This is a genomic window from Streptomyces sp. NPDC059788, assembly GCF_042732265.1.
Classification (GTDB): domain Bacteria; phylum Actinomycetota; class Actinomycetes; order Streptomycetales; family Streptomycetaceae; genus Streptomyces.
In genome coordinates this window covers 112,825-167,794 of sequence record NZ_JBHWHY010000020.1, presented here as the reverse complement: position 1 = coordinate 167,794, position 54,970 = coordinate 112,825, and the positions used below count along the sequence as shown (strand labels likewise).

General features: G+C 71.9%; 49 protein-coding genes, 1 tRNA gene, 1 pseudogene and 1 riboswitch (1 of these 52 cut by a window edge). Of the genes and pseudogenes, 27 read left to right on the top strand and 24 right to left on the bottom strand.

Annotated features, from left to right (window positions below; genetic code table 11):
• Positions 1 to 55 precede the first annotated feature (55 nt).
• Positions 56 to 2,788: a pyruvate dehydrogenase (acetyl-transferring), homodimeric type gene (gene aceE, locus ACFV57_RS19615; RefSeq protein WP_385233420.1), complete on the bottom strand. Its 2,733-nt coding sequence runs from the start codon at positions 2,786 to 2,788 to the stop codon at positions 56 to 58.
• A 470-nt stretch (positions 2,789 to 3,258) separates the two neighbouring features.
• On the opposite strand from aceE, the gene ACFV57_RS19610 reads away from it, so the two are divergent.
• The 6 genes from ACFV57_RS19610 (at position 3,259) to ACFV57_RS19585 (ending at position 8,137) form a co-directional block, all read left to right on the top strand.
• Complete coding sequence (locus ACFV57_RS19610) at positions 3,259 to 3,699, top strand: DUF3052 domain-containing protein (protein ID WP_003979717.1); 441 nt, start codon at positions 3,259 to 3,261, stop codon at positions 3,697 to 3,699.
• A gap of 207 nt (positions 3,700 to 3,906) precedes the next feature.
• Positions 3,907 to 4,365, top strand: a complete 459-nt coding sequence (locus ACFV57_RS19605) for a peroxiredoxin (RefSeq protein WP_385233416.1) — start codon at positions 3,907 to 3,909, stop codon at positions 4,363 to 4,365.
• 199 nt (positions 4,366 to 4,564) lie between these two features.
• A complete protein-coding gene (locus tag ACFV57_RS19600) occupies positions 4,565 to 5,140 on the top strand; it encodes a TerD family protein (RefSeq protein WP_385233413.1) in 576 nt (191 codons plus the stop codon).
• A gap of 261 nt (positions 5,141 to 5,401) precedes the next feature.
• Positions 5,402 to 5,977, top strand: coding sequence for a TerD family protein (locus ACFV57_RS19595; protein WP_385233410.1), 576 nt, complete (start codon positions 5,402 to 5,404; stop codon positions 5,975 to 5,977).
• Between the two features lie 55 nt (positions 5,978 to 6,032).
• Positions 6,033 to 7,214 (top strand): DUF475 domain-containing protein, encoded by a 1,182-nt coding sequence (locus ACFV57_RS19590; protein ID WP_385233407.1) that lies wholly within the window; start codon positions 6,033 to 6,035, stop codon positions 7,212 to 7,214.
• Between the two features lie 185 nt (positions 7,215 to 7,399).
• Entirely contained in the window at positions 7,400 to 8,137 is a 738-nt protein-coding gene (locus tag ACFV57_RS19585; RefSeq protein ID WP_385233404.1) for a Tellurium resistance, read from the top strand.
• Between the two features lie 340 nt (positions 8,138 to 8,477).
• Here ACFV57_RS19585 and ACFV57_RS19580 read toward each other — a convergent pair whose 3' ends face one another.
• On the bottom strand, positions 8,478 to 9,623 hold the full coding sequence (locus ACFV57_RS19580) for a TerD family protein (RefSeq protein ID WP_385233401.1): 1,146 nt from the start codon (positions 9,621 to 9,623) through the stop codon (positions 8,478 to 8,480).
• Between the two features lie 219 nt (positions 9,624 to 9,842).
• Between ACFV57_RS19580 and ACFV57_RS19575 the strand changes: the two genes are divergently transcribed.
• From ACFV57_RS19575 to ACFV57_RS19565, 3 genes and pseudogenes are all read left to right on the top strand, one after another.
• Entirely contained in the window at positions 9,843 to 11,015 is a 1,173-nt protein-coding gene (locus tag ACFV57_RS19575; protein ID WP_385233398.1) for an HpcH/HpaI aldolase/citrate lyase family protein, read from the top strand.
• Positions 11,016 to 11,090: 75 nt separating this feature from the next.
• Positions 11,091 to 13,826, top strand: a pseudogene (locus ACFV57_RS19570) (phosphoribosyltransferase).
• Positions 13,823 to 14,641 (top strand): HAD family hydrolase, encoded by an 819-nt coding sequence (locus ACFV57_RS19565; protein WP_385233395.1) that lies wholly within the window; start codon positions 13,823 to 13,825, stop codon positions 14,639 to 14,641. Before ACFV57_RS19570 ends, ACFV57_RS19565 begins: the two are co-directional and overlap by 4 nt.
• Here ACFV57_RS19565 and ACFV57_RS19560 read toward each other — a convergent pair.
• Positions 14,607 to 15,233 carry a DedA family protein gene (locus tag ACFV57_RS19560; protein ID WP_385233392.1) on the bottom strand — a complete coding sequence of 209 codons (627 nt, stop codon included), beginning with the start codon at positions 15,231 to 15,233 and terminating at the stop codon, positions 14,607 to 14,609. The two genes, ACFV57_RS19565 and ACFV57_RS19560, sit on opposite strands and share 35 nt — an antisense overlap.
• 132 nt (positions 15,234 to 15,365) lie before the next feature.
• On the opposite strand from ACFV57_RS19560, the gene ACFV57_RS19555 reads away from it, so the two are divergent.
• The 3 genes from ACFV57_RS19555 to ACFV57_RS19545 are packed head-to-tail and all read left to right on the top strand — an operon-like array spanning position 15,366 to position 17,794.
• Positions 15,366 to 16,478 (top strand): sensor histidine kinase, encoded by a 1,113-nt coding sequence (locus tag ACFV57_RS19555; RefSeq protein ID WP_385233389.1) that lies wholly within the window; start codon positions 15,366 to 15,368, stop codon positions 16,476 to 16,478.
• Positions 16,469 to 17,125: a response regulator gene (locus ACFV57_RS19550; protein WP_385233386.1), complete on the top strand. Its 657-nt coding sequence runs from the start codon at positions 16,469 to 16,471 to the stop codon at positions 17,123 to 17,125. Before ACFV57_RS19555 ends, ACFV57_RS19550 begins: the two co-directional genes overlap by 10 nt.
• Positions 17,126 to 17,134: 9 nt before the next feature.
• Positions 17,135 to 17,794: an O-methyltransferase gene (locus ACFV57_RS19545; RefSeq protein ID WP_385233384.1), complete on the top strand. Its 660-nt coding sequence runs from the start codon at positions 17,135 to 17,137 to the stop codon at positions 17,792 to 17,794.
• A gap of 88 nt (positions 17,795 to 17,882) precedes the next feature.
• On the opposite strand, the gene ACFV57_RS19540 is transcribed toward ACFV57_RS19545, so the two are convergent.
• The 6 genes from ACFV57_RS19540 to ACFV57_RS19515 form a co-directional block, all read right to left on the bottom strand.
• The gene (locus ACFV57_RS19540; protein WP_030183475.1) at positions 17,883 to 18,095 is read right to left on the bottom strand and encodes a zinc ribbon domain-containing protein; all 213 of its coding nucleotides are present in this window, start codon (positions 18,093 to 18,095) and stop codon (positions 17,883 to 17,885) included.
• Positions 18,096 to 18,157: 62 nt separating this feature from the next.
• Positions 18,158 to 19,162 (bottom strand): sugar kinase, encoded by a 1,005-nt coding sequence (locus ACFV57_RS19535; RefSeq protein WP_385233447.1) that lies wholly within the window; start codon positions 19,160 to 19,162, stop codon positions 18,158 to 18,160.
• Between the two features lie 140 nt (positions 19,163 to 19,302).
• The gene (locus ACFV57_RS19530) at positions 19,303 to 19,923 is read right to left on the bottom strand and encodes a bifunctional 4-hydroxy-2-oxoglutarate aldolase/2-dehydro-3-deoxy-phosphogluconate aldolase (protein WP_385233381.1); all 621 of its coding nucleotides are present in this window, start codon (positions 19,921 to 19,923) and stop codon (positions 19,303 to 19,305) included.
• A gap of 62 nt (positions 19,924 to 19,985) precedes the next feature.
• Positions 19,986 to 21,188 carry a galactonate dehydratase gene (gene dgoD, locus ACFV57_RS19525; protein ID WP_385233444.1) on the bottom strand — a complete coding sequence of 401 codons (1,203 nt, stop codon included), beginning with the start codon at positions 21,186 to 21,188 and terminating at the stop codon, positions 19,986 to 19,988.
• Positions 21,189 to 21,347: 159 nt separating this feature from the next.
• Positions 21,348 to 21,992, bottom strand: a complete 645-nt coding sequence (locus tag ACFV57_RS19520) for a DUF4383 domain-containing protein (RefSeq protein ID WP_385233378.1) — start codon at positions 21,990 to 21,992, stop codon at positions 21,348 to 21,350.
• Between the two features lie 368 nt (positions 21,993 to 22,360).
• Complete coding sequence (locus tag ACFV57_RS19515; protein WP_385233376.1) at positions 22,361 to 23,755, bottom strand: hypothetical protein; 1,395 nt, start codon at positions 23,753 to 23,755, stop codon at positions 22,361 to 22,363.
• A gap of 199 nt (positions 23,756 to 23,954) precedes the next feature.
• On the opposite strand from ACFV57_RS19515, the gene ACFV57_RS19510 reads away from it, so the two are divergent.
• The 4 genes from ACFV57_RS19510 (at position 23,955) to ACFV57_RS19495 (ending at position 26,033) form a co-directional block, all read left to right on the top strand.
• A tRNA-Val gene (locus ACFV57_RS19510) sits at positions 23,955 to 24,026 on the top strand.
• Between the two features lie 296 nt (positions 24,027 to 24,322).
• Complete coding sequence (locus ACFV57_RS19505; RefSeq protein ID WP_385233373.1) at positions 24,323 to 24,568, top strand: hypothetical protein; 246 nt, start codon at positions 24,323 to 24,325, stop codon at positions 24,566 to 24,568.
• Between the two features lie 240 nt (positions 24,569 to 24,808).
• The gene (locus ACFV57_RS19500) at positions 24,809 to 25,360 is read left to right on the top strand and encodes a DoxX family protein (RefSeq protein ID WP_385233370.1); all 552 of its coding nucleotides are present in this window, start codon (positions 24,809 to 24,811) and stop codon (positions 25,358 to 25,360) included.
• Positions 25,361 to 25,532: 172 nt separating this feature from the next.
• Positions 25,533 to 26,033, top strand: coding sequence for a VOC family protein (locus tag ACFV57_RS19495; protein WP_385233367.1), 501 nt, complete (start codon positions 25,533 to 25,535; stop codon positions 26,031 to 26,033).
• 113 nt (positions 26,034 to 26,146) lie between these two features.
• Here ACFV57_RS19495 and ACFV57_RS19490 read toward each other — a convergent pair whose 3' ends face one another.
• Positions 26,147 to 27,391, bottom strand: coding sequence for a HoxN/HupN/NixA family nickel/cobalt transporter (locus ACFV57_RS19490; RefSeq protein WP_385233441.1), 1,245 nt, complete (start codon positions 27,389 to 27,391; stop codon positions 26,147 to 26,149).
• Positions 27,389 to 27,600, bottom strand: a riboswitch (cobalamin riboswitch). Its footprint overlaps the gene before it by 3 nt.
• 302 nt (positions 27,601 to 27,902) lie before the next feature.
• Between ACFV57_RS19490 and ACFV57_RS19485 the strand changes: the two genes are divergently transcribed.
• From ACFV57_RS19485 to ACFV57_RS19475, 3 genes are read left to right on the top strand one after another with little or no spacing between them, the layout of a single operon-like run.
• Positions 27,903 to 29,033 carry an ABC transporter substrate-binding protein gene (locus ACFV57_RS19485; RefSeq protein WP_385233438.1) on the top strand — a complete coding sequence of 377 codons (1,131 nt, stop codon included), beginning with the start codon at positions 27,903 to 27,905 and terminating at the stop codon, positions 29,031 to 29,033.
• Positions 29,033 to 30,181, top strand: a complete 1,149-nt coding sequence (locus tag ACFV57_RS19480) for a FecCD family ABC transporter permease (protein ID WP_385233364.1) — start codon at positions 29,033 to 29,035, stop codon at positions 30,179 to 30,181. The genes ACFV57_RS19485 and ACFV57_RS19480 overlap by 1 nt, the downstream gene beginning before the upstream one ends.
• 35 nt (positions 30,182 to 30,216) lie before the next feature.
• Entirely contained in the window at positions 30,217 to 31,101 is an 885-nt protein-coding gene (locus tag ACFV57_RS19475) for an ABC transporter ATP-binding protein (protein ID WP_385233435.1), read from the top strand.
• A gap of 62 nt (positions 31,102 to 31,163) precedes the next feature.
• Here the strand turns inward: ACFV57_RS19475 and ACFV57_RS19470 are convergent, their stop codons facing one another.
• Both ACFV57_RS19470 and ACFV57_RS19465 read right to left on the bottom strand, forming a co-directional pair.
• A complete protein-coding gene (locus tag ACFV57_RS19470) occupies positions 31,164 to 32,159 on the bottom strand; it encodes an L-tyrosine/L-tryptophan isonitrile synthase family protein (RefSeq protein ID WP_385233361.1) in 996 nt (331 codons plus the stop codon).
• A complete protein-coding gene (locus ACFV57_RS19465) occupies positions 32,156 to 33,568 on the bottom strand; it encodes a cytochrome P450 (RefSeq protein WP_385233358.1) in 1,413 nt (470 codons plus the stop codon). The genes ACFV57_RS19470 and ACFV57_RS19465 overlap by 4 nt, the downstream gene beginning before the upstream one ends.
• A 599-nt stretch (positions 33,569 to 34,167) precedes the next feature.
• Between ACFV57_RS19465 and ACFV57_RS19460 the strand changes: the two genes are divergently transcribed.
• From ACFV57_RS19460 to ACFV57_RS19450, 3 genes are read left to right on the top strand one after another with little or no spacing between them, the layout of a single operon-like run.
• Positions 34,168 to 34,389 (top strand): hypothetical protein, encoded by a 222-nt coding sequence (locus ACFV57_RS19460; RefSeq protein WP_385233355.1) that lies wholly within the window; start codon positions 34,168 to 34,170, stop codon positions 34,387 to 34,389.
• Positions 34,386 to 36,980, top strand: a complete 2,595-nt coding sequence (locus ACFV57_RS19455) for a heavy metal translocating P-type ATPase (RefSeq protein WP_385233352.1) — start codon at positions 34,386 to 34,388, stop codon at positions 36,978 to 36,980. The genes ACFV57_RS19460 and ACFV57_RS19455 overlap by 4 nt, the downstream gene beginning before the upstream one ends.
• On the top strand, positions 36,977 to 37,534 hold the full coding sequence (locus ACFV57_RS19450; RefSeq protein ID WP_385233349.1) for a copper chaperone PCu(A)C: 558 nt from the start codon (positions 36,977 to 36,979) through the stop codon (positions 37,532 to 37,534). The genes ACFV57_RS19455 and ACFV57_RS19450 overlap by 4 nt, the downstream gene beginning before the upstream one ends.
• A gap of 95 nt (positions 37,535 to 37,629) precedes the next feature.
• Here the strand turns inward: ACFV57_RS19450 and ACFV57_RS19445 are convergent, their stop codons facing one another.
• The gene (locus ACFV57_RS19445) at positions 37,630 to 38,271 is read right to left on the bottom strand and encodes a sigma-70 family RNA polymerase sigma factor (protein ID WP_385233346.1); all 642 of its coding nucleotides are present in this window, start codon (positions 38,269 to 38,271) and stop codon (positions 37,630 to 37,632) included.
• A gap of 65 nt (positions 38,272 to 38,336) precedes the next feature.
• On the opposite strand from ACFV57_RS19445, the gene ACFV57_RS19440 reads away from it, so the two are divergent.
• Positions 38,337 to 38,600: a zf-HC2 domain-containing protein gene (locus ACFV57_RS19440; protein WP_385233343.1), complete on the top strand. Its 264-nt coding sequence runs from the start codon at positions 38,337 to 38,339 to the stop codon at positions 38,598 to 38,600.
• Between the two features lie 247 nt (positions 38,601 to 38,847).
• Here the strand turns inward: ACFV57_RS19440 and ACFV57_RS19435 are convergent, their stop codons facing one another.
• The 4 genes from ACFV57_RS19435 to ACFV57_RS19420 form a co-directional block, all read right to left on the bottom strand.
• Positions 38,848 to 39,648: a PE-PGRS family protein gene (locus ACFV57_RS19435; RefSeq protein ID WP_385233340.1), complete on the bottom strand. Its 801-nt coding sequence runs from the start codon at positions 39,646 to 39,648 to the stop codon at positions 38,848 to 38,850.
• Positions 39,649 to 39,800: 152 nt separating this feature from the next.
• Positions 39,801 to 40,754, bottom strand: coding sequence for an alpha/beta fold hydrolase (locus ACFV57_RS19430; protein ID WP_385233337.1), 954 nt, complete (start codon positions 40,752 to 40,754; stop codon positions 39,801 to 39,803).
• Entirely contained in the window at positions 40,751 to 41,404 is a 654-nt protein-coding gene (locus tag ACFV57_RS19425; RefSeq protein ID WP_385233334.1) for a MarR family transcriptional regulator, read from the bottom strand. The genes ACFV57_RS19430 and ACFV57_RS19425 overlap by 4 nt, the downstream gene beginning before the upstream one ends.
• Positions 41,405 to 41,662: 258 nt before the next feature.
• Complete coding sequence (locus ACFV57_RS19420) at positions 41,663 to 43,030, bottom strand: glycosyltransferase 87 family protein (protein WP_385233331.1); 1,368 nt, start codon at positions 43,028 to 43,030, stop codon at positions 41,663 to 41,665.
• Between the two features lie 123 nt (positions 43,031 to 43,153).
• Here ACFV57_RS19420 and ACFV57_RS19415 point away from each other — a divergent pair, with 123 nt between their 5' ends.
• Positions 43,154 to 44,665 carry a glycosyltransferase family 39 protein gene (locus ACFV57_RS19415; RefSeq protein WP_385233328.1) on the top strand — a complete coding sequence of 504 codons (1,512 nt, stop codon included), beginning with the start codon at positions 43,154 to 43,156 and terminating at the stop codon, positions 44,663 to 44,665.
• 175 nt (positions 44,666 to 44,840) lie between these two features.
• Here the strand turns inward: ACFV57_RS19415 and ACFV57_RS19410 are convergent, their stop codons facing one another.
• Positions 44,841 to 45,503 (bottom strand): nucleoside/nucleotide kinase family protein, encoded by a 663-nt coding sequence (locus ACFV57_RS19410; RefSeq protein ID WP_385233432.1) that lies wholly within the window; start codon positions 45,501 to 45,503, stop codon positions 44,841 to 44,843.
• 66 nt (positions 45,504 to 45,569) lie between these two features.
• A complete protein-coding gene (locus ACFV57_RS19405) occupies positions 45,570 to 46,871 on the bottom strand; it encodes a methyltransferase (protein ID WP_385233325.1) in 1,302 nt (433 codons plus the stop codon).
• A 147-nt stretch (positions 46,872 to 47,018) separates the two neighbouring features.
• On the opposite strand from ACFV57_RS19405, the gene ACFV57_RS19400 reads away from it, so the two are divergent.
• Positions 47,019 to 47,942: a universal stress protein gene (locus ACFV57_RS19400; protein WP_385233321.1), complete on the top strand. Its 924-nt coding sequence runs from the start codon at positions 47,019 to 47,021 to the stop codon at positions 47,940 to 47,942.
• A gap of 271 nt (positions 47,943 to 48,213) precedes the next feature.
• Here ACFV57_RS19400 and ACFV57_RS19395 read toward each other — a convergent pair whose 3' ends face one another.
• Both ACFV57_RS19395 and ACFV57_RS19390 read right to left on the bottom strand, forming a co-directional pair.
• Positions 48,214 to 48,738 (bottom strand): GNAT family N-acetyltransferase, encoded by a 525-nt coding sequence (locus ACFV57_RS19395; RefSeq protein ID WP_385233318.1) that lies wholly within the window; start codon positions 48,736 to 48,738, stop codon positions 48,214 to 48,216.
• 172 nt (positions 48,739 to 48,910) lie between these two features.
• Positions 48,911 to 49,576: a DedA family protein gene (locus ACFV57_RS19390; protein ID WP_385233316.1), complete on the bottom strand. Its 666-nt coding sequence runs from the start codon at positions 49,574 to 49,576 to the stop codon at positions 48,911 to 48,913.
• 287 nt (positions 49,577 to 49,863) lie between these two features.
• Between ACFV57_RS19390 and ACFV57_RS19385 the strand changes: the two genes are divergently transcribed.
• On the top strand, positions 49,864 to 50,649 hold the full coding sequence (locus ACFV57_RS19385; RefSeq protein ID WP_385233313.1) for a superoxide dismutase family protein: 786 nt from the start codon (positions 49,864 to 49,866) through the stop codon (positions 50,647 to 50,649).
• A 255-nt stretch (positions 50,650 to 50,904) separates the two neighbouring features.
• Here ACFV57_RS19385 and ACFV57_RS19380 read toward each other — a convergent pair whose 3' ends face one another.
• The 3 genes from ACFV57_RS19380 to ACFV57_RS19370 form a co-directional block, all read right to left on the bottom strand.
• Positions 50,905 to 51,378 carry a DoxX family protein gene (locus ACFV57_RS19380; protein WP_385233310.1) on the bottom strand — a complete coding sequence of 158 codons (474 nt, stop codon included), beginning with the start codon at positions 51,376 to 51,378 and terminating at the stop codon, positions 50,905 to 50,907.
• Between the two features lie 226 nt (positions 51,379 to 51,604).
• Entirely contained in the window at positions 51,605 to 53,266 is a 1,662-nt protein-coding gene (locus ACFV57_RS19375) for an alkaline phosphatase D family protein (RefSeq protein ID WP_385233307.1), read from the bottom strand.
• 197 nt (positions 53,267 to 53,463) lie between these two features.
• Positions 53,464 to 54,108: an HNH endonuclease family protein gene (locus ACFV57_RS19370; protein ID WP_385233304.1), complete on the bottom strand. Its 645-nt coding sequence runs from the start codon at positions 54,106 to 54,108 to the stop codon at positions 53,464 to 53,466.
• A 279-nt stretch (positions 54,109 to 54,387) separates the two neighbouring features.
• Here ACFV57_RS19370 and ACFV57_RS19365 point away from each other — a divergent pair, with 279 nt between their 5' ends.
• Positions 54,388 to 54,970, top strand: partial view of an ABC transporter permease gene (locus tag ACFV57_RS19365; protein ID WP_385233301.1) — the 5' portion only. Its footprint extends 176 nt past the window's final position; 583 of the gene's 759 nt are visible here — the first part of the coding sequence; its start codon is at positions 54,388 to 54,390; its stop codon lies off the right edge, out of view.

Genomic DNA, 54,970 nt, shown 5'->3' with positions numbered 1-54,970 from the left:
GGCCGGATCTCTCCGGCCGGGGGCGCCGCGCGGTATCGGCTGTCGTGCGGGACGGCTACGCGTCGCCGCCCGCCTCGCCGGCCTCCGCGGCCGTGACGTCCAGCAGCTGGTAGCGGTCGATCGCCTGCTTCAGCAGCGAACGGTCGACCTTGCCCTCCCTGGCCAGCTCGGTGAGCACGCCGAGGACGATCGACTGCGCGTCGATGTGGAAGAAGCGACGGGCCGCGCCCCGCGTGTCCGCGAAGCCGAAGCCGTCCGCGCCCAGCGACTGGTAGGTGCCCGGCACCCAGCGCGCGATCTGGTCCGGAACCGCACGCATCCAGTCGGAGACGGCCACCTTCGGACCCTCGGCGTCGGCGAGCTTGCGCGTCACGTACGGGACGCGCTGCTCCTCCTCCGGGTGGAGCAGGTTGTGCTCCTCGATCTCCACCGCGTCGCGGCGCAGCTCGTTCCAGGAGGTCGCCGACCAGACGTCCGCCTTGACGTTCCAGTCGTCGGCGAGGATGCGCTGCGCTTCGAGCGCCCACGGCACCGCCACGCCGGAGGCGAGGATCTGGGCCGCGTGCTCGCCCTTCTCGCCCTGGTTGACGCGGTACAGGCCCTTGAGGATGCCCTCGACGTCCACGTCCGACGGCTCGGCCGGGTGCTGGATCGGCTCGTTGTAGACGGTGAGGTAGTAGAAGACGTCCTCGCTGTCCTCGCCGTACATCCGGCGCAGACCGTCCTTGACGATGTGCGCGATCTCGTACCCGTACGCCGGGTCGTAGGCGACGCACGCCGGGTTGGTCGAGGCGAGCAGCTGGGAGTGGCCGTCCGCGTGCTGGAGGCCCTCACCGGTCAGGGTCGTACGGCCGGCGGTCGCACCCAGTACGAAGCCGCGCGCGAGCTGGTCGGCCATCTGCCAGAACTGGTCACCGGTGCGCTGGAACCCGAACATCGAGTAGAAGACGTAGATCGGGATCAGCGGCTCGCCGTGCGTGGCGTAGGCGGAGCCCGCCGCGATCAGCGACGCGGTGCAGCCGGCCTCGGAGATGCCGTCGTGCAGCATCTGGCCGGTCGGCGACTCCTTGTAGGCGAGCAGCAGTTCACGGTCGACCGACTCGTAGATCTGGCCCAGCGGGTTGTAGATCTTCGCGGACGGGAAGAACGCGTCCATGCCGAAGGTGCGGTACTCGTCCGGCGCGATCGGCACGAAACGCTTGCCGATCTCCTTGTCCCGCATGAGGTCCTTCAGGACCCGCACGAACGCCATGGTCGTGGCGATCTTCTGCTGGCCGGAGCCCTTCTTCGCCCCCGCGTACGCCTTGTCGTCCGGCAGCGGCAGCGGCTTGGCGCGCACGACACGGGTCGGGACGTACCCGCCGTTCGCCTTGCGGCGGTCGTGCATGTACTGGATCTCTTCGGAGTCGCGGCCCGGGTGGTAGTACGGCGGGTTGCCGTCCTCCAGCTCCTTGTCCGAGATCGGCAGGTGCAGCCGGTCGCGGAAGCGCTTGAGGTCCTCGGCGGTCAGCTTCTTCATCTGGTGGGTCGCGTTGCGGCCCTCGAAGTTCGGACCGAGGGTCCAGCCCTTGACGGTCTGCGCGAGGATCACGGTCGGCTGGCCCTTGTGGGCCTTGGCCGCCGCGTACGCCGCGTAGATCTTCTTGTGGTCGTGACCGCCGCGGCCCAGGTGCTGGATCTGCTGGTCGGTCATGTTCTCGACCATGGCGCGCAGGCGGTGGTCGTCACCGAAGAAGTGCTCGCGGATGTACGAACCGGTCTCGGTCGCGTACGTCTGGAACTGACCGTCCGGGGTCGTGTTCAGCTTGTTGACCAGGATGCCGTCGCGGTCCTGGGCCAGCAGCGGGTCCCAGCTGCGGTCCCACACCAGCTTGATCACGTTCCAGCCGGCGCCGCGGAACTGCGACTCCAGCTCCTGCATGATCTTGCCGTTGCCGCGGACCGGGCCGTCCAGGCGCTGCAGGTTGCAGTTGACCACGAAGGTCAGGTTGTCCAGGCCCTCACGCGCCGCGAGGGACAGCTGGCCGAGCGACTCGGGCTCGTCCATCTCGCCGTCGCCCAGGTAGGCCCACACGTGCGAGTCGGAGGTGTCGGCGATGCCGCGCGCCTCCATGTAGCGGTTCATCCGGGCCTGGTAGATCGCGCCGAGCGGGCCGAGGCCCATCGAGACGGTCGGGAACTCCCAGAAGTCCGGCATCAGCCGCGGGTGCGGGTAGCTGGACAGGCCGTCGGGGGCCTTGGACTTCTCCTGGCGGAAGGCGTCGAGCTGCGCCTCGCTCAGGCGGTCCAGGAGGTAGGCACGGGCGTACACGCCGGGGGAGGCGTGGCCCTGGAAGAAGATCTGGTCGCCGCCCTTGCCGTCGTCCTTGCCCCGGAAGAAGTGGTTGAAGCCCACGTCGTACAGGGAGGCCGAGGACGCGAAGGTGGCGATGTGGCCGCCGACGCCGATACCGGGGCGCTGCGCCCGCGACACCATGACCGCGGCGTTCCACCGGGTCGCGTTCAGGATCTTGCGCTCGATCTCCTCGTTGCCGGGGAAGAACGGCTCGTCCTTGGTCGCGATGGTGTTGACGTAATCCGTGCTGCGCATCTCGGGCACGGCCACGCGCTTCTCGCGGGCACGCTCGATCAGGCGGAGCATGAGGTAGCGGGCACGTTCCCGGCCTCGCTCATCGACGGCTGCGTCGAGCGAGTCGAGCCATTCCTGGGTCTCTTCGGGATCGAAGTCCGGGACCTGGCTGGGAAGGCCGCCAATGATGATCGGGTTGCGATCGGATCCGGAAGCCACGCTGTTCCTTCGCTGTTCGGTCTTGCTCTGCTTGGTGTCGCGCCGTCTTCCATCGTGTACCGGCTCACCGGGATACGTCATCTCTACCGGTGGGTAACCACCCCCTAAGAGACGGGCGCTGAAAGGCCGGTTTTTCAGGTCGGCCAAATCGCAACCATACGCCCACGCCGTAGCGGGTGGCCGTACGGTCGTGCGAACCCCGAGAGAGAGTGCGTGTGCCGGGTGGCGCCCCCCAAAGAGCCCAGTCCACCCTTAAAACTACACAAAGGTGACTAAATAATGTGGGGTGAATCACTTTCCGCCTCGTGGGCGGGGTCGCAGTTGCGGCGAGACGGCGGTAAACGTCACCGTTTCGACGGTCTCGGCCGCCGGGTACTTGCGCGATCCGCCCGGCCCGTGTGGACTACGCCCAATGCCCCGCGCGTGCGTGGGGTGCAAGCCATTTACCGAAACATGACAGGAGGCAATCCGTGAGCGCGACCGCGGACCACGCGGAGGAGCGGACCAACCCGGCCATCAAGCTGGGGTTCGAGCCCGGACAGGTGGTCCAGGAGATCGGCTACGACGACGACGTCGAGCAGGAGCTCCGCGAAGCCATTGAGGCCGTGATCGGCCAGGAGATCGTTGACGAGGACTACGACGACGTCGCCGACGTCGTCGTGCTGTGGTTCCGCGATGACGACGGCGACCTCACGGACGCGCTGGTGGATGCCATCGGTCTGATCGACGAGGGCGGCGAGATCTGGCTGATGACGCCCAAGACCGGCCGTGACGGGTACGTCGAGCCGAGCGACATCAATGAAGCCGCGCAGACCGCGGGCCTGTCCCAGACCAGGAGCATCAACGCGGGCAAGGACTGGAGCGGCAGCCGCCTGGTCACCCCCAAGGGCGCCAAGTCGGGCAAGCGCTGAGCTGCGCCCCACGTTTTGAACCGAGCCCTCCGCCGGATGATCCGGTGGGGGGCTCGGCGTGCGCGCCCCGGCGCGTAGGGTTGGCCGCAACCTGTTGGAATCCGCCGGAGCGGCCGCTGCCGGCGGTGCCCCGCGCCGCACGCCGGTGACGGCGCCGGGCACGGCGAAAAGCGTCCGCGCACGGCGTCTGCGAAGGGAACGGTCCCCATGGCGATCGAGGTCGGCACGAAGGCTCCGGATTTCGAGCTGAAGAACCAGCACGGCGAGCTGGTCAGGCTCTCCGACTTCCGCGGCGAGAAGGCCGTCGTCCTCCTCTTCTACCCCTTCGCCTTCACCGGTGTGTGCACCGGTGAGCTGTGCGCCCTGCGCGACGAGCTGCCGAAGTTCGTCAACGACGACGTGCAGCTGCTGGCCGTCTCCAACGACTCGCCGTTCTCGCTGCGCGTCTTCGCCGAGCAGGAGGGCCTGGAGTACCCGCTGCTGTCGGACTTCTGGCCGCACGGCGAGGCCTCGCGGGCGTACGGCGTCTTCGACGAGGAGAAGGGCTGCGCGGTGCGCGGGACCTTCATCATCGACAAGGAGGGCGTGGTGCGCTGGACGGTCGTCAACGGCCTGCCCGACGCCCGCGACCTCAACGACTACCTCAAGGCGCTCGGCAGCCTCTGAGCCCGGGAGCCCCGGCCGGGCCGGGCGGATTTCGCGTCCGGCGGACCGCCGCGACCGGTTCCCGCCGCGGCACCGGCGCGGTGTCCGTCCCGCTACCTGTAATCGGTGGGAACCGGTCACTAGGATCAAAACGTTGATCCGATGCCATGCACGATGGGGGCGCAAAGCAATTCGTACCCCTCGAACCCAGGGAGGACTCGTGGGAGTCAGCCTCAGCAAGGGCGGCAACGTCTCGCTGACGAAGGAAGCCCCCAATCTGACCGCAGTGCTCGTCGGTCTGGGCTGGGACGCCCGTACCACCACCGGTACGGACTTCGACCTCGACGCCAGCGCACTGCTGACCAACGACCAGGGCAAGGTCGGCAACGACCAGAACTTCGTGTTCTTCAACAACCTGAAGAGCCCGGACGGCTCGGTCGAGCACACCGGTGACAACACCACCGGTGAGGGCGAGGGCGACGACGAGGCCATCAAGGTGAACCTCGCCGGCGTGCCCGCCGACGTCGCCAAGATCGTCTTCCCGGTGTCGATCTACGACGCCGAGAACCGCCAGCAGAGCTTCGGCCAGGTCCGCAACGCCTACATCCGCGTCGTCAACCAGGCCGACGGCAACGAGCTCGCCCGCTACGACCTGAGCGAGGACGCCTCGACCGAGACCGCCATGGTCTTCGGCGAGCTGTACCGCAACGGCGCGGAGTGGAAGTTCCGGGCCATCGGCCAGGGCTACGCCTCGGGCCTGCGCGGCATCGCGCAGGACTTCGGCGTCAACGTCTGAGCCGAGCCGTAACCCTTTCGCACCCGGCGCCGTACCCCCCTGTCCCGGGGAGTACGGCGCCGGGCGCGCTTGAAGCCCGTACGCAGGCCGTACGGGACGCGAACCCCGGTGCGCGGCGTGCGTGGACCGCACCAAGTCCACGTCCGCGCCGTAAAGGTGTCGTATCCGGGGCCGTGTCCGCCTCGTACGAGGCCTGTACGAACCCGTATGAAAGCCGTGGGGAACCACGGCACCACCGACACCGGGGAGGATGCGAACACCATGGGCGTCACGCTCGCAAAGGGAGGCAACGTCTCCCTCTCCAAGGCCGCTCCGAATCTCACGCAGGTCATGATCGGCCTCGGCTGGGACGCGCGCTCGACCACGGGAGCGCCGTTCGACCTGGATGCCAGCGCGTTGCTGTGCAGGTCGGGACGGGTGCTCGGAGACGAGCACTTTGTCTTCTACAACAATCTGAAGAGCCCGGACGGCTCGGTCGAGCACACCGGGGACAATCTCACCGGTGAGGGCGAAGGGGACGACGAATCGATTCTGGTCGACCTCGGCAAGGTCCCCGAAGAGGTCGACAAGATCGTTTTTCCGGTCTCGATCCACGAGGCGGACGCGCGCGGCCAGAGCTTCGGCCAGGTCAGCAATGCCTTCATCCGGGTGGTCAACCAGGCGGACGGCAGTGAGCTGGCCCGTTACGACCTCAGCGAGGACGCCTCCAGCGAAACCGCGATGATCTTCGGTGAGGTCTACCGGTACAGCGGTGAATGGAAGTTCCGTGCGGTGGGTCAGGGGTACGCGTCGGGGTTGCGAGGCATCGCTCTAGACTTCGGGGTCAACGTTTCGTAAAGGCGCCGCGCGCTGCGCGCGGGGGACCCCACACAGCGAGGGATTGGGTTAGGCAGTGCTCCTGAGAACCTTTGGCTGGTCGTTCGCCGTCACGGCGGCCGGACTGGCCTTGGCCGGCGTCCTCTGGGGGTGGCAGGGGCTAGCGATCGTCGGCATCCTGTCGATCCTGGAGATCTCGCTCTCGTTCGACAATGCGGTCATCAACGCGGGAATCCTGCGCAAGATGAACGCTTTCTGGCAGAAAATCTTTCTGACCGTCGGCATTCTGATCGCCGTCTTCGGTATGCGCCTGGTCTTCCCGGTCGTCATCGTCGCGATCACCGCGAAGATGGGGCCGATCGAGGCTGTCGATCTGGCGATCAACGACAAGGCGCAGTACGAGCACCTGGTCACGGCGGCCCACCCGGCCATCGCGGCCTTCGGTGGCATGTTCCTGATCATGATCTTCCTCGACTTCATCTTCGAGGAGCGCGAGCACAAGTGGCTGAGCTGGCTGGAACGGCCGCTGGCCAAAATGGGCAAGCTGGACATGCTGTCCGTCATCATCGCGCTGGTCGTCCTGCTCGTCGTCGCGATGACGGTGGCCACCGACGTCGCCCACGGCGGCGGTGACAAGAGCGCGACGGTGCTCCTGTCCGGCGTCGCCGGACTGCTCACGTATCTGATCGTGGGCGGTATCTCCGGCTACTTCGAGGACAAACTGGAGGACGCCGAGGAGGACGAGGACGACGAGGTGCAGGACGGCGCCGCGGCGAAGGCGGCCGTGGCGTCCCAGGGAGCCGGTGCGAACGGCGCGGACTCCAAGCGCGGCTCCGTCTCGGGTGTGGGACTCGCGGGCAAGGCCGCGTTCTTCCTGTTCCTCTACCTGGAGGTCATCGACGCGTCGTTCTCCTTCGACGGCGTCATCGGTGCCTTCGCCATCACCAACGACATCTTCGAGATGGCGCTGGGTCTGGGCATCGGCGCGATGTACATCCGTTCGTTGACGGTCTTCCTGGTCCGCAAGGGAACCCTCGACGACTACGTCTACCTGGAGCACGGCGCGCACTACGCCATCGGCGCGCTGGCGGTCATCCTGCTCGTCACGATCAAGTACGAGATCCACGAGGTCATCACCGGCCTGGTCGGCATCGCGCTGATCGCGCTGTCGTTCTGGTCGTCGGTGCGCAAGAACCGACTGGAAGGCAAGCCAGGGGAAAGCTCCGAGACAAAGTCGGAAGTCGCCTCCGGAGTGTGACGAGGGTCCGATTGAGGAACGCTCTCAGCGGGGCGGCCATGGAGTGCTCACTCCATGGCCGCCCCGCGGCCGTGCCGGGCCTTGGGGCGGCCGGGAACAGCCGGATCAGTCGGGATCAGTAGCAGTCGGGCCGTCGGGCCATCGGGTCGGACGGCCTCCGGGTCGGATCGATGGGGTGGGGCAAGGTGTCGTTCTTGGACAACTGGCGGCGGGGCGGGGCGCCGAAGTTCGAGGCCGGTGGGGCGTCGTATGTGGTCGAGCTGACCAAACGCAATCCGGTCGTCTCGTTGACGAAGCAGGGCGCGGCCTCCGGGCACCTGCGGGTCAACCTGTCATGGCAGATGCGCACGTCCGACATCGGGATGCGCGGCTCACAGCGCGGCGGGAGCCTGCTGCGCAACCCGGGCAAGATGTTCAAACCGGAGGTCGTACAGGCGCAGGGGCCGGCGGTCGTCAAGATCGACCTGGACCTGGCCTGCCTGTACGAGCTGAAGGACGGCACCAAGGGCGTGGTGCAGCCCCTGGGCAACTTCCTCGGCGACATCAACGCCGCGCCGTACGTGAAGCTCAGCGGCGACGACCGCTTCGGCTCACCCTCCGGCGAAACGCTCTACATCAACCTCGACCACCGCGACGAGATCAAGCGCCTGCTGATCTTCGTCTACATCTACGACGGCACACCGGCCTTCGACCGCACCCACGCCGTCGTGACGCTCTACCCGAGCAACGGGCCCCGGGTGGAAATCGGCCTGGACGAGCGTGCGCCGCAGGCCCGCTCCTGCGCCATCTTCATGCTGGAGAACAACAAGGGCGAACTGACCGTCCGCCGCGAGGTCAAGTACGTCTACGGCTTCCAGTCCGAACTGGACCGGCTCTACGGCTGGGGCCTCCAGTGGGGGCGGGGGTACAAGTCGAAGGTGTGAGGGCGCGAAGGCGTGACCCGGCCGGGGGGCGGTACGGCTGGAGGGTGTCCGGCGTGTGTCGCGGGGTGTCCGCTGGTCGGCGGGCGGTTGGTGACCGCGCGCCGACTCCTGCCGATCGCCGCTCTGCCGGCTGCTACCGGTCCCTCGGCTCCTTGGGGGGTGGGGGCGGTTGGTTCAGCCGGTTCAGCCGGCTCGGTGGGTTCAGACGGACCGGGCGGTTCGGGTGGTTTAGTGGGTTCGCCTGGTTCGCCTGGTTCGGACGGGCTGGGCGGTTCAGTGGGCTCGGCTGGTCCGGCCAGGTCGGACCGTTCAGCGGGCCGGGTCGGTTCGGGCGGCTCGTTCAGCGGTGCTGGAACTGAGGGCCCTGCGGGGGCAGGACGAAGTTCGGGTCCAGGCCGGGGCCAGGGGGCTGCTGCGGGTAGCCGTAGGCCGGAGGGGCCGGGACGCCCGGTGCCATCGGTCCCGTCGGATACGGCTGGTGCTGGGCCTGCTGCGGAGGCTGCGGATAGCCGTACGAGGGCTGCGCCTGCGCTTGCGGCTGCTGGGGCATCGGACCGGGATAGCCGTACGCGGGCTGGGCCGGTGGCTGCGCCGGGGGCGGCGGGAAGTTCGGAACGTTCTGCGGATAGCCGTAGCCGCCGCCGGTGGGCTGCGGCGGAGGGAACGCGGCGGCCGGAGCTGCCGCCGGGGGAGCCGTCGTGGGCGGTGCCGCGGGGGGCGGCAGGGGGAAGGAGTCGGGTTCCGCTTGCGCGGCGGGAGCCGGTGCCGGGGGTGATGCCGGTGCCGGGCCCGGGTCGGGGAGGTGCTGGGTCGCGGCCTCAGGGCCCGCGGCGGCCGACGGCGCCTCGGCTTCGCCGGAACCATCCGATGCCGCGGCGGTGGGCGAGGCTGCCGGTGCCGGTGCCGGTGCCGGTGCCGCGCCGGCTTCGGCGGCCGCGGACTCGTCCTCCTCCACCGAGATCCCGAACTCGGTGGCCAGACCGACCAGCCCGTTCTCGTACCCCTGCCCCAGGGCACGGAATTTCCACTGCTCCCCGCGCCGGTACAACTCGCCGCAGATCAATGCCGTCTCCTTGCCCGTCTCCGGCACGACGTCGAAGACCGCGATCGGATCGTCGTCCCCCGAGGAGGCGCCGTACAGCAGGACGCGCAGGTCCCGTACGTGGGCAAAGGTTCCACCGTCCGCCGACGCGGTGAGCATGACACGGTCCACCGACGCGTCGAGAGCGGACAGGTCCGCCTCGATCGTGTCGGCCAGCCCGTCGGCCAGTTGCATCTTCGGCAGGTGCCGCACCAGGCCGCTGGGGTGCCGGGGCTGGTTGTAGAAGACGAAGTCCGCATCGGAACGCACACGTCCGTCGGCGCCGAGCAGCAGGGCCGAGGCATCGACATCGCGCACTCCGGCGCCGGGGGACCAGCGCAGTACGGCCCGGACCGCCGTGGTGTCGAGGGGTACGTTCGACCCTTTCAGCATCGCGTGCGTCATGTCCGTAATCCTGCCTTCCCGGAGGTCGGGGGGACAACGCGGGGGCCTTTCCGGCGTGGCCCGTCCGGCACTCGCGACACCTGGCCGCCGTGTGCGGGTTACGTGCTTTTCACATGGCCGGGAACTTTCTCGTCGCGGCCGCACGTACGATTACCGGCCGGATCCAGACAGCGAGTCGCCGCGGGGTGGCCCCGGCCCCGCCTGCTCACGGGGAGTTCTATGCGTCACTTTGGGCATCTTGCGCCCGATATCCGGAACGCTTTGTTCCACCAGGAGCCGGTCGAGTTCACCGCCGACTCCCCACCCGGCATGCTCTCGGTGGCCCTCGGTGCGACGCTCTACAGCCCGGCCACCCGTCCACGGCTCGCCGAGGACATCATCAAGCAGACCGGTCGCGGGGTGGTCTCCATGGTGCTCTGCCTGGAGGACTCCATCAGTGACGCGGACGTCGTCGCCGGCGAGGAGAACCTCATACGGCAGTTCGCCGCCCTCGGCGAGAAGACCGAGACGGGTACGGACCTTCCGCTGCTGTTCATCAGGGTCCGCGCGGCCGGGCAGATACCCGACCTGGTGCGCCGACTGGGCCGCGATGTGCGGTTGTTGTCCGGGTTCGTGCTGCCCAAGTTCACCGAGGAGCGAGGTGTCCCCTTCCTGGAGGCGCTGACCGGCGCGGAGGCGGACTGCGGGCGGCGGCTGTTCGCGATGCCGGTGCTCGAATCCCCGGATCTGCTCCACCTGGAGAGCCGCGGCGAAACGCTGCGGGGCATCGCGCGCACGGTGGACAAATACCGCGAACGGATACTGGCGCTGCGGCTCGGCGTCACGGACTTCTGCTCGGCCTATGGCCTGCGCCGGGCCCCCGACATGACCGCGTACGACGTGCAGATCGTCGCGTCCGTGATCGCCGACGTGGTGAACGTGCTCGGCCGGGCGGACGGCACGGGATTCACCGTCACCGGCCCCGTGTGGGAGTACTTCCGTCTGCACGAGCGGATGTTCAAGCCGCAGCTGCGGCAGAGCCCCTTCCTGGGCCGGGCGGAGGAGCTCCGTACGGCTCTGATCGAACATGACATGGACGGGCTGCTGCGCGAGATCGAACTCGACCGCGCGAACGGCCTGCAGGGCAAGACCTGCATCCACCCCTCGCACGTGGCACCGGTGCACGCGCTCTCGGTCGTCAGCCATGAGGAGTTCAGCGACGCCGTGGACATCCTGCGGCCCGAGCGCGGCGCCGGCGGCGTACTGCGCTCCGCGTACACGAACAAGATGAACGAGATCAAACCGCACCGCGCCTGGGCCGAACGGACCCTGCTGCGTGCCGAGGCGTTCGGCGTCGCCCGAGAGGGCGTCGGCTTCGTGGAACTGCTGACGGCCAGCCTCCCGCAGACCTGAACCGGCGAACGGTTCGGGAGACCCGATGGCGGTTGCCACTCCGGCGGGCCGCGGACGGCCAGGAAGCAACGGACGATGACGACGGCGGAAGAGACGAAGGAGACGGGCACAGTGGTGTGGACGGGAGAGTGGGTCGCCCAGCGGCTCGGTGTCTCGCTGAGCGGCGGGGCGGAACTGCCCCAGTTGCTGGGGCTGGCGCTGCGGCGCAACCCCAAGCGGGCCCATCTGCTCGTGTCGAACGTGCTCGGCAAGCATGTACCTCAGCGACCGGACACGGTCTACGGCGCGGGCTTCGGGCTGGGACGCCGGGTCCGTGAACTGCTGGGCGACGCCGAGGCGGCGCGCGCCGTCGTCCTGGGGTACGCGGAGACCGCCACGGGACTCGGGCACAGCGTGGCCGACGGGCTTGCCCTCGCGCCGTATCTGCACTCCACACGGCGGCCGGTCGCGGGGGTCGAGCAGGCGGGCGGCTTCGAGGAAGAACACAGCCACGCGACCTCGCACCTGCTGCTCCCGGAGGACCCGGCGCTGCTGGCCGGAGACGGGCCCCTGGTCCTCGTCGACGACGAGTTCTCCACCGGCCGCACCGTCCTGAACACCATCAAGGCGCTGCACGCCCGCTTCCCGCGCGAGCGGTACGTCGTCGTCGCCCTGGTCGACATGCGCTCGGACGCGGACCGGGGACACCTGGAGAAGTTCGCCGCCGACCTGGGCGCGCGGGTCGACCTCATATCCCTGGCCGCCGGAGGCGTACAACTCCCGGCCGACGTACTCGCACGCGGCCAGGCCCTCGTAGCCGCCCACCACGACGCACCGCCGACGGAAGCAATCCGGGGCCCGGCCCCTGTGGCGGCTCCCGGCGGGGAAGCGGACTGTGACGGGATCGTGGTGTCGGGCGGGATCGCGGCGTCTGGTGCTGAGGCTGGGGCCGAAGCCGGGACCGGGGCCGCGGGCTCGGGTGTTGGCGTGGCCGCCGAAGGGGACATGGCCCCCGACCGGATCATGACTCCGGACGCGAACGCGACTCCGGACACAGACGTCCCCCCAGCCAGCCCGGTGCACGCCGTACGCGCCGATCGCATCGACCTGGGCTGGCCGGAAGCCGTGCCGGATGGCGGGCGGCACGGCTTCACCCCCGCGCACCGGGACCACCTGGAGGCCGCCCTCCCCGGCATGGCGGCCCGCATCGCCGACGCGGTAGCCGGCGCACGCCGGGTCCTGGTCCTCGGCAACGAAGAGCTGATGTACGCGCCGCTGCGCCTCGCCGGAGCCCTGGACGACTCCACCACGGCCGAGGTGTACTTCTCGACCACCACCCGCTCGCCGGTCCTCGCCGTGGACGACCCGGGCTACGCCATCCGTACCCGGCTGGCCTTCCCGGCCCACGACCGGCCGGCCGACGGCCCGGGGGAGCGGTACGCGTACAACGTCGCACCCGGCGCGGACCCGCAGCGGCGCTTCGACGCGATCGTCGCCGTCATCGACTCGCACGGCGACACCCCGCAGCTCCACGGTGCCCACGGCCTGCTGGACCGGCTCGCGCCCCATACCGACCGGCTGCTGCTCGCCGTCATCCCCTCGTACACCCCGGCATACGCGCTGCCGCAGACGCCGGAACCCGCCCAGAAGCCCGCGCCCGACGCCCCGCAACGACAGGTCTGACCGATGCCCCTCCCCGAGCCGCTGCGCGGCCCCGCCTTCTCTTCTTACACCTCCGACGAGGTCGGCTGGCTGCTCCAGGACCTGTCCTCGATCACCCTCGAAGCGCCGACCGAGGAGCGTGAGGAGGCGATACAGGCAGGTGGCGCGCACTATGCCGAGTCGCTGCCCGTCGAGTACCAGCCGAGTGAGCAGTACCAGGCGCTGTTCCACAGTGCGCTGGAGACCTCCGCAGGCCGTATCGCGCGTGCGGTCGGAACTGTCACGGAAACCGTGATCGCCGAGCGGTCTCCCCGCCCCGTACTGGTCTCGCTGGCCCGTGCCGGCACCCCGGTGGGCGTCCTGATGCGCCGCTGGGCCCTGCACCGCGACGGCCTCGACCTGCCGCACTACGCCGTCTCGATCGTGCGCGGTCGCGGTATCGACACCAACGCGCTGCGCTGGCTGGCCGCCCACCACGACCCGGCCGATGTCGTCTTCGTCGACGGCTGGACGGGCAAGGGCGCCATCACCCGCGAACTGGCGCAGGCACTGAGCGACTTCCCCGGCTTCGACCCGCGGATCGCCGTGCTCGCCGACCCAGGCGGTTGCGTGGACACGTACGGTACGCGCGACGACTTCCTCATCCCCTCCGCGTGCCTCAACTCCACCGTCTCGGGCCTGATCTCGCGCACCGTACTCCGCGACGATCTCGTGGGGCCGGACGACTTCCACGGCGCGAAGTTCTACCGCGACCTGGCGGAGGCCGACCTGTCGCGGGCGTTCGTCGACACCGTCGCCGCCCGTTTCGACGAGGTCGCCGAGCAGGTCGCCGCCGATGTGAAGGAACTGGCCGCGGCCGACCGGGCGCCCACGTGGGCGGGCTGGGCGGCGGTCGAGCGGATCAGCGAGGAGTACGACATCAATGACGTCAACCTCGTCAAGCCGGGTGTCGGCGAGACCACGCGGGTACTGCTGCGGCGCGTCCCCTGGAAGATTCTTGCCCGGCGCGGTGCCGGAACGGACCTCGATCATGTGCGTCTCCTGGCTGAACAGCGGGGCGTACCCGTCGAAGAGGTCGACGAGCTCCCCTACACCTGTGTCGGTTTGATCCACCCCCGCTTCACGCGGGGCGCGACGGGTGCGGACGGCAAGGCGGTGACCGCGCCGTGAGCACGATCGTTGCCAGCGATCTGGACCGCACCCTCATCTATTCGGCCGCCGCGCTGGACCTGGCCATGCCCGACGCAGAGGCACCACGCCTGCTCTGTGTCGAGGTCTACGAGCACAAGCCCCTCTCCTACATGACGGAGACGGCAGCGGGGCTGCTCGCCGAGCTCGCCGGCGCCACCACGTTCGTCCCGACGACGACGCGCACCCGTGAGCAGTACCGGCGTATCCACCTCCCGGGCCGCGCCCCGCAGTTCGCCATCTGCGCGAATGGGGGCCACCTGCTCGTCGACGGGGAGCCCGACCGGGACTGGCAGCGCACTGTTGCCGCCCGGCTGGCTGCTGAGTGCGCCTCGCTCGACGAGGTCCGTACGCACCTCGTGCGCACCGCCGATCCGGCGTGGCTGCTCAAGGAACGAGTCGCCGAGGACCTCTTCGCCTATCTCGTCGTCGAGCGCTCGCTGCTGCCGCAGGCCTGGGTCAAGGAACTCGCCGAATGGGCGGATGCCCGCGGCTGGACCGTCTCGCTCCAGGGCCGCAAGATCTACGCCGTTCCGAAACCACTCACCAAGAGCGCCGCCGTGACCGAAGTCGCCCGCCGGACCGGGGCCGAGCAGGTACTCGCCGCTGGCGACTCGCTGCTGGACGCCGACCTGCTGCTGGCCTCGGACCGCGGCTGGCGGCCTGGTCATGGCGAGTTGGCGGACGCCGGCTGGAACGCTCCGCACGTCACGACGCTGGACGAGCGCGGAGCCGTGGCAGGCGAGGAGATCCTGCGGGCCTTCATCCGCGGTGCTGTCCCCGCCCGCTCTTGCTGAGCCGTACGCCCAGGAAGGCCAGGACCGCCAGCCCGGCGGCCACCAGCACCACCTTTGAGTACGCGTCCACATAGCCGGTCACTTCCTCCCAGTTCTCGCCGAGCGCGTAGCCGGCGAGGACGAAGATCGAATTCCAGATCAGGCTGCCGAGCGTGGTCAGAAGAAGGAAGGCCGGTATCGACATCCGCTCGATGCCGGCCGGGATCGATATCAGGCTGCGGAAGATCGGCACCATCCGGCCGAAGAACACCGCCTTGTTGCCGTGTCGCTGGAACCAGCACTCCGTCCTCTCGACATCGGAGACGTTGACCAGCGGCAGCCGGGCCGCGATGGCGAGCATCCGGGCCCGGCCGAGCAGCGCGCCCACGCCGTACAGCGCCAGTGCGCCGAGCACCGACCCGAGCGTCGTCCACGCGAGCGCGGAGAACACGGTCATCCGGCCCTGGCCCGCCGCGAAGCCGGCCAGTGGCAGAATCAACTCGCTCGGCAGGGGCGGGAAGAGGTTCTCGGCGGCGATCGCCAGGCCGGCGCCGGGCGCGCCGAGGGTGTCCATGAGCCCGGTGATCCAGTTTGTTTCCGCGTGTGCGTTCATGATTCAAAGCTAAGAATTCGACGACGCGGACACACTGCGGAAAACCGCACGGAACACTGCGGTTTTCCGCAGTGTGGTGGTGTCCGCGCAGCCACTAGCGTTTCGATCATGCGGGGGATGACACGGCGCGGGATGCGCCTCACGGTCGGTTTGTTGGTCGGCGCGGGCACGGTGGCGGTCGAGCTGCCGTTCATCGTGCTCTCGGGGCTCGCGCTGCTCTGCGTTTTCGTGTGGCCGCGCGGGAGACGCAAGGTGTTGGCGCCCGTGGCGGCTGTGGCCCGGTGCCTCATCGAATCCGCGCGTCGCCGCCTGCGGTTCGGCGGCGCCGACTTCTCCTACAGGTACGACAACGAGCGCGCGCTCAAATACTTGGCCGTGCGATGGATCTTGGGGCTGCTGGGCGGCGGCGTGGTGTGCTTCGCGCTCGCGGGAGCGACCATCGTCCTGTGGGCGTCGACGGCCTGGATGTTCTCCCACATCGAGCATCCGGTGGACGTCGCGGAGACCGGCGTGGGCGCTGGGTTCCTGCTCTTCATAAGTCTGCAGGCGGTGTTCGGGGTGGCGACCCTGGAAGCCCGGTTGGCGCGCCATTTCCTCGGCCCCACGCAGGAAAGAGAGCTGCAACGCCGGGTCGCGGAACTGGCGTCGAGCCGGGCCGGGGTGGTCGCCGCGGTCAACGACGAGCGCCGGCGCATCGAGCGCGACCTGCATGACGGGGTGCAACAGAGGCTGGTGGCGCTCGGGATGCTGCTCGGCCGCGCACTGCGCAGCAAGGACGAGGCTCACGCCGCCGGGTTGCTGCGGCAGGCCCATGCGGAAAGCCGCCAGGCACTGACCGATCTGCGCGAAGTCGCCTGGCGTATCTACCCGACGGTCCTCGACGAGGCGGGGCTGCGGGCCGCGCTGGAGACCGTCGCGGAGCGCTCGGCGCTCCCCGTCCGGCTCAGCTACCGCCTTACGCGCGAGCCCGACACCCCGGTGGCGACCGTTACCTATTTCGTCGTCTCCGAGGCGGTGACCAACGCCGTCAAGCACGCCAGCGCGGCCCGGATAACCGTCACCGTCGACCGCGACGAGGCCAACCTGCTCGTCCGGATCCAGGACGACGGCTGGGGCGGTGCGAACGCCTCGGGGAGCGGACTGTTCGGGCTGGCCCGCCGGGTCGCCGCCATGGACGGCAGGTTCCGGGTGGACAGCCCGATCGGCGGACCCACCACGATCACTGCGGAGCTGCCATGCGCGTAGTACTCGCCGACGACTCGACCTTGCTGAGGGAGGGCCTGGTGCGGCTGCTGACAGAAGAGAACCACGAGGTGACGGCCGCGGTCGGCGACGCCGCGGAGCTGATGACGGTGCTGGAGCGCGCACCGGCGGAGCAGCGGCCGGACGTGGTCGTCGTGGACGTACGGATGCCGCCCACGCATACGGACGAGGGGCTGCGAGCGGCGGTCCAGATCCGGGAGCGCTGGCCGGACGTCGGCGTGCTCGTCCTGTCGCAGTACGTCGAGCGGCGCTACGCCACCGAGCTGCTGACCGAGGACAGCGAGGGGGTGGGCTACCTGCTCAAAGACAGAGTCGTGCAGGTCGACGAGTTCCTGGACGCGTTGGAGCGGGTCGGTTCCGGGCGCGCTGCCTTCGACTCCGAAGTCGTACGCGTTCTGTTCTCCCGCAGCAGCCGTACCGACCCGCTGAACTCGCTCACAGCGCGGGAGCGCGAGGTGCTCGCCCAAATGGCGGAAGGCCATACGAACGCGGGCATCGCCGGCAGGCTGCACATCTCCCAGAGCGCGGTGGAGAAGCACACGAACGCGATCTTCGACAAGCTCGGTCTGACCGGTACTTCCGGCTACTCTCGCCGGGTCCTGGCCGTACTGCGCTACCTGGGGACCTGAGGAGCACCGGTGACCGAGAGCAAGACCACCGCGATCACGGAGGAGCTGTACGACTACGTCCTCGCGCACAACCCGCCGCTGGACGCCGTGCAGCGAGAATTGGTGGAGACCACCTACCGGCGCTTTCCCGAGTCGGCGCGGATGCAGTCGGCCCAGGAGCAGGGCCCGTTGCTGGCCTTCCTGGTCCGTCTGTGCGGTGCACGCCGGATCGTGGAAGTCGGCACGTTCACCGGCTTCTCGGCCCTGGCGATGGCGCAGGCACTACCTCCGGAGGGCAGGCTGATCGCCTGCGACGTGTCCGAGGAGTGGACGGCGTACGGCCGCGAGGCGTGGGAGAAGGCCGGTGTCGCCGACCGGATCGACCTGCGGATCGCACCGGCGCTGGACACCCTGCGGGCAATGCCCGCCGAGCCGCACATCGATTTGGCCTACCTCGACGCGGACAAAGGCAACTACGTCCCGTACTGGGAAGAGTTGGTCCCGCGCCTACGGCCGGGGGGATTGATCGTCGCGGACAACGTGCTCTTCGGCGGCGCCGTTGCCGATCCGCGGGCGGAAGGCTCAGCCGCGGCGATCAGGGAGTTCAACGACCACGTCATGACGGACAAGAGGGTGGAGGCGGTGATGCTCACCGTGGCAGACGGACTGACAGTGGCCCGCAGACGATGAAGCCGACAGCCGACAGCCGACAGCCGACAGCGGGTGCTGGGGGCCGGGGCCAAGCTGAGGCCCGGCCCGGCCTGACCGGCCGTAGGCACTAACCGCAGCAGCCGCCTCCGCAGCAGCCGCCGCCCCCGCCGCCACTGGGTGCCGGAGCTGCGGCGGTGCCGCCGACGGCGACCGTGGACAGCAGCTTGACCGTGTCCTCGTGCCCGTCCGGGCAGGTGGCCGGGGCGGAGGACTCGGCCATCGGACGGTTCAGCTCGAAGGTCGAGCCGCAGGAACGGCAGCGGTATTCGTAACGAGGCATGGCGACAGATTAGCCCGCGAGCGGGAGAGAGGGGGTGTGATGTGAGGCGGGAAGGAGCAGACTCAGCGCACGACGGTGCCGGGAGGGCGGCCGAGAAGGTGCAGTTCGGCGCGAGTGGGTGCGCCCTCCCAGTCACCGTGGGACGCCACCGCGAATGCGCCGGTCGTCACGCCCCGTTCGAGGCGTGCGGCGATGCCCTCGCCGTCCAGCAGCGCGGAGAGGTAGCCGGCGACGAACGCGTCACCGGCGCCGACCGGGTCCACGGCCCGCACGGGTACGCCCGGCTGGTGCAGCGAGCCGTCGCCGGCGTGGTGCGCGTCGCTCGTACCCTCCGCCGGGTGTGCACTGCTCGCCGGAGAGGAAGAGGAGTCCGGCTGTTCCGGGCTCGTGTAAGTGGTGGCGCCGTTCGGGCCGAGTTTGACCGTGACTTCTTGGATGCCCGCGGCCAGCAGCTCCCGGGCCTGGTCAGCGGTGTCGGTCGGGGAGCCCGGTGGGAGGCAGAGCGGGAGCTCGTCGGCCGAGGCGATCAGGACGTTCACGTACGGCACCCAGTCCCGCAGGACCGCCGACGCCTGGTCGGACGTCCACAACCGGGAGCGATGGTTGACGTCGAGGCACACGAGGGTGCCGTGGTCGCGAGCCAGCCGCAGCGCGTGCGTCGAGGCCGCGCGGGCGGTGGGGCTCAGCGCCGGGGTGATGCCGGTCAGGTGAAGGATTCGGGGTGCGGCGGTGGCGAAGGCCCGGTCGAGGGCATCCGGAGTCAGGCGGGAGCCGGCCGAGCCCGCGCGGTAGTAGTGCACCCGGGTCACGTCCGGCAGCCGCGGCTCGAAGAGAATCAGTCCGGTCGGTGCGCCGGGATCGGACCACGCCTCGGACACGTCCACGGCTTCCGCCCGCAGGGTACGGAGTACGAGCCGGCCGGCCTCGTCGTCGCCCACCGCCCCCACCCAGCGGACGGAGTGACCGAGCCGGGCGAGGCCGATGGCGACGTTGCTTTCGGCGCCCGCGACGGAGACGTTCATCGTGCCACCCAGCTTGAGCGGGCCGCTGCCGCGCAGCGCGACCATGCTCTCGCCGAAGGTGAGCACGGTATCGCTGCTATCCGAGCCCGTACGGCTGACCGGGCTCGGTGCTCCGCCCGGAGCTGGGGAGGGGCTGGGCCGAGAGACGGCGGACCGCCCCGGCGCCGATCGTTCCGCGTCCGTGTTCATCCCGCGCACACCGAGAGGAAGTCGGCTGCGCGAGTACGGAGGGCGGCCAGGTCGCCACCGTCCGCGGCGTCCCCGACCAGAGGTGAGCCGACTCCGACAGCCACCGCACCGGCGGCCAGGTAGGCGCGCGCGGCTGCCGCGTCCACCCCGCCGACCGGCACGAACGGCGCGTCGGGGAAGGGCGCGCGGAGGGCCTTGAGATAGTCGGGGCCGCCGACCGAGGCCGGGAAGAGCTTCAGCGCTGTCGCTTCCGCGGCATCGGCGGCGATTACTTCGGAGGGGGTGAGCACTCCGGCGAGGACGGGCAGGCCGAGACGGATGGAGGTGTCCAGGCCCGCGCCCAGGCCGGGCGTGACGGTCAGGTTGGCGCCGGCTTCGGCGGCGCGTCCGGCGTCATCGGAGGTCAGCACCGTTCCGGCACCGAGCCAGGCGTCATCGCCCAGCTCGGCACGTGCCCGGTGGATGACGTGGAGTGCGTCCCGTCCGGTGAGGGAGACCTCGATCAGGCGGACGCCTGCCTCGGCCAACGTCATGACCGTACGGAACGACGCGTCGGCATCCGTGCCACGGATGATGGCGACCAGACGGGCGGCTCGTAGCGCGTCGGTGAAATCCATGCGGTTGGTCCATGCCTCTCTGAGCGTGTCTGCGCGTGTTCACGTCCCGGCCTGTTCGCCGTTCACCACTCGGCGAACGAGCCGTCCGTGTGTCGCCAGATCGGGTTGCGCCAGGAGTGCCCTCGCTTGTCGGCGGCTCGTACGGCCGGCTCGTCGACCGTTACGCCCAGCCCTGGGCGGTCGGTGCGCAGGAGGGAGCCGGCGTGGAAGCGGAAGGGCTCCGGGTCGGCCACGTAGTCGAGCAGTTCGGCACCCTGGTTGTAGTGGATGCCGATGGACTGTTCCTGGATGAGGAAGTTGGGGGTGGTGAAGGCGACTTGGAGGCTGGCGGCGAGTGCCACCGGGCCGAGCGGGCAGTGCGGGGCGAGCTGGGCTCCGTATGTCTCGGCGAGAGCGGCGATCCGGCGCAGTTCGGAGATGCCGCCCGCGTGGGAGATGTCCGGTTGAAGGATGGCGACGCCTGCCTGGAGGGGAGACAGGAACTCCTGGCGGGTGAAGAGGCGTTCACCGAGAGCGAGGGGGATGTTGGAGGCGTTGACCAGGTCGGGAAGGGCGTGCAGGTAGTCGCAGAGGACGGGTTCCTCGACGAACATCGGCGCGTGCTCGGCCAGGAGGGGAAGGAGGCGTCGGGCGTTGGCGGGGGAGACGCGGCCGTGGAAGTCCAGGCCGAAGTCGCGTTCGTCACCGAGTACTTCACGGGCGGTCTCGGCGCGGCGCAGGCAGTCGCGTACCTCCGCGCGGGTGGCGATCGGTGTCATCGGTCCGCAGCCGTTCATCTTGACGGCGGTGAAACCGGCCTCGATCTGAGCGGTCAGCGCGTCCCGGATTTCGTCCGGTTCGTCGCCGCCGATCCAGGCGTACGCACGGACGCGTTCTCGTACGGGGCCGCCGAGCAGCTGGTAGACGGGTACGCCGTGCTGTTTGCCTTTGATGTCCCACAGGGCCTGGTCCAGTCCGGCGACGGCGGAGGAGAGGATCGGGCCGCCGCGGTAGAAGCCGCCCTTGGTCATCACCTGCCAGTGGTCCTCGATGCGTGAAGGGTCTCGGCCGATGAGGTACTCGGACAGGACCTCGACGGCGGCGCGTACCGGCTCGGCGCGGCCTTCGACCACCGGTTCGCCCCAGCCGATGAGGCCCGCGTCGGTTTCCACGCGGACGAACATCCAGCGTGGCGGGGCCAGAAACGTTTCGACACGGCTGATCTTCACGGGCCGTCGCCTCTCCTCCGACTGTCGCTCGACTGTCGCTCGACTGTCGCTGGTCAGAGGCTGGCATGTGGGGATGGGGGTTATCAATTGGGGCGGGGTGAGGGGAGGACGATGGCGGGAGCGGGGTGGGGGAGCAAGGGAAGGCGGATGCGGGGATGTGTGGGTGTGGGGGCTGGTTTCTGATCTTGGGGTTGTCGCCTGGTGATTCCGGGGTCGTCACAGAGCGGGTCTGCGGTGCTTCGAGGAGCGGTGGCGTCGGTGCGTCGGTGCCGTTGCTTGTCGCGGTGCCGCGTGAGCGCCCGTCCGGGGTGGCAGGGGGCGGCGGGCCGGTCGTTGCGCCACTTCGGGATGGCGGGCGCGCCAGTACGGATTGTCGTGCGGCAGACCGCCGGAGACACGTCCGTACATGCCGAAGACCAGCAGCATCAGGCCGACGAGGAAGCTGAACAGCACGTTCTGGATTCGGAAGGCCAGGTAGTTGAAGCCGGTTTCCAGGATGGCGAGGTTGATGAATCCACTCAGCAGGAACGCCAGGCCGAGCACGATGTTGAGGGTCGAGGCGAAGTTTCCGCCGATCACCATGCCGCCGAAGAGGACCAGGCCCACGACGATGGACAGCACGCTCAGCGCGCCGTTGGTGTTGAGGCCGGCGACCGTGTCACCGCCCGTGTCGAAGAAGCCGATCTTGTCGATCAGGCCGAGGATGCCGAAAGCGACGAGCACCAGCCCCATGAGGCCGGCGCCGAAACGGTAAACCGTGCTGAGCCGGTGATCGACGGGCAGGTGCTCGTCGAGCTGTGTGTGACGCACCCTGCCGCGCATCGTCCGGGAGGGCCCGTGCAGAGTCTGGCCAGCGTCCATGTCCGGCCTCCTTCGCGCAGATGAACCGCCTGGGCCGTGTCTGCCTCCAGCATCCGCCTGTAGGTGGCGTCACGCCATAGTGGCTGGTCAGTGAGGTGGCGGGGAGGCGCGGGGAGAGGCCGGGAGGCGCGCTGGGAGGGGGTGGGCTGTCCGTGGCCTCGGCAGCCCGCAAGCGAATCGCCGCCTCCGCCGCCCGGGCCGCCCATCGACGCGCCGCCTCCGCCGCCCGGGCCGCCCATCGACGCGCCGTCTCCGCCCCCTCGGGCCGCCCATCGAAGCGCCGTCTCCGCCCCGGGCCGCCCATACGGGAGCGCCGTACCGCGTCCGCCCTCGCCCTGCGCGTCCCGACCTGCGCGTACCGAGAGGCCTCAGCCCGTGGTTCCTCCGCCGCGTTCGTCGCGGATTTCCTGTACGACCCGGGAGGCGGTCCGGCGTACGGCCTCTGTCTCGGTGAGGAAGTGCCACCAGTCCGGGTGCCGTCCCTCCAGGCCGGTGATCGCGCGCTCCAGCCGCGCCACCGCGTCGTCCAGCGGCCGGGCGTGGCGCGGGTCGGGCGTGCTGCGTCCCGCCATCGCCAGCCGTTGCGCGTCGCGCACGGCGAAGCGCGTCCGTTCGACCTCCTTCTCGCGGTCGAAGGACACCTCGTCCAGGCGTCGCAGGCGGTCACCGGCCGCCGAAACCGCTTCGTCGGTCGTGTTCAGCAGGGCCCGTACGGTCGCCAGCAGACTCGTGGCATCGGCCCACCGCTGCTCGTCGCGAGCCCGCTGGGCCTCCCGCACCTTGATCTCGGCCTGTGCGACGGCGTCCGCGGCCTGCTCCGGTACGTGCTGGAGGTCCTGCCAACAGGCCGCGCTGTACCGACGGCGCAGTTCGCTCAGTACGGGATCGACCTTGCCCGCCCGCGTCGTGATGGCCTGCGCACGGGTCCGCAGCGACACCAGCCGCTTGTCGATCTCCGCGGCCTTTTCCGGCAGCCGCGCCGCCTCGGTCCGTACGGCCTCGGCCTCGCGCAGCACGTCGTCGGCGCGCCGGATGGTCTCCTGCACGCCGTGCTGACCGGCGCCCTGGTTCAGCTTGGTCAGCTCGGGCGACAGGGCGGCCAGCCGGGCCGCCAGGTCGTCCGCCTTGAAGTCCTGAGCGCGAACGGCGTCCAGCGCGTTGCTGGCCGCCAGCAAAGCCTGCCGGGCGCGCTCCACCGCCGGGGCGAGCCGCGCCAACTGCGTCTCCGCGGTCTGAAGCAGCGGGCCGAGGCCCTGCGCGAAGCGGTCGAGATCCGCCTTGACCCGCTCCAGCTCCTCCTTGGCCCGCGTCAGGTCGGCGCGCGCCCGCGAGGCCGCGCCGGCGTCGAGATCGTCCCGGTCGAGGTCGTGGGCGTCCACCGCGCTGATATAGCCCTGGCTGACCTCGTCGATCCGCCGTCCGAAGCTCTCGTAGTCGTCCGCGGCGCGGCGAGCCGCGGGGGATCTGTCGACGGCCGTGATCGTCTCTATGGAGATCCGGAGGTCGCGCTGTGCCGTGTCCAGCTCGTAGAAGGCGGCTGCCGCGGCGTCCTTCGCGGCCTGCGCGTCCGCACGCTGGCTCTCCCCGCGCCCGAACCAGCGCCGCGTGCCGCCGCCCGCGAACGCGGCGGGCGCCGCGGCTGCCAGCAGCGGCAGCGGCAGCAGGAGCAGAGTCACAGTGTCCCGGAACGCGCCCCCGCGGGGGCGACGGCGTACTGCACGGCGTGCTCGCTGCTCGTGCGGCTGCGTGTGTGTCGCCGTCACATCCCTCTCCCGATCGCATCGCCCCAGGCCCGGCTGCCATTCTCCCACCCAGTGGGAACGAACACAGCGGCCGGTTGGTTCGCGATCGACGCCACCAACCTGCGCGATCGGGAGTCGGCGACGGCGGGCGGCTGCGACAGGTGCGCCACCCTGGATTGGGGAGCAGCCCCGGAGGCAAGGTAGTCTGTCGGCTCAGCCAGGGCGCATAGCTCAGCGGTAGAGCGCTGCTCTTACAAAGCAGATGTCACAGGTTCAAATCCTGTTGTGCCCACCGTGCCTCGCAGCACCCGAGCCCCGTATCGAGATTGAAGTCGGTACGGGGCTTTTTGCTGTTCTTGGGGGTTGGTGGGCTGGGGCGCTGGGTTTTGGTCAATGTGTTGGGGTGATGGTGGGTCCTGTGTCGGGGCTGTTGGTGGCTGCGCCGGGGGCGGTCGTGTTGTGTCGGTGTTGCCGGCTGCTTGGGGGTGTGACCTGCGCTTGCTGTCGTACGGCGGCTTGTGCCTCGTCCGTTTTTCCGGTCGTGGTGGCCGACGTGCGTGGTGGTCGGTCCCGGTGCACGCTGAAGGCATGGCTGAGCATCCGCCGGTGATCGTCCACCCGCCCTCGCCGGCCGGTGGGCGCCGGGTCACCGTCCACGGGCAGATCGTCGGGCTGGCGCACGGGCGCGGTGACGTCGCCGAGTTCCTGCGGCACGCGGGGCTGGCGCCGGACGCCGAGGACATCGATCTCGATGCTCCGGGGCTCGTGGAGTGGCGCGGTGGGGACAAGGAGACGTGGAGGGGGCCGGAGGGGCAAGGGCAGGGTTTGGGGTGAGGGGTGCGCTCCCGTGCGGCTGTGGGGCGGTGGGTGGGGGAAGGACAGGTGCGAGCGCGGGTGGTTGCGTTACGCGTCGTGTGTGTGGGTGTCCGAAGAGTGATGGTTGAGGCGTGGTGCTGTTGTTCGACTTTCAAGTGATGTGTATCGTCGGAGTGTGACTTGAAGTTTCAAGTACTTTCCGTAGCGGCGGTCCGGCCCTCCAGCAGGGCCCGCCGGCCCAGACAGAAATGAGTGCGTATGTCCTCCCCCCTCAGCCCCCTCCGTGACTACGGCAGCGGCGCCGACAACCGCCATGCCGCGAGTCCGCACGCGTACGACATCGGTCTGCTGCTGTTGCGCCTCGCGGTCGGGTTGATCATGGCCGCACATGGCACGCAGAAGCTGTTCGGCTGGTTCAGCGGGCCCGGGCTGGACGGGACCGGACAGTTCTTCACCGCCAGCGGCTATCCGTCCGGCAAGGCCATGGCCGTGGTGGCCGGCCTCAGCGAGACGCTGGGCGGCCTCGGACTGGTGCTCGGCCTGCTGACGCCCCTGGCGGGCGCGGCGGTCGTCGGGACGATGGTCAACGCGCTGGCGGTGAAGTGGGGCGGCGGATTCTTCGCGCCCGAGGGCGTGGAGTACGAGCTGCTGCTCACGGCGGGCGCGGCGGCCCTCGCGCTGACCGGCCCCGGCCGGTACGCGGTCGACCGGATGCTCCCGGTCCTGCGCGGGCACCGGCTCGCGTACGGGGCGGCGGCACTGGTGCTCGGCGTGGTCGTGGCGTTCGTGATCCTGCTGCTGCGCAAGTGAGGCGGAGCGGGAAGGGCAGGTAAGGCGAGTCAAGCGGAACGCCGGTTGGGCGGGATATGGCCGTTGGCCGAGCGGAACGCGAGTCGGGCGCGACGGGGGAATCGGAATGGGGGAGTGGAAGGGTGAGAAGTGGTCGAGATGCGAGTGGGTCGCGGAAAGGTGAGGGATTGACGTGGCCGTACGGCGGCTGAATCACGCGGTGCTTTACGTACGGGACGTGGCGCGTGCCGTGTCCTTCTACACCGAGGCGCTGGGATTCCGGGTGGAAACCGAAGTGCCGGGGCGGGCCGCGTTCCTCAGGGCCGAGGGGACGGACAACGACCACGACCTCGGGCTGTTCGCGGTCGGCGCGGCGGCGCCCGGCCCCGAGCACGGCCGGGTGGGCCTCTACCACCTGGCCTGGGAGGTCGGCACCCTCGGGGAACTGGCGGACATGGCGGCGGAGCTGGCGGGCCGGGGCGCGCTGGTCGGCGCCACGGACCACCTGGTGTCCAAGTCGCTGTACGCCAAGGACCCGGACGGCAACGAGTTCGAGGTCATGTGGCGCGTACCGCGAGCGGACTGGCCGGGCGCGGACGAACCGGACCGGCTGCGCCCGCTCGACCTCGAAGCCGAGCTGGCGCGGTGGGGCCGGGACCTGAAGACGGGCGCGGCGGCCGGCTCGTCGACCTGAGGGGCGGAGGGGGCAGAGGAGGGCGAAGGTCCGGGTGGGGGCGGCCGAACGGCCGGCCGTACGAAACGGCCGGCCGACCGATCCGCCCAGACCATCGACCGGCCGTACGCCGGTCAGGCGCCCTTCCGGGCCCCCTCCCGCGCCGCCTGGGCAGCGCTCCCGGCCTCCCCCGTCCGCGCCGACCAGCGCTTCTCCACCCCGGCCAGCCGCCAGTACGCCAGGGCCGCCGCCCACACCACCACGAACAGGCCGACGATGATGAACCCCACGTTGTCCAGGTCGATCGACGAGATCCAGCCCGTGAGGCCGTCCTCCAGGCCCAGCTTCTCGTGCAGGACGGTGACCAGTTCGATGGTCCCGATGAAGAAGGCGACGGCGATCGACAGACCGGTGATCGTGAGGTTGTAGTAGACCTTGCGGACCGGGTTCGAGAACGCCCACTGGTACGCGAAGTTCATGAACGTACCGTCCAGCGTGTCGAACAGGCTCATCCCCGCCGCGAACAGCAGCGGCAGGACCAGGATCGCGTACCAGGGCAGACCGGCCGCCGCGCCGCTGCCCGCCATCACCATCAGCGTCACCTCGGTCGCGGTGTCGAAGCCGAGGCCGAAGAGCAGGCCGAGCGGGTACATCTGGCCGGGCCGGGTGATGGAGCGGGTGAAGCGGCCCAGGACGCGGTTCATGAAGCCGCGGGAGTCGAGGTGCTGTTCCAGCTCCGTCTCGTCGTACCGCCCCTGCCGCATCGCGCGGAACACCCGCCAGATGCCCGCCAGCGCGACGAGGTTGAGCGCGGCGATGAGGTAGAGGAAGGTGCCGGAGACCGTGGTGCCCACGGTGCCGAGCACCTGGTGGGTGCTCGAACCGTCGTCGAGCAGGGTGCCCGCCAGCTGCGCGCCGCCGGCGACCAGCGCCGCCATGGCGACGACCACGCTGGAGTGGCCGAGCGCGAACCAGAAGCCCACCGAGACCGGGCGTTTGCCGTCGGCCATCAGTTTGCGGGTGGTGTTGTCGATGGCGGCGATGTGGTCGGCGTCGAAGGCGTGCCGCATGCCGAGGGTGTACGCGGTGATGCCGAGGCCGACGCCGAAGACCTGTGAGCCCACCGTGTAGTGCCGCGGCACCACCAGGAGGAAGAGCACGCCGAAGGCGACGACGTGCAGGGCGGCTATGACCGCCATCAGCCCCGCGGTCCGCACGGTGTCCTGGCGCCGCCAGCGGAACCCGGACGGAGGGGGAGGGGCGGCGGAAGGGGAAGAGACCGTGGGGGAGGCAGGGGACGGTGAAGGGGACGGGGACGGCGAAGGGGAATCGGCGGACAGGGGCATCCGGTGGTCACGCTCCAGCACCTCGTGGATCAGTTCGTGAGATGCCGTGGCCGGTCTCCTGGCTGACGGGTGTACGCGCCCGCCCCGGCCTTCCCGGCCGCGGGTGCGGCCAGTGGCTCCGTACGGCCGCCGGGCGGGTACGGAAAGGGGGGAACTTCCCGATCACAGTGGCGAGGGCCGCTCCGGCCTGGACCCGAAGGTCGTCACCGGTCTTCCCGTACACCACGGCCCGGACACTCTAACGCCCGGTAGCGGCATGGTCATCGGATCAATGCGGCGGGAACCCGGGGCGCTGTCCGCTCGACTACCTGGTCCCGGGCCCGCACGGGCGGGCCGCCGGGCAGTCGAGAGGCAGGAGAGCGGACGTATGCGTCCTCGCGGGGAGTTGGTGCAGACGGGGAACGAGAACCGGTCGGTACCGAGGAGACAGTCGGTACCGAGGAAACGGCCGGTATCAAAGAAACGATCGGTGCCGGGGAGCCGGGCGATTGCCGGGAATCAGCCGGTGTCGCGCGGCCGGTCGGTGCCGGGGGCGGTGGCTGTGCTGGTGGTGGCCGCGCTGGTCGCAGGATGTGGCAGCGCCGACGGGCGTACGGGTGCGGGCGCAGCGGCGGGACAGGGTGGCGCGGACGGGCAGGGTGGTGCGGCCGGCGGATTTCCCGTCACGGTCACCGATTGTGACGGGCGGCGGACGACGTTCTCCGAGGCACCGCGGAAAATCGTCACGAGCAACGCGTCGAGCCTGGAAATGCTGCTCCGGCTGGGAGCGGGCGACCGGGTCGTCGGCACCGGATTTCCGCCGGGGAAGGGCACGTTGCCGTCCGCGCTGGACGCCGGGGCACAGCGCGTTCCGGTGCTGGGGAAGACGGTGATTCCGAAGGAGAAGCTGCTCGGCTCCGGCGCCGATCTCTATATCGACACGTTCGCTTCCATGGGCAACATGGGCGGGGCCGCGACCGGACCGACCGAGTCGGAATTCGCGGCTGCGGGCATCAAGCACGTGTTCCTGGCGTCGACGGCGTGCGCGCCGCGGAAGAAGGTCCCGCAGCGGGACCTGTCCGCGGTGGAGGGCGACATCCGGCGGCTCGGGCAGGTCACGGGCACCTCACAGCGTGCGTTGCAGCTGGTGGCGGAGATGGAGAAGAAGGTTTCCGCGGTGCGCAAGGCCGTCGCGGACGTGCCCGCGGAGAAGCGGCCGACGTATTTCCTCTTCGATTTCGACGCGGGGACGAAACAGCCCGTCGCCGTCTGCAACCGGCAGGTGGCGAACGCGGTACTGACCGAGGCCGGCGCACGGAACGTCTTCGCGGACTGCGACGGTGATTTCCGGCGGGTGTCGTGGGAGGACGTGGTCGGCAAGGACCCGGACTGGATTCAGCTCGCCGTACGGAACCGGGGAAGTGCCGCGGCGAACGAGAAGGCGTTCGACGCGGCCGAGAAGTTTCTCCGAGGTTTTCCGGGTACGGCTGGACTGCGGGCGGTGAAGGAAGGGAAATTCCTGCGGATCGGCTCGGAGCAGACGACCATCGCCGGGGTGGGCAACGCGGATACGGTGCGGCGGATCGCGGAGACGCTGTACCCGGACCGCCTGGCCAAGGCGGGGGCCGGAACCGGAACCGGGGCCGGAGCCAAGACGGAAAATGGGGCCGGGACCGGAGCCGGGGCGGGTCGTTGATGGCGCCCTCTGCCGTCGGACAGGCTGAAGGAGCCGAAGTCGCCGGGGACAGGGGGAGGGAAGAGCCGGGCCGGGCCCGTACCGCTTGGCTCGCACTCGGGCTGCTGCTCGCGCTCCTCGTCGCGCTGACCGCGGCCGTCGCGCTCGGTGCCACCGACATCGCTCCGGCCGAGGTGTGGTCCGTGGTGTTCCGGAGGCTGGGCGGGCAGCCGCCCCGGCCGGGGACGGACGACCTGATCATCTGGCAGCTACGGGTCCCCAGGGCCCTGCTCGCCGCGCTGGTCGGCGCGGGCCTCGGGCTCGTCGGTACGGCCACTCAGGCCCTGGTGCGCAATCCGCTGGCCGACCCGTACCTGCTGGGCATCTCCAACGGCGCGTCGCTCGGCGCGGTGGCCGCGATCGTGCTGGGCGCGGGCGCCGTGGCGGGGACGGGCGGGGTGTTCGGTCCGGACGGCGCGTTCGGCCTGGGCGGGGGCCTGGGGCTGTCGCTGGCCGCCTTCGCCGGGGCGTTCGCCTCGTTCGCGCTGGTGTGGACGCTGGCCCGTAGGGGCGGTGGCTTCGCGCCGCTGCGGCTGGTGCTCGCCGGGGTCGGCATCGGTCAGTTCCTGGCCGGGTTCACCAGCTATCTCGTACTGCAGGCCGGGGACGAGCAGCAGACGCGCGGTGTGCTGTTCTGGCTGATGGGCAGCCTCGGCGGCGCCACCTGGGGCACGCTCGTGCTGCCGGCCCTCGCCGTACCGGCCGGGCTGTTGTTCCTCCAGGCACGTGCCCGCGCGCTGAACGCGCTGACCATGGGGGACGAGACGGCGGCGAGCGTGGGCGTGGACGTCGTCCGGCTGCGCCGGCTGCTGTTCGTGGTGACCAGCCTGCTCACCGGCGTGCTGGTGTCGGTGTCCGGTGCGGTCGCCTTTGTGGGGCTGATGGTGCCGCACCTGTGCCGCCTGATCGTCGGCGGCGACCACCGCAGGCTGCTGCCGCTGGCCGCGTTGACCGGGGCGCTGCTGCTGGTCGTGGTGGACATGGTGTGCCGTACGGCCATGGACGGCCAGGAGCTGCCGGTGGGCGTGGTGACGGCGCTGATCGGTGCGCCGGTGCTGCTGTACGTGCTCGACCGGCGGTTGGGAACGGGAGCGGGGGCGGGAGCATGAGAGGGAGTACGAACACGAGCGGGGACATGAGCATGATGACGCGATGGGGAGCACGTACGGAATCCGGCCCCGGCTCCGGCACCGATGTCGCTGCCCACGCCCCCGCCCCCGCCCCCGCCCCCGCAGACTCCGGCCTACGGATAGACATCGAGGACCTGCGGGTCTCCTACGCTGGCCGGTGCGTGGTGGCCGGGGTCCGGCTGATGGCCGCGCCGGGCGAGATCGCGGGTGTGGTCGGTCCGAACGGCAGCGGCAAGTCCACGGTGCTGCGTACGGTCTACCGGCACCTGCGCCCCGAGGCGGGCCGCGTGCTGCTGGCCGGGGAGGACATCCGGGCGATGCCGCCCGCGCGCGCGGCGCGGCATGTCGCCGCCCTGCCCCAGGAGCGCGGCGGCGACTTCGAACTCACCGTCCACGAGGTGGTGGCGATGGGCCGCACCCCGTACAAGCGCGCGTTCGCGGGCGACGACCGCGGCGACCGGGAGACGGTGGCCCGCGCCCTGTCGGACGTGGGGCTGGCGGGGTACGGCGGGCGGCGGTTCTCGGCGCTCTCCGGCGGGGAACGGCAGCGGGCCCTGCTCGCCCGCGCCTTCGCCCAGGCCCCGGACGTCCTCGTACTGGACGAGCCGACGAACCACCTCGACGTACGGCACCAGGTCGAGCTGCTGACCCTGCTGCGCGGCCGCGCCTGCACGACGCTCGTCTCGCTGCACGACCTGAACGCGGCGGCCTCGGTCTGCGACCGCCTCCACGTGCTCCACGAGGGGGCGCTGGTGGCGTCCGGCACGCCGCGCGACGTGCTGACGCCGGAACTGCTGGCCGAGGTGTTCGGGGTACGGGCGGCGGTGGTCGACCACCCGCTGACGGGGGACCCGCTGATCGCCGTGGATCAGCGCGGGACCGCCGCATCCGGAGCCTGAGCCGTCAGCACCGGCCCCGCCACCCGTCCCCAACGCCATACCGGCCCCGCCACCCGCCCCCGCTATCGCCCCCCATCCCTCCGCACGTAATGGCTGGGGCGGCCGTCCCTCCGGACGAGCCGCCCGCGTTCCGCGGCGTCCGCCGCGCGCATCAGCCGCACGCGGCCGTCCGCCTCCCGCAGGACGCACGCGTGCCACGGCGTCATCCACACGTCGGGCGCGTCGAGCAGCCGGATGCCGAACTTCGCCGCGCCGCGCGGCTGCGGGTGTATGGACAGCCGTACGGCGTCGGGATGGTGCTCGGCGATCAGCGCGCCCCAGGCCCGGCTGCGCCGGATCACTCCGTAGGCGCGGTCGCGGCAGACGCGTTGCAGGGCGGAGCGGGTGCCGTCGAAGCCGGTGGTGTCCTCGAACAGGAAACGGGTGATGCCGCGGTAGAGGCGCAGCGCCTCGCCGTCCCCGGCCGCGGTGTCCCGGGTTTCGGCGCGCAGGGCGTCCAGGGACGGGGCGTACCGGTGGATCACCCGCTCGCGTTTGGCGTCGCAGGGCAGCTCCCCGTAGACGTCCCGCAGGTCGAAGGTGCCGAGGTGGGGCAGCGCGGCCGTACGGATCATGGCGCGCAGCGCGTCGTTGTACGCGTCGACGTGCGGGTCCGGAACGCCGATCAGGTCGCTGAAGACGTGTCCGTCGGAGCAGATGACGAGCTGCGCTCCCGGCGCGTACCGCTCGGCGATCCGGGCGCAGAGGCCGTCGAGGAAGCGCAGGGCGAGGCGTTCGCCCTCGTCGGGGAGGCGGCCGATGACCTTGGCGGGGTTGGGGGATTTGCAGGGGAAGCCGGGGAGAGTCAGCCGGATCGGCCGGCGCGCGGCCACGAGGCGTTCCAACTGCCGCAGCTGGTGGGGGAAGTCCGCTGGCGTGGACGCGGGGGTCGGGCTTGTCTCCAGGGTGCGGCGGTGGGGGAGGAGGACGGCGAGGATGTCGTCGGCGACGCCGGTCGTCGCTTCGGCCTCCGTGCCGCTCGTGGGTACCGCCAACGCCGAGCCGGTCGGGGGTCTCATCGGGCGGTGGCCTTTCCGGCGCCGCCGAACGGGCAGCCGGACGCAGCCCCGGTCCGGCCCGCCTCCAGCTCGCCTTCCTTGCCGTACTTGCCGCTCCCGCTGTGCTTTCCGTGCCCGCCGTCTTCGCCGCCCCCGCCGACCGCATCGTAGGCGACGGGCAGTTCGTCGACTCCGCGCGCCAGCACCGCCGGAATCCACCTCAACCGGCCCTCCGGCACGGCCAAGCGAAGCCCCGGCAGACGGCGGAGCAGTGTCTCCAGGGCGATGTGGAGTTCGGTACGGGCCAGCGTGGCGCCGGGGCAGAAGTGGATGCCGTGGCCGAAGGCGAGGTGGGGGTTGGGGGAGCGGCCGAGGTCCAGGGTGTCGGGCGCGGGGAAGCGGGCCGGGTCGCGGTTGGCCGCGCACAGCGAGACGATCACGGAGTCACCGGCCGGGATGCGCGTCCCCGACACCTCCGCGTCCGCCGCGAGGAACCGCCAGGTCGTCAGCTCGAAGGCGCTGTCGTAGCGGAGCAGTTCGTCGACCGCGCGCGGCAGCAGCGCGGGGTCGTCGCGGAGCGTCGCGAGGTGGGCGGGGTGCCGGAACAGGGCGGTCAGGGCCGTCGTGATCTGGTTGGTCACGGGTTCCTGTCCGGCGACGAGGAGCTGGAAGATCATGGAGTCCAGTTCGGCGCCGTCCAGGGCCCCTTCGTCGCGGGCGGTGACCAGGCGGGACAGCAGATCGCCGCCGCGTTCCCGCCGTTTGTGGCGCACCAGTTCGGCGATATAGCCCTGGAGGCCGCGCAGCCGCGCCTCGTACGCCGGACGTCCCGGGTCGTCCGGACCGACGGGCTGGACGACCTTGCCCCAGTCCCGGTCGAAGCGCCCGGTGAACTCGTCCGGCAGGCCGATGACCTCGGCGAGTACGAGGAAGGGGAAGCGGGCGGCGAACGACGCGACCAGGTCGGCGGTGCCGCCGCGCTCCGGGCTCGCCGGCGGCAGCTCGTCCAGCAGCGCGTCCGCCAGGCGTACGAAGCGCGGGCGGAGTTCCGTGACGCGCCTGGGGGCGAAGGCGTCGGTGATCAGCCGGCGCATGGCGGTGTGCCGCGGCGGGTCCTGGTGCAGCAGGTGCACCTGAAGCTGTGAGTGCTGCGGCTCGGGCATGACCGAGGCGCGGGCCCGCCAGGCGGCGTTGCCGCGGGAGTGGTGTTTGCCGAGCCGGGGGTCGTTCAGGGCCCGGTGGGCGGCCTCGTACCCCGTGATCAGCCAGGCCGACACGCCGCTGGGGAACCGGACCCGGTGGACGGGGCCGCGTTCGCGCAGCTCGGCGTAGAGGGGGTAGGGGTCGCGCTTGTAGTCCTCGCCGTAGAGAGGGAAAGGGGCACGTTCGTGGTCCGCTCCGTGATGGGGGAGCGGTTCGGGAAGGCGCATCGGGCGGGGCTCCTCGGGGCTGTTCAGAAGGCGGGTCCGGGGCGGTGGAGCGGGGCCGCGGCGGGCGGGCGCGGTGGTCGTCCGCCCGATGACGGAGGTTTGGACGCGGGGGTCGCGCCGTACGGGATACCGCCCGTGATGCCGCACATGGACCGTGCTCCTCTGCGCTCGGTGGGTCTGCGCGTACGCGTCCGGAACCGGGCGTGCGCGCGCTTCACTCAGAGGTCGGGCGGAGCGGACGTCGAGTTCCCGCCCGCGGTACGGGAATCGCGGGCCGGGGCGTGTGGCACCGCGACGCGGCGTACGGTGCGGCGGCGCCGGGAACCGCGGCGGATCACCAGGTAGTCGGAGCGGCGGACGGGCTGGTTCCGGCGCGCGGGGAGGACAAACCTCACGTGCGACGGGAGGCGGTCCGGGCGGGGGCGGGGGCCGTTCGCCGTGCCACGATGGCCGTGCCGAGCAGCGCGTTCGCGCCGCTGCCGCCTTGCGCTGCGCTCGCCGCCGGCCGCTGTGTCCCTGTTCTTCCGCTGCCTCCCCCTTCCTGTTCCCGCCCTTCTCCCGTCTGTGTATCGGGCTCCCGTCTGCGTATCGGAGCGGTCATGTATGTCGTCCGGCGATTGTCATCCGTGCTGCCCGCGAAACCGGTGTTCGGGTTCGTGGCGCTGCTCGTCGTCCTGTTCGTGTGCGCCTACGCGGCCGGGGCGGCCGCCGGACCGGTGGCGCCGGGCATCCGGCCGGGCGGTCAGACCCCGGGGGCACCGCAACAGCCGTCCGACGGCGGCGGGATGGGCGGCATGAGCGGGATGGGCGGCATGGGATGAGCGAGCGTGTCACTGCCCCGGACGAAGGTGTCACCGCCCCGGACGAGCGCGTCACCGTGCTGACGGTGGGCGGCATGACCTGCGCCGCGTGTGTGAACCGGGTCGAGAAGAAGCTCGGCAGGTTGGACGGCGTCACCGCCACGGTGAACCTCGCCACGGGCAAGGCCCGCGTCCACCACCCGTACGTGCTGCCGGTGAGCGAACTCGTGGCGACCGTGGAGGCCGCCGGGTTCACGGCAGCGCTCCCGGAGACGGAAAACGGACGTCCGGAGCCGGTGCGGGAGCCCGCCGACACGTCCCTCTCCACCGAGTCCCCCTCCACCGAGACCTCATCCACCAAGGCCCTCTCCACCAAGGCCTCCTCCACCAAGACTCCCTCCACCGAAAGGGAGACGCCGGGCACCGAACGCGATCGTCTCCTCGTCACCGCGCTGCTGTCCGTCCCCGTGCTCGTCCTGTCGATGGTCCCCGCCTGGCAGTTCCCCAACTGGCAGTGGCTCTGCTTCGCGCTGGCCGCGCCGGTCGCCGTGTGGGGCGCGCTGCCCTTCCACCGCCGCGCGGCGCGCGGTCTGCGGCACGGCGCCGCGACCATGGACACCCTGGTCTCCCTCGGCGTCGCCGCCGCGTTCGCCTGGTCCTCCTACGCGCTCTTCCTGAGCGGCGGCACCGCGCACATCTATCTCGAAGCGGCCGTCGGCGTACCGCTGTTCGTCCTCGCAGGGCGGCGGCTGGAGGCACGGGCGCGCCGCGGCACGGGGTCCGCGCTGCGGGCGCTGGCCGAACTGGTCGGCCAGGACGTGTCCGTACGGGTACCGGCCGGGGATACGGGAAGCCGGCCTACCGGCAGCAGCCATACCGACACCACCCCCACTCCCACCCCCACTCCCGCCCCCAGCAGTTCCGACAGCGGTATCGCCACCGTGGAACGCCGCATCCCCGTCGCCCGGCTTCAGGTAGGCGACCGGTTCCTCGTCCGCCCCGGGGAGCGGGTGGCCACCGACGGCACGGTGGTGGACGGCAGTTCCGCCCTGGACCTCTCCCTCGTCACCGGCGAGAGCGGCCCGGTCGAGGTCGGGCCGGGCTCGGCGGTCGTCGGCGGCGCGGTGAACGCGGGCGGGCTCCTGGAGGTACGGGCCGCCGCGGTCGGCGCGGACACCCGGCTGGCCCGGATCACCCGGCTCGTGGAGGAGGCGCAGACCGGCAAGACCCAGGTGCAGCGCCTGGCCGACGCGGTGGCGGGAGTCTTCGTACCGGCCGTGCTGGCGGTGTCCGTCACCGTCCTCGGCTTCTGGCTGGGCGCGGGCGCCGACCCCCAGGCGGCGGTGACCGCCGCGGTGGCCGTCCTGGTCGTCGCCTGCCCCTGCGCGCTCGGACTGGCCACGCCCACCGCCCTGCTGGCCGCGACCGGCCGGGGCGCGCAGCTGGGCATCCTGGTCAGCGGGCCGCGCGCCCTGGAACGGCTGCGGCGCATCGACACCCTGGTGCTGGACAAGACCGGCACGCTGACCACCGGGCGGATGAGCGTGGTCGCCGTGACGGCCCGTACGGACGCCCCCGACCCCCATGCCATCCCCGATCCCGCCCCCGTCCTCACCGCCGACGACATCGTGCGTCTGGCCGCCGCCGTGGAGTACGGCTCCGAACACCCCTTGGCGCGCGCCGTCACCGCGTACGGCGACATGCGCGGCAAGGCCCTCGCCGCCCGCCGGCCGCCGCCCGAGGTACGCCACTTCGCCGCCACCGCCGGATACGGCGTGACCGGCGAGGTGGACGGGCGGACGGTGACCGTGGGGCGGCCCGGCGAGCCTGCGGACCTGCCCGCCGTACTCGCGGACGCCGTCCGTACGGCCGAGTCCGCCGGGCACACCGCCGTACTGGTGACGGTCGACGGCACCCCGCAGGCCGTCATCGCCGTCGGCGACACCCTGCGGCCCGACTGCTACCGGACCGTCGACCACCTGCGCCGCCTGGGGCTGCGGCCGGTGCTGGCCACGGGGGACCGGGCGGCCACCGCGCGGGCCGTCGCCGGGCACCTCGGGATCACGGAGATCCACGCCGGGGCCCTGCCGGAGGAGAAGGCCGCGCTGGTCAGCACGTTGAAGGAACACGGCGGCCGGGTCGCGGTGCTCGGGGACGGCGTCAACGACGCGGCCGCCCTGGCGCGCGCCGATCTAGGCATCGCCATGGGCAGTGGTACGGACGCGGCGATCGGCGCCGCCGATGTCACCGTGCTGCGCGAGGACCTCCAGGCCGTCCCCGACGCCGTACGGCTGGCCCGGCGCACGCTGGGCACCATCCGCGCGAACCTCGTCTGGGCCTTCGGCTACAACCTGGTCACCGTGCCGCTCGCCGCCGCCGGGCGGCTGGACCCGATGATCGCGGCTGCCGCGATGTCCGCGAGTTCGCTGCTGGTGGTCGGCAACAGCCTGCGGCTACGGGCCTGGCAGCCGGGCGGCCGCGGGCGGGACGGCCGGAATCGGGGGCGCCGTACCCCCACGGTCCCCGCCACCCCCACGCCCATCACCCCCACCACCCTCGCCACGGCCGACGTCTCCCGCGGCCCCTCCGCGACCTCCCGGGACACCCCATGAACCGCACCTCCGAACATGCCGCTGTACGTGCCGCCCTAGGCGTACGTGCCTCCGTACGGCCCCCCGTACGTGGCGCCGTACGATCCTCCGTACGTGCCGCGGCCGTCCCGCTCCTCGCGGGCGCGCTGACGATCGGCTGCCTCACCGCCTGGACCGTCACCGGCAACGCGGGCACTCCGGCCAGGCTGCGCGTGACCGACGGGCGTATCCTCACCGCCTCCAACCCGGAAGCCACCGCCGCCTTCTTCACCATCAGTAACATCGGCACCACCGCCGACGAACTGACGGGCGTCACCGGGCCCGCCGGGCACCAGGCGATGGTCGGGCGTGACGTCGAGGTCGCGGAGGGGGCGCACCGTATGGAGATGGCCGGCGCGGTCGCCGTTCCGGCGCGCGGTGCGGTGCGTATGGCGCCGACCGGCCTGGACGTCATGGTCAGCCCGCCGCCCCGGCTCGCACCGGGCGACCGGCTCACCTTCACGCTGCACTTCCGCGACAGCGGGCCGGTCAAGGCCGAGGCCGTGGCCGTACGCCCGGGACAGCTGCGGCCCTGACGCGGCCGGACGTCATCGGCGGAAGACCGGCGCCCCGGGTGCACACCCGGGGCGCCGGTCTGTTCAGACAGCCGATCGCGGCGGCCGTGTCCGTGTCATGCGGCGGAGCCCGTCGGCACACGGGCGCGCGACGGTGCGAGTGTGCCCACGGCGCCCGCCCGCCCCATCTGCCTCGCCTGTCCCTCCTCCCCCGCTTCCTGCTCCGCCAGCAGCGCCACCAGCGTTTCGCGGGCCCTCGCCACCCGGGACCGCACCGTCCCCACCGGACAGTCGGCGATCGCCGCCGCTTCCGCGTACGGCAGGCCCAGCATCTGGGTCAGTACGAACGCCTCCCGGCGGGGCGCGGGCAGCGCCGACAGCAGTTCGGCGAGGGCGATGCCTTCGTCGAATCCGGGCAGGCCACGCGGCTGGGCCTGCTCCACCGCCGCCTGCCAGTCGTCCGTCCCGGCCAGCCGGGGCCTGCTGGCCAGCGACCGCAGCCGGTCGGCGACCGTCCGGCGGGCGATGGTCAGCAGCCAGGTACGGGCCGACGAGCGCCCCTCGAAGCGGGGCAGGCTGCGCAGGGCGCGCAGGTACGTGTCCTGCACCAGGTCGTCCGCGGCCTGCGTGTCCCCGCTGAGGTGGGTGACGTAGCGGCGTACGTCCAGCTGTGTCGCCCGGACGAACCGCTCCACGGCCGCCTCGTCCCCGGTACGGGCCGCCAGGGCCCAGGCCGTCACCGCGGCGTCGTCGCGCACGCCGCATCACCTCCCCGCCGGGCGGCCGCGGAGGCGTCACCGCGGACTTCGGGGAGGATGGGGGCATGCAGTGCTCGCGCGTACGAACCGCCCTCTCCGCCCGCCTGGACGGCGAACAGCTGCCGCCGGGCGTCACGGACGGGCGCCTCGACGCCCACCTGGCGGGGTGTGCGGACTGCCGCCTCTGGTCGGAGCGGGCCGCCCGTTTGCGGCACCTCACCTCGTCGGCCGTGCGGGAGGCGGCCGACGCCCCGGACGCGCCGGCGCTGGACGGGCTGCTCGACCGGCTGCGGCGGTCCGCCGCACACGGCGACGGCGAGCGGCCCTGAGCGGAGGCGGAAGCGGCCTCGCACACATGATGGTTCGGGGACGGCGGGCGCCACGGCCGGCGGCGCCGCCTTCCGGACAGGAGTCGTCATCAGAAGTCCTTCGGGAGAACCGGCCCCGCCGCGTACGCAACGGACGGCGTTCGGGACCGGCGACGATTACAGGGACCAGGACGGGGCCGGGACCACGAGGCGCGCGGTGTGCGCGGCACGCGGTGAGCGGTACGAAGTCCTGGGTGTGACCGTGCTGTCAGCGGACAGCCGTCTCCCGGGGCGGGCCGCGGAGCCAGATGACGTGGACGAGGACCAGCCGTCGCAGCGGCTGCCGTGGTTCGCGGCGTACCGGGCGGGCAGGCCGGGGCGGCACGGGCAGGACCGCGCGCAGTACGAGCGCCGACGGCACGAACAGCCGCACGGATACGGTCCGTACGACGCGGAACGCCGCCCGTTCGCCGCCGCACAGCCACCACGCGCTCAGCAGCGCGACCAGCACGTGCGCCGCGAGCATGCCGGTCATGCTGCCGCCCATGCCCGCCATGTCGTGCATGGCGGGCGTGGTGTGCATGTCATGCGTCCCGGGCATCTGGTGCGCCCCATGCGCTGCGTGTGCCCCGTACGCCGCGTGCGCTGCATGCGCCCCGGGCGCGCCTCGCATCCCCCGCATGTCGGCCACGGCCTCGCTGTACCGCCGCCCGATTCCCGCCTCGTACAGCATCCGTTCGGCGTCGCGCTGCGGGATCGGGCCCCCGATCCGGCCGCACACCAGCGAGGCCGCCCACCGCTGGGCCAGGGACAGCTGCCCGCCTCCGGTCCCGGCGGCGGACAGGCCGGCCGCCACCGCCTGGCCGAAGGAGAAGGCGGTGTGCAGTGCGGCCTGTGTCGCGAGGGTCAGCGAGGTCACGAACAGCGGCCCGCGCTCGCGGCCGGCGAGGCCCCACGCCCCGCAGGCCGTCGCCGTGACCGCGCCGAGCACGACCCACCAGGGCACCGGCGCGTCGGACATGAGGGCGTGCCCGAGGGCGGCGAGCAGTACGCATACTGCCGCGAACACCCCGGCCCGCAAGCCCCTGAGAACACGCCCCGCAATCATGACCCGCTCATCGTTGCACCCCGCCCCGGGCGCCGGACGGCAGGGGCGGGGTGCGGGGGCTCCGTAGTGCGGCGGTGCGGGACCGGGCTGGACCGGGCGGGCAGTGTGGGGACTCAGTACGGGAGGCCCGAGAGGAACCCGTGCAGGGCGTGGTCGAAGTGGCCGGTGTTCTCCAGGTTCACCATGTGGCCCGCGCCCGGAATGCGGACCCGCTGGGCGCCGGGCACGGCGAGGGTGATGGCGTGTGCGTTGGCGGAGATGTCGGAGCTGTCCAGGTCGCCGTCCAGGACGAGGGTCGGTACGCGGATCTCCGCCAGCCGTTCGTACGCGCCGACCTCGATCGGCATACCGGCGCCCATACCCCCCGCGTGCACCACCACGTTGGCGTCCGCCGACGCCCGCATCCGCTCGCGCAGGCCCGGGTCCACGGCGGCGGGGTCACGGTGCGGTCCGTCCACCCACATGCGCAGGAAGTGCTCGATGTAGTCCTCCGTGCGGTCCTCCTCGTCCTCGATGGCGGCGACCTGTTCCTTGATGTGTTCCAGGATGAACGGGTCGGTGAAGGCCCGGCCGCTCACCCCGGGCGACGCCAGGGCCAGCGCGAAGACGCGGTCCGGGTGGGCGAGCGCCATGTCCAGGGCGATGCGGGCGCCGTGTGAGAGGCCGACGAGGATGGCGCTCGCTATGCCGAGGTGGTCGAGGAGGGTGCGCAGGTCCTCGTGGTTGGCGTAGTCGCCGTCGACGGTGGAGGACAGGCCGTGGCCGCGCGCGTCGTAGCGGACCGTGCGCAGGCCGGAGCGGGTGAGCCAGGCGAACTGTTCGTCCCACATGCGCTGGTCGAGCATCCCGCCGTGCAGCAGTACCACCGCGGGGTCGCCTTCGGTGCCGGCGCCGGCCGCCTCGTAGAACAGCTCGCCGTTCTCGACCGGGACCGTGTCGTTCTCGACCTCCGTCTCGGGCCAGGCACCGAGGTCCTGGGGCTCTTGGGCCCCATGGGCTTCCTGCGTCTCATGAAACCCGTGGGTCTCCTGGAACCCTGGGGTTTCTTCGATGCCTTGGGTCGTCATGCTCCGTGCCGTCCTGTGTGGGGTGCTGGGGTGGGGTGGGGTTCTCGGGGGGCCCGGGGGGCCTTGGGCGTCCGAGGGGCTCTGGCCGCCCGGGGCTTCTGGGGTGGTGACGGTGTCTGCGGTTCCCGGGGTGTCTGGGGCGTTCGGCTTGTCTCCGGCGGGGCCGGGGCCGGGGACGTCGGCTCGTCCTGGGCCAGTGCGCGGAACTCCTCGCCCAGACGGTCCAGTACGCGCAGGGTGGTGGCCACCTCGGCGGCCGGCACCCCGGCCAGCACACGCCGCAGCCCGGCCGCCTCCGACCGCCGGAGGGAGTTCATGACCTCGGAGCCCTCGGGCGTCAGCCGGATCAGGGGAGAGCGCCGGTGCGCCGGATTGGGGGCGGGCTCCACGAGGCCCAGTTCCGCCGCGTGGTTCACCCAGCGCTGTACGGGCTGCCGGTCCAGTTCCAGGGTGCGGGCCAGTTCCGGCACGGCCCGTGGGCCCTGCGTGCGCAGGGCGTCGAGCAGTGCGTGCTGACCGGCCGTCAGGCCCGTACCCGCCAGTTCCCGTTCCATGGCGCGCACGACCGTCCGGTGCAGCGGCCACAGGCGGCGGATCACCTCGTACGCGAGGTGCTCGGCGGAGTCCGCGCCGCCTTCTGTGACACTCATGGTGTCATCATGACATCGACGGTGTCGTTACGGAAGTCACGGCACGTGCCGGGCAGTTACGGCCGTCCGCACGCGACACCGATGGCTGATCGCCGATGCCGAATGCGGTGAACATGCCGAATGCGCCGAGCCCGTCGAACCCGTCGAACGTGGAATCCGCCCAGCCCGTCGAGTCCGTCGAATCCGTTGAGTCCGTCGAATCCGTGTAATCCGAGGAATGTACGGATGGGGGCGGGCTGAAGTTCCCGAGAGCCGGGCTCAGGATCGTCCGCCGCACTCGGGACGGGCCGCGGATCGGGAGGCGCGGCGTACGGGTACGGTCCCGCGCCACAGGCGGCGGGCCGAGAGCCAGGCCGCGGCGAGCAGCAGCAGGTTGCGCGCGTACAGGTTGGCGATGGACAGCCAGGACGCGTCGTCCCGCAGCCCGCGGTACAGGAGCGGGAAGTCCAGCGTCGTGAAGACGCAGGCCGCGAGGAGCAGCAGGGCGACCGGGCGCTGGGTGGTGTCGCCGCGCAGCAGGCAGACCGCCGCCAGCCCGAGCAGCCAGACCATGTACTGCGGGCTGATCACCCGGCTGGTGACCACGAACAACAGCGTGGCGGTCAGTGCGGCGTCCGGCAGGACCCGGGCTGCGGTGCGGTCCGAACGGCGCCGCCACCACAGCAGCCACCCGAAGGTCGCCACGGTCGACGCCTGCATGGCGAGGCTGACCCCGTTCACCCATGGGCCGACGAACTCGTGCGAGCCGTCCTTCGCCGCCCATGTGCCGGTCCAGCCGAGGTGCCGGGCGAGGTGGAACGGCAGGGAGCCGACCGACTCGATCTGGATGCCGCGGGACTCCTGGGCGGACAGGAAGGAGAGCGCGTTCGGCATGGCGAGCGCGAACCCGGCGGTCACGGCGGCGCCGGTGACGGCGGCGGCCGTCCACGCCGTACGGGTGCGGCGGCCCCGCGACGTACCGGCGAGCAGCAGCGCGGGCCAGACCTTGATGACGGCGGCGACCGCCGTCACGGCGCCGAAGGCCCGGTCGGCCCACGCGCGCCGCGCGGACGCGGCCGTCAGGGCGAGCATCGCGAGAGCGGTCACGTGCAGGTCGAACCGGTTCCACGGCATGGTGCTGAGTACGGCCAGGCCCACGGTCCACAGCCAGGGTGCGGCGAGGGAACGGCCGCGCCGCCGCGCCGCCCACACCAGCAGCGCGAAGATCGCGGCGTCGCACAGGGCGGCCAGTGCGATGAAGGCGTGGCCGAAGCCGAGGCCGGGGACGAGACCGGGGGCCAGGATCGGCAGGGCCGCGCCGGGCGGGTACTGCCAGCTCACGTCGTGCAGTGGGAAGCTGCCGCCGCTCAGGACCGCGTACCAGCCGGTGTAGACCTTGCTCACGGACGGGTCGAGGCCACCGCCGCCCACGAACGGGCTGATCTTCAGTGCCGCCGGCACCAGCCAGAGCCGCGAGAGGAACCAGACGGCGAGCAGCGGCGGAAGCGCCGCGCGGGCGCGAGTGGGGGTGCGGGCGCGAGTGGGGACGGGGACGCGAGTGGTGACGGGAACGCGAGTGGGGATGGGAGCGGCGGCTTGCGCGGCGGCTCGGTCGGTGGCTGCCTGAGCTGTCGTCTGGTCGAGCACTGCGCCGGGGGCTCCGTTCGTACGGGTGGGGTGGCACCCTGCTGACCTGCGGAGTCGGCCAGGCAGTGAACTGCTCACGGGGTGTATACATTCAATGTATACGTGCAGTGTAGAGTTCTCGTCATGTCCGTCGAAGCCGCCTCCGCCGCTCCCGCCGCACCGGCCGCTGCCCGTCGCGCCCGGCGCGGCGCCCCCGCCCCCCTCGCGCGGCTCGCCGTCCCGGTGCTGCCCGCGCTGCCGGCGCTGGCGCTCGGCCTGTGGGGCATCCGACGGGGCGACAGCCTGTGGCGGGACGAGGCCGTGACCTGGCAGGTCGGGCAGCGTTCGGTGGCGGAGATCTGGGACATGCTCGGCCAGGTGGACGTCGTGCACGGCCTCTACTACCTGCTGATGCACGGCGTGTTCGAGGTCTTCGGTACGGGCCCGGCCGTGCTGCGGATGCCGTCCGTCCTGGCCGTCGCCGCGGCCGCTGCCGCCACCGCCGCGGCCGGCCGCCGCCTCGCCGGCCCCTGGGCCGGACTCGCCGCCGGTCTGGTGCTCGCGCTGATCCCCAACATCCAGCACTACGCCCAGGAGGGGCGGGCGTACGCGCTGGTCACGGCCGGTGCGGCGGTGGCCACCTGGCTCCTGGTGAGCGCCGCGGACGGTGCGACGGCCACCACGCGACGCCGGTGGCCGCGCTGGGCGGGCTACGCCGCGGTCATGCTGATCACGGCCCTGCTGAACTGGTTCTCGCTGTTCGTCCTGCCCGCACACGCCGTCACGCTGCTCGTCGCCCGCCGCCGCGGCGGACGTCCGCCGGTGGTGCCGTGGGCGGTGTCCGCGGCAGTGGTGCTGGCGGGCGCGCTGCCGCTCATCGAGGCCAGCCGCGCCCAGTCGGGCCAGGTGTCGTGGATCAAGCCCGTCGCCGTCTCCACGCTGCTGGGCATCGCCGCCCTGGTGCTCGTCGCGCTCGTGTGCGCCCGGGTCCCGTACCCCGGCCGTGGGCGCGCGGCCGTGTCACCGGCCTCTGTCGGACTGCCGTTGCTCATCGTGCCGCAGTGCGGCCTGCTGCTGGCCTCCGTCCTTGTGGAGCCCCTCTACCTCGACCGCTACGTCCTCTACACGAACATCGGCTTCGCCCTGCTGCTGGGCGTCGGCGTCGCCGCTGCCGTCCGGGCCCTCCCGGTCCGTACGGGGGTGCTGCTCGCGGGGGTAGCGGCGCTCGCCTTCGTGGCGCTGCTGCCCGTGGAGACCGGTTTGCGCGAGCCGACGAGCCGGGCGGACGACGTGCTGCGGGCGGCGGACCGGGTGACGGCGGCCGCGCACCCGGGCGACGGCGTGCTGTTCATACCGGCCGCGCGGCGCGACACGGCGCTGGTGACGCCGTCGGCCTTCACCGGCCTGGACGACCTCGCGCTGGCCGTGGGGCCGGCGGCCTCCGGCACGATCAAGGGTGTCGAGGGCGGCCCCGAGCAGATACGGACGGCCATGCTGGCCGAGTCCCGCATCGTGGTCGTCACCGACACCCGCCGCGCCGCGCCCGCCGCCGTACGCGAGGCCGAGAAACTCCGCGTCCTCGGTCGGCACTTCACGCTCACCGGCCGGACGGACGCCGTCGGCCGCCGCATAGAGGTCTACGAGCGGGGGCGGTGACGGGCCCGGGGCCAGGGCCGGACGCCAAGGGGCACACCGGCCGCCGGTTCCAAGCCCGCCGGCTCCGCGTCCCAGGCTCCGCGCCTCGCGCCCTCGCGCACCGGCTCCGCCTCCTGGCCGCGCCCTCCTGGCCGCGCCCTCCGGTTCCGCGCCCCCAGTCCCGCCCCCCTCGGGCTCAGCCGCTCTCGTCGTACGGCCCCGGTGCCCTGTCGGCCGCGAACCTGACGACCAGATCGGCGCGCTCCCGTCCGGCCGCCACCAGACGCGCGTTGGCCTCGTCCGAGGTGCGCACGAACCGTTCGGCGCGCTCTCGCGGCTTGCCGAAGCGCTCGTGCCGGTCCACCAGGCGCCGCACCCGCTCCGCGTCGTCCAGGTCCACGTACCAGATCTCGTCGAGGCAGGCCCTGGCCCGCGCCCACGACGGGTCGTCGAGCAGCAGGTAGTTGCCTTCGGTCACGACGAGCGGCACGTCGGGCGCCACCGGAACGCTGCCGGCCACCGGCTCCTCGATGCGGCGGTCGAAGGCGGGGGCGTAGACGACGGTGTCCGGCGCGGGGGAGCGCAGGCGGCCGAGCAGGGCCGCGTACCCGGCCGCGTCGAAGGTGTCCGGGGCGCCCTTGCGGTCCGTGCGCCCCAGACGGCGCAACTCCGCCTCGGCGAGGTGGAAGCCGTCCATGGGGACGAGCACCGCCGACCCGGCCAGCTCGGACACCAGGTGGGCGGCCAGGGTGGACTTGCCCGCTCCGGGCGGCCCCGCGATGCCGAGGAGCCGGCGGCGGGCCGGGGTGGCGCCGGCGGCGAGCCGCCGGGCGCGTGCGGTGAGGTGCTGCGGTTCCATGGCGGCGATTCCTGCTTCTCCCACTTCTCCCATTCTTCTTCCTACGGGGTCTCTGGGGCCTCCGGGCTACGGGGTCTCTGGGGCCTCCGGGCTTCCGTCGGCGGGCCCGGCCGGGCCCAGTCGCCACAGTGAGGTGACCTCGGCGGCGCGGGCCGCGTGCAGGGGGTCGTCGGCGTCGCGGGAGCGGGCGTGCCGGGGCCGGATGTCCAGGCGGTCCAGCACCGTCAGGCCCGCCGCGTCGAAGGCGGCGGTCAGCTCGGCGCGGGAGCGCAGCCCGAGGTGTTCGGCGAGGTCGGACAGGATGAGCCAGCCCTCGCCGCCCGGTTCGAGGTGCGCGGCCAGGCCGTCCAGGAAGCCGCGGAGCATCCGGCTGCCCGGGTCGTAGACGGCGTACTCGACGGGGGAGGTGGGCTTGGCGGGGACCCACGGCGGGTTGCAGACGATCAGCGACGCGCGCCCGGCCGGGTACAGGTCGGCGGCCACGACCTCCACGCGGTCCGCGACACCGAGCCGTTCGGTGTTCTCCCGCGCGCAGGCCAGGGCCCTCGGGTCCTGGTCGGTGGCCACGACGCGGGACACGCCCCGCCGGGCCAGCACCGCGGCCAGGACGCCGGTGCCGGTGCCGATGTCGAACGCCGGGCCCGGGGCGGAGGGCAGTGGCGCGCGGGCCACCAGGTCCACGTATTCGCCGCGGACGGGCGAGAAGACGCCGTAGTACGGATGGACGCGGTCGCCGTCGAGCGCCGGTATGCGGACACCGTTTCTGCGCCATTCGTACGCGCCGATCACGCCCAGCAGCTCCCGCAGCGAAACGATCAGCGGCAGGCCGGCGTGCGCCTCGGAGCCCTGGGAGTCCCCGGCCACCGGGGTCCTCTCGGCCCCCGCGGCCCCCGTCGCGCCCGCGTCGTCCGCCGCGGCGTCTTCGGCCTCACCGGCGGGTGTTGCGGTGACGTCCGGGCCGTACGCCTGGACGCACGCCTCCCGGACGTCGGGCGCGCGGCGCAGCGCGAGACCGTAACCCGGGTCCAGGGACACCAGCAGCATCCCCAGGATGCGGGAGCGCTGGTTCTGCGCGGCGCGGTGCAGGTGGAACGCCTGGGTGGGGTCGGCCGGCGGCCGCTTGCGCGGACGGCGGTCCATCCGGCGGGCCAGTGCCGTCAGCAGCTGGCGCGCGTTGTGGAAGTCGCCGCGCCACAACAACGCGGTGCCCTCGCAGGCGAGCTTGTAGGCGTCGTCGGCCTTCGTACGGTCGTCCGCGACGACGATCCGGCGGGGCGGCGGGGTGCCGCTCTCGGAACGCCAGCGCGCGGAGCGGTCCGCGCCGGCCTCCGTCCACGCGACGGCCTGCGGGGCGGGAAGTGTGTTCATTGCGTCCCAGGTAAGGGGCTGAGAAGTGACGTTCGACTCTACTCCGTGCCGGGGAGGGACCTTCGTCCCCTGTCGCCCGGACCGCGCGGGGTAGGAGTATGGAAATAGTTGGGCATAGCACACGCTGTTGGTTGTATGGAGGCGTACATGGACACCCTGCCGGTCATTGTCGCGGTGGACGGATCCCCCGACAGCGAACGGGCGCTGCGCTGGGCGATCGAGGCGGCCCGGCTGCGCTCCGCGCCGCTCCAGGTCGTCCACGTCTGGCCGTATGTCACCACGGAGGGCCGCGCGGCGGCCGAATCCGGCATCGGGGACCCGGTCCTGGACGAACTGCGCAAGACACTGGACGGGCAGGCCGACACGGCGGGCCTGCCGGGCATCGAATTCCGCAGCCTCAGCGGGCTCACCGACTCGCTGCTGCCCGCCCTCGGCGCCGAGGCGCAGCTGCTCGTGCTCGGCTCGCGCGGGCGCGGCGGCTTCGCCAGCCTGCTGCTCGGCTCGAACGGCATGGCGTGCGCGGCGCATTCGGAGGGGCCCGTCGTGGTCGTACCGCGCCCGGACCGGGCCGGCGCCGAACTCGGCCCGGACGGCGAGGTGGTCCGCACCGGCCCGGCGCAGGTCACGCTCGGCGTCGACGCCTCCTCGGACGAGCCGGGCGCGATCGGTTTCGCCTTCGCCGAGGCGAGCCGCCGCGACGCGCGCCTGAAGGTGGTCTCCGGCTATACCTGGCCGATGCTGACCCCGGCCTCGTTCGAATACATGGCGGCCTATGAAGGCACGCAGCAGGAGTACGAGAAGGCGCTGGCCCAGCAGCTGACGCAGACGCTCGCACCGCACCGCGAACGGCACCCCGAGGTCGCCGTGACGGTCGAGCTGCGGGACGCGGACGCGGCCGGACAGCTCGTCGAGGCGTCCCGGGCCAGCGACCTGGTCGTGGTCGCCCGGCACCGCAGGCGCCTGCCGGTCGGGCGCCGGCTCGGCTCCGTCGCCCACGCCGTGCTGCTGCACGCGGTGTGCCCGGTCGCGGTCGTCCCCGAGGAGTCGGAGCGAGCCACGGAAGAGCGGTAACGCCCGGCTGAGGCGCCCGGCCCGGCACAGGCGTCCGAACCGGCACAGGCGCCCGGCCCGCCTAAGCCACCGGCCCGCCCGAGCGATCCGGCCCGTCTGAGCCACCCGGCCCGTCTGAGCCACCCGGCCCGGCTCAGACGCCCGGCCCGGCTCAGACGCCCGGGCCGCCCGAGCAACCGGGACTGCCTGAGCGACCCGCACCGCCCGAGCCCCCCGCCCCGCCAATGCCGCCCCCACCGCCCGAGCCACCCGGCCCGCCCCCATCCCCTCCTCAGTCGATGCCGAACGCCTCCGGATAGCGCACCGTGCCGCGCGGGGGTGTCCCGCCGTCGAGGGAGAGGGCGAGGAACGCCTCGTCCGGCCACTCCTGGGGCGGCAGGATGCCGAAGCGGGAGGCGGGCTCGAAGCCGAACCTGGGGTAGTACGGCGGGTGACCCAGCACGACGGCGGTCCGCTCGCCGGCCTCCCGGGCCGCGTCCAGCAGGGCGCGGATGACGGCGCTGCCCGCGCCCTGCTTCTGGTACTCGGGCAGTACGGCGCAGGGCGCGAGCGCGACGGCCGGTGCGCCGGATATGTGACAGCGGGTGAGCAGCGCGTGGGCGGCGAGGGGCGCGGGAGCGCCGGCCTGTCGCGCGACGGGCTCGGCCACGTACGAAAGGCCCGGCAGCCAGGCCGGAGCACGCCGCAGCGCATCGACGAGGTCGGCCTCGCCGGAGGTCTCGAAGGCGGCGAGATTGACCCGGCGGACGGCCGGAACGTCCTCGGGGGTTTCGGGGCGGCAGTGCCAGTTGTTCATGTCCACATGGTGGCACCGGGGTCTGACAATCCGCCCGGGATTTCTCCCGCCCGCAGCCGCTCCCCGCCGATGCCGGGACGCTCCGCCCGTTCCCCGGCCCGTCACCCGCAGGGCGGAATCCGGTCGGCCGGTTAGTGGCCGGTACTCGGCGGTCACTGCCGGTGACCGACGGTCAGTCCGCGCCCGCCGCCGAGAACGCCGCCGCCCGGCGATCCGGCCTGCGCATCAGGAACACCGCCGCCGATCCGGCCGCGAACAGCGCGAACACCGACACGGCGGCGCCGATCCACGACGCGCCCAGCCACTGGCCGCCCACATAGCCCAGGCTCACCCCGTACGCGGCCCAGGCCAGCCCGGCCAGCGCGGACCACGGCAGGAACTCCCGGACGGTGCGGTGCGCGACCCCCGCGCCCAGGCTGACCACCGAGCGTCCGGCGGGCGCGAAGCGGGCCAGGACGACGATGCCGCCGCCGCCCCGCGTCAGCGCCGTGCCGAGTCGTTCCTGCGCCGCGGTCAGGCGGCGGGAGCGGGCGATGGCGCGGTCGAAGCGGTCGCCGCCGCGCCAGGCGAGCCGGTAGGCGAGCATGTCGCCGAGCACCGAGGCGGTCGCGGCGCACAGCACCAGGGCGAGCATCTCGGCGAGGTCGACGTCGCCGTGTACGGAGCCGGAGACGCCGACCGCGCCGGCCGCGGTGCGGGTGCCCGCCGCCGTGGTGGCCGCGGTGATCACCAGGACGCCGCTGGGCAGGATGGGCACGAAGACGTCGAGGAGTACCGAGAGACCGACGATCGCGTAGACCCAAGGGGTGTCGCTCAACGACCCCAGGCTTTCCAACAACGTCCTACTCCCGGCTCCGAACCCCTGCCGCGACGTCGCATCGGCGGCTGGGGCGGCTGTACCGCCATACAGCGTACGCCTGACGTGCCCACGGTGACGTTCCGGGGCGCACGGTGTTGTCGGCTTCACACCCCTTTGGGAACCGCCCCGGGCATCGCTGTCACCCGTCTGCTCCGGCCGTGGCGCAAAAGAGCGCGTCATTGGGAATGTTATGTGCCGAAATAAGTGCCTTGTGAGTGCGTAGACAGGGTGCTCCGGAGCGGAGCGGCACACGAATGGAGACATGCATGCAGACGTCGAGGGACTCATCGACGGCATCCGGCGGCGCGGCGCAAACGGCCGCGGGAACGGGAGCGGGTGCGGAAGCGGCCACGGCGGCGGACCGGACCGGGCGCGGCGCGGCGCGCGCGAGGGCGGCGGCCAGGACGGCGGGCGCCACCGCGGCCGTCCTCGCCACCGCGGGCACGCTCCTGCTCGCCCCGTCCGCCGTGGCGGCGGACGGCGACAAGGTCACGAAGAACACGGCCGAGCAGGAGTACTCCGTGACGATCGCCGCGCAGTTCACGCGGCCGAACGGCGCGATGCTGAGCAGCGCGCTGACGTACGACCCCAAGCTGGTGCCGGTGAACTCCCGCGTCACGGTCAGCGAGCGCGCCGGGCACGCGTCGACCCGGGTGGGCCTGCGGGTGGCCGACCTGCGGGCGAACCGCGCCTACGGGGCACACGTCCACACCGGCACCTGCGGCGTCCGCCCGGAGAGTTCGGGCCCGCACTACCAGCACCGCAAGGACCCGCGCACGCCGTCCGTCGACCCGGCCTACGCCAATCCGAAGAACGAGGTCTGGCTGGACTTCACCACCAACGCGCGCGGTGAGGGCGCCGCCGAGTCCCGGCACGCCTGGCGCTTCCGCTCCGGCGAGGCGCGGTCCGTGGTGATCCACGAGCGGCGGACCGCGACCGGGCCCGGGGTCGCGGGGACCGCCGGCCGGGTGGTGGCGTGCTACTCCGTGCCGTTCAACCAGTCGAAGGAAGCCGGCAAGGCCGTGGCGGGCGTGCTCTCGAAGATCTTCTGACCACGGCGCGGGTGCAGGCGTACGGGCCCGGCGCGTGGGCCCGGCGTACGGCCCCGGCGTACGGCCCCGGCGCGTGGTCCGGCGTACGGGCCCGGCGTGCGGGCCCCGGCGTACGGACCGTCTGGCGGCCGGTCGCGCCCGCGAGCCCGCGCGAACGAGCGGCGGCCCCCGGTGCATACCGGAGGCCGCCGCTCGTCGCCGGACGGCAGCCGTACGGCCGCGCCGGGTGGCAGCCGTCCGGCCGCCGCTGTGCCGTCAGGCCGCGCTCGGCTCGCGCTGCGCGCCCGTCCCGGCCTCGGCCGACTGGCGCGCGCCGAAGAACAGGCGGTCCAGCGACCAGGTGCCGGGTCCGGTGAAGACGAGCAGCAGGAACGCCCAGCAGAACAGCACGGACAGCTCGCCGCCGTTCTGCAGCGGCCACAGGGACTCGCCCGCGTGCACGGAGAAGTACGCGTACGCCATGGAGCCGGAGCAGATCAGGGCCGCGACGCGGGTGCCGAGCCCGAGCATCACCAGGACGCCGCCGACGAACTGGATGACGGCCGCGTACCAGCCGGGCCAGCTGCCCGCGGGCACGGTCAGGCCCTTGCCCATGGCTCCGCCCAGGATGCCGAACAGCGAGGACGCGCCATGGCAGGCGAAGAGCAGGCCGGTGACGATGCGGAAGAGGGAGAGCGTGTGCGGCTTGATTCGTTCGGTGAGCTCGGTCACCGGAGAGTGAGCGGACATGAAGGGACTCCTGCGGTTTCGGGGACGGGAACCGACAAGATGAAAGGTTAGGGAGGCCTAAACGGTACTTGCAAGTTCAACATCTGGCCATATCCGGCCGTTGGCCGAAAACGGTCATGGCCCGAAGTGCCGCCCCGGTGACGGCATCCATGTCCGAAAAGACATCGAATCCACCCGCTGGGGGCGTTTCCCGACCGACCGCTCGTCAACGGCCCTCGACGGCCCGTCAGCCACCCGTCAGCGTCTCGTCCCACGCGCAGGCCAGCCGCACCCCGCCGTCCTGCTCGCTCTGTGCCTGATCCAGCCGCAGCCGCGCCGCGCGCCCGTTAAGCGTCAGGGTCATCAGCTGGTTCCCGAACCACGGGCCGCCCGTGCGGCGCCAGCCGATCGACGGCCGGTCCAGGCGGGCATGCCGGGCCAGCGCGTGCCCCAGCCGGCGGCCGATCCTGCTCCACCCGAAGCGGAAACCGGCCCGCATGGAGGCGGGGATGCTGTTGTGCACGGGCGAGCAGGTCAGCTGCAGTACGCGGCTGGCGGGCGCGGAGCCGTCGTACCAGTGCGGCTCGGCCACGTACGCGTGGTGCACGTCGCCGGACAGCACGCACACCGTCGCCGGTGCCACGTCGCCCGAACCGGCCTCGACGAGCAGGTCGGTGAGCGCGGCGAAGGACTCCGGGAACGCCGCCCAGTGCTCCAGGTCGGCCCGCTGCCGCAGCGACTCGCTCCGGCGCGCCCAGCGCGCGCCGCGCGCCCCGGCGCACAGTGCGGCGTTCCAGCCCTCGGCGTCGTGGATCAGGTTCGGCAGCAGCCACGGCAGCGAACTGCCGATCAGCAGGTGGTCGTACGAGCCGTGGTCGGCGAGCACCTCCTCGCGCAGCCACTGCGCCTCGGCCGGGTCGAGCATCGCCCGGCTCCCCTCGTCCAGGACGCGGGTGGCGCGGGTGTCGACCATGACCAGCCGTACGCGGCCGAAGTCGCGGCGGTAGCTCCAGCGCGCGCAGGCCGGGTCGGCGTCGGCGGCCGCGGCGAACTCCCGCACCAGGTCCGTGCCGTCCGGCAGCGCGCGGACCCGGGCGTACAGCTCGTCCTTCTCCAGTTCGGCGGGGGAGAGGTTGCCCAGGTGCTGGTACACCCAGTAGGACATCAGGCCGCCCAGCACCCGTTCCCGCCACCAGGAGGTCGCGCGCATCCGGGTCAGCCAGGCGGCGGAGGTGTTCCAGTCGTCTATGACGTCGTGGTCGTCGAAGATCATGCAACTGGGGACGGTGGACAGCAGCCAGCGCACCTCGGGGTCGAGCCAGGACTCGGCGTAGAGGTGGGTGTACTCCTCGTAGTCCGCGACCTGTTGCCAGGGCGGCTCCGAGGTGTCACGGCGGGCGGCGAGCAGCCGGGCGGTCGCGTCCGAGGTCTGGTCGGCGTACACCTGGTCGCCCAACAGGAGCAGTACGTCCGGGCGTTGGCGCGCGGGATCGGCGGCGAGCGCGGCGGCGAGGGTGTCCAGTGCGTCCGGGCCGACCGGGTCGTGCGCGTCGGCGGGCGGTGCCGCCCAGCGGCAGGAGCCGAACGCCACCCGCAGCCGCTGACCGGCCGGGTCGCCGCCGGGCGCCGCCGGTGTGCGGATCGCGCTCTCCGGGAAGCGGCTGCCGGGCAGCGGCCAGACCTGTTCGCCGTCCAGCAGGACCCGGTACGGGGTCTCGCTGTCCGGCGTCAGCCCGGCGACGGGCACCAGCGCGTAGTGGTGACCGCCCACCTGCCACGTGCGCTCGGCGCCGCCCGCGCCGTTCTCGCAGCGGACGTGCACCTCGCAGGGCCGGTCGGTCTCGACCCACACCGTCGCGCTGATCTCGTCCACGTACCGCAACAGCGGCCCCAGGCGCAGCACGGCCATCGGCGATCCTCCCCTCGTACGGGCGGGCGCCCGCCCGTGTGTGCTCAGAGGATAGAAGCCGATCGTGGGCGACGGGACAGCTCCGGCCTCCTCGGCGAGAAAGACGGAGCCATCCGGTCGTACGGTTGCGCCACTCGGTCAAAAGGCGATCAGACCGTCCTGAAAGGCGGCCTTCCGAGGCGGCCCGTCGGCGTACTTCAGCAGCGGTCGAGGATCTTCTTCAGCGCCGCCTTCTCCGCCGAGTCGGCCGTCATCCCGTACTCGTGCTTCACCGACACCCACATCCGCGCGTACGTGCAGTGGTACGAGGTCTTCGGCGGCAGCCACTTGGCCGGGTCCTTGTCGCCCTTCTCCTGATTCACGTTGTCGGTGACGGCGATCAGCTGCGAGTGGGTGAGGTCGTTGGCCAGCTCCCGGCGGCGCTCGGTCGTCCACTTCGAGGCGCCGGACTTCCACGCCTCGGACAGCGGTACGACGTGGTCGATGTCCACGTCGGACGCCTTGGACCACACGCCGTCGTCGTACGCGGATTTCCAGGTGCCGCTGGTCGCGGCGCACTTGCCGTCGGTCTTCACGTTCTCGCCGTCCCGCTTGAGCACGACCTCGCGCGTGTTGCAGTTCTTGCCCTGGTCGGACCAGTGCGGGAACTTGTCGCGGCTGTAGCCGTCCTGCGAGCCCTGGGGGGCTTCCTTGATCTGGGCGAGGTAGGTACGGGCCGTGGCGGCGTCCGGCGGGGTGGGCGGCGCCGCCTGGGCGCTCTGGGTGCCGAGAACCAGCGTGCAGGCGAGTGCGGCGGCGGACGCGGCGGCCACCGAGACGCGACGCGCGTAGACCTTGGGCATCGTAACTCCCTGTAAGTGGGGGGAAGTTGAGGTTCGGGACGGGGCCCATGGTGGCGCCGTGGGGTTACCACCGGACGGGCTCCAGGTAACAGAGTGACGACATGCCCACGTCAGTTCAAGGGGTTGACGTGGTGTCACCCGCACCCGGCTCACCGGCGCGTGGCTCGCGCGGGCGCGTGCGCCCCTTCCGGAACACCCGCCTCCGCCGGAGTGAACGGGTCCGTACCCGCCCGCGCCGGACCCGGTGCCCCGCCGCCGCGCGCGCCCTACAGTGATCGCGTGCTGCTGCCGGTCAACGCCGCCCTCGGGGCCGTTCTCGCCGTCCTGCTGGCCGCCGCCGTGGCCGTCGCCGCGCTCGCGCGCCTCGGCCACGCGCGGGCCATCGCCCTCGCCGGCCTGCGCGCCGCCCTCCAGCTCGCCGCCGTCTCCCTCCTCATCGGCTGGGTCGTACGGGGCGTGCCCTGGCTGCTCTGTTTCCTCGTACTCATGTTCACGGTCGCCGTGCGGACCGCCGGCCGCCGCCTCACCCCGAACCGCACCTGGTGGTGGGCGGCCGCCCCGCTCGCCGCCGGAGTCGTGCCGGTCGTCGGCGTCCTGCTGCTCACCGGCCTGGTGCCGCCGCGCGGCATCACCCTCATCCCCGTCGCGGGCATCCTCATTGGCGGCGCCCTCACCGCCACCGTCCTCGGCGGGCGGCGCGCGCTCGGCGAGCTGGAGACGCGGCGCGGCGAGGTGGAGGCGGGGCTGGCGCTGGGTCTGCTCGACCGGGAGGCCCGTATGGAGGTGGCCCGTCCGGCCGCGTCCGACGCGCTGCTGCCGGGCCTGGACCAGACCCGCACCGTGGGGCTCGTCACACTTCCCG

Bases quoted from the DNA above. Each gene is read 5' to 3' on its own strand.
- ACFV57_RS19605 (WP_385233416.1), top strand. From the start codon at position 3,907: ATGGCGATCGAGGTCGGCACGAAGGCTCCGGATTTCGAGCTGAAGAAC.
- ACFV57_RS19595 (WP_385233410.1), top strand. From the start codon at position 5,402: ATGGGCGTCACGCTCGCAAAGGGAGGCAACGTCTCCCTCTCCAAGGCC.
- ACFV57_RS19580 (WP_385233401.1), bottom strand. From the start codon at position 9,623: ATGACGCACGCGATGCTGAAAGGGTCGAACGTACCCCTCGACACCACG.
- ACFV57_RS19575 (WP_385233398.1), top strand. From the start codon at position 9,843: ATGCGTCACTTTGGGCATCTTGCGCCCGATATCCGGAACGCTTTGTTC.
- ACFV57_RS19560 (WP_385233392.1), bottom strand. From the start codon at position 15,233: ATGAACGCACACGCGGAAACAAACTGGATCACCGGGCTCATGGACACC.
- ACFV57_RS19555 (WP_385233389.1), top strand. From the start codon at position 15,366: ATGCGCCTCACGGTCGGTTTGTTGGTCGGCGCGGGCACGGTGGCGGTC.
- ACFV57_RS19550 (WP_385233386.1), top strand. From the start codon at position 16,469: ATGCGCGTAGTACTCGCCGACGACTCGACCTTGCTGAGGGAGGGCCTG.
- ACFV57_RS19540 (WP_030183475.1), bottom strand. From the start codon at position 18,095: ATGCCTCGTTACGAATACCGCTGCCGTTCCTGCGGCTCGACCTTCGAG.
- ACFV57_RS19535 (WP_385233447.1), bottom strand. From the start codon at position 19,162: ATGGTCGCGCTGCGCGGCAGCGGCCCGCTCAAGCTGGGTGGCACGATG.
- ACFV57_RS19530 (WP_385233381.1), bottom strand. From the start codon at position 19,923: ATGGATTTCACCGACGCGCTACGAGCCGCCCGTCTGGTCGCCATCATC.
- ACFV57_RS19520 (WP_385233378.1), bottom strand. From the start codon at position 21,992: ATGGACGCTGGCCAGACTCTGCACGGGCCCTCCCGGACGATGCGCGGC.
- ACFV57_RS19505 (WP_385233373.1), top strand. From the start codon at position 24,323: ATGGCTGAGCATCCGCCGGTGATCGTCCACCCGCCCTCGCCGGCCGGT.
- ACFV57_RS19500 (WP_385233370.1), top strand. From the start codon at position 24,809: ATGTCCTCCCCCCTCAGCCCCCTCCGTGACTACGGCAGCGGCGCCGAC.
- ACFV57_RS19480 (WP_385233364.1), top strand. From the start codon at position 29,033: ATGGCGCCCTCTGCCGTCGGACAGGCTGAAGGAGCCGAAGTCGCCGGG.
- ACFV57_RS19475 (WP_385233435.1), top strand. From the start codon at position 30,217: ATGACGCGATGGGGAGCACGTACGGAATCCGGCCCCGGCTCCGGCACC.
- ACFV57_RS19470 (WP_385233361.1), bottom strand. From the start codon at position 32,159: ATGAGACCCCCGACCGGCTCGGCGTTGGCGGTACCCACGAGCGGCACG.
- ACFV57_RS19465 (WP_385233358.1), bottom strand. From the start codon at position 33,568: ATGCGCCTTCCCGAACCGCTCCCCCATCACGGAGCGGACCACGAACGT.
- ACFV57_RS19460 (WP_385233355.1), top strand. From the start codon at position 34,168: ATGTATGTCGTCCGGCGATTGTCATCCGTGCTGCCCGCGAAACCGGTG.
- ACFV57_RS19455 (WP_385233352.1), top strand. From the start codon at position 34,386: ATGAGCGAGCGTGTCACTGCCCCGGACGAAGGTGTCACCGCCCCGGAC.
- ACFV57_RS19450 (WP_385233349.1), top strand. From the start codon at position 36,977: ATGAACCGCACCTCCGAACATGCCGCTGTACGTGCCGCCCTAGGCGTA.
- ACFV57_RS19440 (WP_385233343.1), top strand. From the start codon at position 38,337: ATGCAGTGCTCGCGCGTACGAACCGCCCTCTCCGCCCGCCTGGACGGC.
- ACFV57_RS19430 (WP_385233337.1), bottom strand. From the start codon at position 40,754: ATGACGACCCAAGGCATCGAAGAAACCCCAGGGTTCCAGGAGACCCAC.
- ACFV57_RS19425 (WP_385233334.1), bottom strand. From the start codon at position 41,404: ATGAGTGTCACAGAAGGCGGCGCGGACTCCGCCGAGCACCTCGCGTAC.
- ACFV57_RS19415 (WP_385233328.1), top strand. From the start codon at position 43,154: ATGTCCGTCGAAGCCGCCTCCGCCGCTCCCGCCGCACCGGCCGCTGCC.
- ACFV57_RS19410 (WP_385233432.1), bottom strand. From the start codon at position 45,503: ATGGAACCGCAGCACCTCACCGCACGCGCCCGGCGGCTCGCCGCCGGC.
- ACFV57_RS19405 (WP_385233325.1), bottom strand. From the start codon at position 46,871: ATGAACACACTTCCCGCCCCGCAGGCCGTCGCGTGGACGGAGGCCGGC.
- ACFV57_RS19400 (WP_385233321.1), top strand. From the start codon at position 47,019: ATGGACACCCTGCCGGTCATTGTCGCGGTGGACGGATCCCCCGACAGC.
- ACFV57_RS19395 (WP_385233318.1), bottom strand. From the start codon at position 48,738: ATGAACAACTGGCACTGCCGCCCCGAAACCCCCGAGGACGTTCCGGCC.
- ACFV57_RS19385 (WP_385233313.1), top strand. From the start codon at position 49,864: ATGCAGACGTCGAGGGACTCATCGACGGCATCCGGCGGCGCGGCGCAA.
- ACFV57_RS19380 (WP_385233310.1), bottom strand. From the start codon at position 51,378: ATGTCCGCTCACTCTCCGGTGACCGAGCTCACCGAACGAATCAAGCCG.
- ACFV57_RS19375 (WP_385233307.1), bottom strand. From the start codon at position 53,266: ATGGCCGTGCTGCGCCTGGGGCCGCTGTTGCGGTACGTGGACGAGATC.
- ACFV57_RS19370 (WP_385233304.1), bottom strand. From the start codon at position 54,108: ATGCCCAAGGTCTACGCGCGTCGCGTCTCGGTGGCCGCCGCGTCCGCC.